Source organism: Amycolatopsis sp. TRM77291 (assembly GCF_054166285.1).
The window spans coordinates 3,217,763-3,275,433 of sequence record NZ_JBSZHF010000001.1; the positions used below are offsets into that span (position 1 = coordinate 3,217,763).

A 57,671-nucleotide genomic window follows, 5' to 3' on the forward strand; every position below is an offset into this window, starting at 1 on the left:
GTGTCGCGAAAGCCACTTTCGGGACGCCTGATGTCGCGAAAGTGGCTTTCGCGACGCCTTGGCGAGGGGTCTAGCGCGTGACTCGCGTGATCAGACGCCGCACTCGCGTGATTGGAAGCGGAACTCACGTGATTGGAGGCGTAACACGATGTGCGGCCTCCGATCACGCGAGTTACGCCTTCAATCACGCGAGTTACGGCTCTGATCACGCGAGTTACGCGTTCGGTCACGTCACAGGCCGAGACCGCCCGCCAGGACCGGCCAGGAGTCCCGCAGCGCCCGTTGCCAGTACGGCCAGCTGTGGGTCCCGTCGCCGTAGTAGTCGACGGTCGCCGGAATCCCCCTGGCCTTCAACCGATCCGTGAAACTCACCGAGGAGGCCAGCGCCTGGGGCTCGAAGATGTCGGACTGCCCCGGCGGGTCGAGCGGGCCGGTCTTCCCGTTTCCGCAGGAGATGTACAGTGCCGTGCCGCGCAGGCCGTCGACGTTGTCGTACGGGTTGTTCGCCGTCCAGATCGGCCGCATCCCCCAGCTGTCGCCCCAGAGTTCGAGGTAGTTGAAGATCCCCGCCCTGGCCAGGATCCCCTGGATGAACAGCGGAGCCCCCTGGTTGAGGGTGTTCGGCACCCCGCTGTAGGACGCTGCCGCGGCGAACATCCCCTTGTGCTTGTACGAGTACGCGAGCGCGCCGTAGCCGCCGATCGACAGGCCGGCGACCGCCCGGCGCGTACCCGCCCGGTACCCGCGTTCGACGATCTGCCGCACCTCCAGGGTGTGGAAGGTGTCCCAGTCGGGAGTGCTCCGGAGTCCGAAGTTCCACCACTTGGTGTACATCCCGGCGGGCCCGCCGGTCGGCATGACGACGAGGGCGTCCTTGTCCGCGGTGAACGCCTTCACGTCGGTGAACTGGTCCCACGACCGGTAGTCGACCGGTTCGCAGCAGCCGTGCAGCAGGAACAACGCCGGCCAGGTCCGCGTGGGCTGCGCGGCCCAGCCCGCCGGGACCAGCAGGCGGACCATGCCGGTGGTGCCGAGCGCGGGCGAGCTGATCTTGAGGTCGACGGTGCGCGCGTCCAGCCAGGTCTCCTCGACGACCTTCGCGCCGTTGTCGGCGGTGACCGGCGCGGGCGCCGCGCTCGCGGGGACCGGGCTTCCGAGCAGGGTCACCATGGCCAGCGCCAGCAGACCCCACCGCCGGGTTCGCTTCATCGTTTCTCCTTGCTCACAACGGGATGTTTCCGTGCTTCTTGGCCGGGAGGGTCTGCCGCTTGGTCCGCAACGCGTGCAACGCCCGTGCCACCTGAAGGCGGGTTTGCGACGGCGCGATGACCTGGTCGACGTAGCCGCGCTCGGCCGCCAGGTAGGGATTCGAATGCCGTTCGCGGTACGCGTCGGTGAGCCGTCGCTGTTCGGCCGACCGTTGCTCCGGGGGCAGGGCCGCAAGTTCGTGCCGGTGCAGCACCCGCACCGCGCCCTCGGCGCCCATCACCGCGATCTCCGCGGTTGGCCAGGCGAGGTTGACGTCCGCGCCGAGATGTTTCGACCCCATCACCGCGTAGCCGCCGCCGTAGGCCTTGCGGATCACCACGGTCACCTTCGGCACCGTCGCTTCGGCGTAGGCGTAGATCAGTTTGGCGCCGCGCCGGATGATCCCGTGCCGTTCCTGTGCTTCGCCGGGCAGATACCCGGGGACGTCGGCGAGGGTGAGGATCGGGATGCCGAAGGCGTCGCAGAACCGCACGAACCGCGCGGCCTTCTCCGAGGCGTCGATGTCGATCACGCCCGCCTGATGGCGTGGCTGGTTCGCCACGACTCCGACCGTGCGGCCCCGGATCCGGCCGAACGCGCAGATCATGTTCGGCGCGAAGCCGCTGTGCACCTCCATGAAGTCGCCGTCGTCGACGAGACGGACGATCACCTCGGTCATGTCGTACGCCTGGTTCAGCGCGTCGGGCACCAGCCGATCGAGTTCGAGGTCGGCGGCGGTGGGTTCGGGCGCGGTCTCGTCGGCGTATTCCGGGACGGTGTCGAGGTTGTTGGACGGCAGATAGCCGAGCAGGGTCCGCACCCAGTCGATGGCGTCGTGTTCGTCGGTGGCCCGGTGATGGGCGTTCCCGGAGATCTCGCTGTTCACCGCGGCGCCGCCGAGCCGCTGGGCGGTGACCCGTTCGCCGCTGACGGCGTGCACGACGTCCGGCCCGGTGACGAACATGTGCGCGGTCTCGTCCACCATCACGGTGAAGTCGGTGATCGCCGGCGAGTAGACCGCCCCGCCCGCGCAGGGGCCCATGATCAGCGAGATCTGCGGGATGACACCGGACGCCAGCGTGTTGCGCCTGCCGAGTTCGGCGTAGTAGGCGAGCGAGACGACGCCTTCCTGGATGCGCGCGCCGCCGGAGTCGTTGATCCCGACCACGGGGCAGCCCAGCGTCATCGCCAGGTCCATCACCTTGAGGACCTTCTCTCCGAAGACCTCCCCCATGCTGCCGCCGAACACGGTGAAGTCCTGGGAGAACACGCAGACCTGCCTGCCGTCGACGGTGCCGTGCCCGGTCACCACGCCATCGCCGTAGGGCCGGTTGGCGTCCATCCCGAATTCGGTGCACCGGTGCCGGGCGAACTGGTCGAGTTCGACGAAGGAACCCTGGTCCAGCAACAACTCGACGCGTTCGCGCGCGGTCAGCTTCCCCTTGGCGTGCTGCCGGTCGACGGCCCGCTTCTCGGCGGTCCGCAGATCTTCCCGGCGGGCGGCGAGGTCGGCGATCCGGAACGCCGTCGTGTCGGTCATGGCCGCGCCGCCTTGGGTGCCCCGAGCCGGGCCGCGAGGGCCGCGGCGACCCTCTCGACGTGCGGCGGGTCGATCATCGACAGGTGATCGCCCGGCACGCGGACAACCTCGAGATCCGGGCAGAAGGCGTCCCAGCCGAGAGCGTCATCGGTGCGCAGGTAACGCGGATCGAGGGAGGTCGTCAGTGGATGCGGCTCCTGCGCGCGCAGCAGCAATACCGGCCCGGCATAGGATTCCGGCTCGTACCGTTCGGCGACCCGGGCGTCCACATAGGACTCGTACTGGTGCCGCAGCACGCCGTGCCCCAGCTCGGGAACCCGCGCGGCCAGGTGGGCGATCACCAGCCGGATCTGTTCCTCGTCGCCGAGCCTGGCGAGCTCTTCACGCGGGATGTCGAGCGTGACGCCGTAGGTGCGCTCGATGTGCTCCGCGAACCGCTCGAACCGGTCCAGCAGGATCTCCTGAGCCGGTTTCCCCGGCGCGGGCAGCGGCAGGATGCTGTCGATCAGGAACACGAGAGCGACCCGCTCCCCGGCCGCGGTCAGCCGCCGCGCGGTCTCGTAGGCGAGGCAGCCTCCGAACGACCACCCGCCCAGCCGGTACGGGCCCCGCGGCTGGATTTCCCGGACCAGCTCGAGATAGCACTCGGCCTTGGCCTCGACGGTGTCCTCTTCGTCGATCCGTTCGAGCCCGTAGACAGCTCTGCCCTCGGGCAGCAGGCGGACGAGTCCCTCGTAGACGCTCGTCGGACCGCCCGCCGGATGGAACAGGAACACCGGGTCCGTGCCGCCTTCGCGCAACTGCCGGACGGGGCAGCCTCCGCGTCCTTCGATGTCGTCGCGCAGGAGGTCGGCCATCGCGGCGATCGTCGGTGTGGCGAAGAGCCGTTCGGGAACGGCTCCCAGCTGCCCGGTGAACACGGCCCGCAGCCGATCGGCCGCTTCGGCGTCACCACCGGCGGCGAAGAAGTCTTCGTGGACGCCGGGTTCCGCGCCGCCGAGTTCCGCCTGCCAGTGCCGGGCGATCCAGCGTTCGGCCGGATCGCGCGGGCCGACGGCCGTCACCGGTGCGGCGGGCCGGGCGTCTCCCGCACCGAACCCCGCCTGATCGGCGAGATGGTCCGCGACTTCGGCGAGGCCCGCGCCCCGCAACAGCAGCGGGATCGGCAGTTCCAGGCCGAAGTCCCGTTCCACGACTCCCTTGGCACGCAGGGCGGCGAGCGAATCCAGGCCGAGCCGGGTGAGCGGGGTCCGCCGGTCGATCTCGTCCGCGGCGAGGCCGAGCATCCCGGCGACGAGCCCGGTGAGGTAGTCGGCCAGCATCTCCCGGGCGGCCTCCGGGAGAACCGCCCGCAGCGCGTCCAATCCGTCCCAAGTGGACGGTCCGGCGGCCTGCTCCTCCCCCGGCACCAGGATCTCGAAGAACGGCCGTCCGGCCAGCCGGGGGAAGAGCGCGAGGACGGTCCCGGCGTCGACCCTGGCGATCCCGGTCGACACGCGGTCACGGCGCAGCACGGCGTCCATCGCCGCCAGCGCCTCCTCCGTGCCGAGTGGTTCGAGGACGGGGTTGCGGCTGCCGACGGCCGCGCCCGCTTCACCCCAGGCTCCCCAGCCGATGGTCGCCGCCGGCAATCCCGCGGCGCGGCGCCACGTGACGAGGGTGTCCACCCACGCGTTCGCGGTGGCATAGGCGGTCTGCCCCGGCGATCCGAACAGCGCCGCCGCCGAGGAATACGTCAGCCACCAGTCGAGTTCGTGTCCGGCCGTCGCTTCGTGCAGTCGCCATGCCCCCAGCGCTTTCGCGCGCCAGACCGCCTCGACGGCGTCGGCGTCGAGGCTGACGGCGGCGCCGTCGGACAGCACACCGGCCGCGTGCAGCATCCCGCGCAACGGCAGGCCGCCTTCGGTCGCCGCAGCGACCAGCGCTTCGGCCGTCCCCGGCTCGGCGATGTCCCCTGTCACCACGCGGACGTCGGCACCCTGCTCACGCAGATCCGCCAGCAGCGGCTCGACGGCAGGGCTCGCACCGCGCCGTCCCGAAAGGACGAGCCTGGTCGCGCCGCGCGCCGCCAGCCAGTCCGCCGCGACCAGGCCGAGGCCGCCGAGACCACCGGTGATCACGTAAGCGCCGTCGCGCACCACGGTTTCGTGGCGAGGTTCGCCGAGCTTCGGCCTGGCCAGCACCCTCGTGTACCGGACGCCCTCGCGCCAGGCGATCTCGTCGTCCGGCGCGTCCGCGCGGATCTCCGCCACCAGCCTGACGGCGTCCGGTTCCGCGTCGAAGTCCACCTGGCTCGCCCGCAGTTCGGGGTGTTCGAAAGCGAGGACGCGGACCAGTCCACGCAGCCAGGCCTGGCCCGGATCGCCGCGCTCACCGGGTTCGGCGGCCCAGGCATCCACGCTGACGAGCCACAACCGCGGCGCGGTTTCGACCAGTTCGGCGAGGACACCGGACAACTCGGTGACCCGCCGCGCCGCGCTCATCGGATCCGGCCCCGAAGTGCCGGACCATACGAGGACTCCCGCCACCTCGCGGGAACTCAGAGCGCCCGCGAGAGCCTTCCGGTCCCCGGGCCGGACCGTCACCAGCTCGTCCCCGGCCTCGGCGAGCCGGTCACGCAACGCCGTCAGCCACGGCGCGTCGTCGTGCAGGACGACCCAGCAGCGTGAGCCCGCCGCCGGGGCGGGCAGCCCGGCCTCCCGCCAGACCGTTTCGAACAGCAGGTCCGCCATGGGTACTGGCAGCGCCGAACGCTGGAACCGGCGGCAGTAGACCTCACGGAACTCGACCAGGACGCCGCCGTCCGCGTCGACCAGCTGGACACCGCCGACCAGGCCATCGCCACCCGGATCGACCGAATCGAGGACCGCGTCGACCCGGACACCGCGGCGCGGATCACCGCCGAGGACGACTTCGCCCAAGGTCAGCGGCAGGAACACGCCGTCTGCTTCGCGGAGCGCGTTCCCGGCCGCGGCCGCGAGCGCGTGCAGGCAGGCGTCGGCGATCACCGGGTGCAGGACGTAGGCCGGATCGTCGGCGGGCAGGGCGATCGACGCCGAGGCCCGGCCCGGCGCGGCCAAGACGTCGCGCAGCCCACGGAATGCGGGACCGTAGCTCTGCCCCGCGCCGGCCAGTATCTGGTAGAGGTCGACCGGCCGGGCGTCGTCGCCGACCGGGCCGAACGGCACCACCGCGGTGTTCCCCTCGCGGACGCGGGCGGTGGCGTGCCGCACCCAGCCGCCGTCCGCGGACCGCGCGTACACGTCCACGCTTCCAGCGCTCAGGCTGGTCGTCACCTCGGTGTGCGCTTCCAGCGGGAGGACCCGGTGCAGTTCGAGACCGCCGATGCGCGGCAGCCCGGGACGCAGCACCGCTTTCGCCGCCGAAAGCGCGAGTTCCAGGAATCCGGCGGCGGGGAACAACGGGACACCCATCGCCGCGTGATCGGCCAGCCACGGCAGTACCTCGGTCCCGACGTCCGCGCACCACAGGTGCCCGCCGCCGGTCGGCTGTTCGATGTGGACACCCAGCAGCGGATGTTCGCCGGCGGTCCGGGCCGCCGGGCGCCGCGGCCAGAACCGCCGATGCCGCCAGCGCGGGCCGGGAAGGTCGACCGGAAGCGGACGGGGATCGCCGTCGTCGAGCACGACGGGCAGCCCGAGGGTGTGGAGCCGGGCGAGCGTGGTCAGGAACGCCACTGCCTCGTCGCTCTTGCGGCTGGCCGTCGGAAGCGCGAGCGCGCCGGTGCTCTGCTCGATCGCGGCCAGCGCCACCGGATGCGGCGAGATCTCGACGAACACGCCGTATCCGTCGGCGGTCGCCGCCGCCAGTGCCTGGCTGAAGCGCACGGGACGGCGCAGATTCGCCGCCCAGTACTCGACGTCGAACACCACCGACCTTTGTGGATCGTCGAGAACGCTGCTGTAGCAGGGAATCTCCACCGGTCGCGGGGAAAGGCCGCCGAGCTCGGTGCGGAAGCGGCCGAGAACGGCGTCGACGGCTTCCGAATGGCCCGCGCCCCCGACCGGCAGCCGCTTCGCCAGCCTGCCCATGCTCTCGACGTGCGAAACCAGCGCCTCGACCTGCTCGGCTCCGCCGCTGACGGTGCACTGGACCGGCGAGGCGTAGACCGCGACGGTGATGCCGGGGAAGTCCGCTTCCAGGTCGGCGAGTTCGGCCGGGGACAGCTCGACCACGGCCATCGCGCCGTCGCCGGAAGCGTCGACCTCGGCCAGCAGCCGGGCGCGGGTGGCCATCACGCGCAGGCCGTCGGCGACGTCCAGCGCCCCCGCGACGACGGCGGCCGCGACCTCGCCCATCGAATGACCGAGCACCGCGGCCGGGATGACGCCGTGCGCGCGCCAGAGCCCGGCGAGAGCCAGCTGCATGCCGAACAACGCGAGCTGTGTCGCCGCGAGATCCGGAAGATCGCGCGTGCCGGAGAACACCTCGCTCAGCGTGAAGCCCGCTTCGGCGCGAAACACCGGATCGAGTGCTTCGACCTCGGCACGGAACGCGGGCTCGGTGCGCAACAGGACGCGTCCCATCCCGGGCCACTGGGAGCCGTAGCCGGAGAAGACGAACACGACATCGGAGACAGGTCTGGCCTCGCCGAGGACGGCGGCACCACCAGCACGTCCGGCGGCGAGTTCCCGCAACGCGGCGGCCACCTGGTCGCGTTCCTCCGCGACGACCGCGCCACGGACGGGCAAGTGGTCGCGGCTCCTGGCCAGTGTCGCGGCGACCGCGTCCAGTGGGACCGTCCGGTGGGCGGGATCTTCGAGCCAGTCCGCCAGATCGGCGGCCCGCGCCCGGAGCACCTCGGCCGACCGCGCGGACAGCGCGAAGATCCGCGGCCGCCCGGCCTCCGTCCCGCGAGCGGCGAACGACGCGGCAGGCCATTCTTCGAGGACCACGTGGGCGTTGGTGCCACCGAAGCCGAACGCGGAGACCCCGGCGCGCACGACGTCGGAGTAACGCGGCCAGCCCGTCCCGGTGTTCACGACCCGGAGGCCGAGACCGGCGAAATCGACGTGCGGGCTGGGTTCGTGATGATGCGGGGTCGGCGGCAGCCGCCGGTGGACCATCGCGAGGACGACCTTGATCAGCCCGGCCATCCCGGCCGCGCCCTCCAGATGGCCCAGGTTCCCCTTCACCGAGCCGATCAGGAGCGGGCGGGCAGGTTCGCGTCCGGCTCCGAGCACCTCGCCGAGCGCGCCGGCCTCGATCGGATCCCCCACCGCCGTCCCGGTCCCGTGCGCCTCCACGTAGTCCACAGTGGACGGATCGACGCCCGACGCCGCGTACGCGTCCCGCAACAGGTCCGCCTGTGCGCCGGGACTGGGCGCGACGAGACCGTTGGACCGGCCGTCGGAGTTGACCGCGCTGCCGCGGATCACCGCGAGCACCCGGTCCCCCGCACGGCGGGCGGCCTTCAGCGGTCTGAGCACGATCACGCCGCAGCCCTCGCCTCGGGCGATGCCGTCGGCGGCGGCGTCGAACGGTTTGCAGTACCCGTCCGGGGCCAGCACCCCGGCCCGTTGGAAAGAGGCGGTGACCGCGGGCGAGAGCAGCAGGTTCACCCCGGCGGCGAGCGCCGTGCCGCATTCGCCGCGGCGCAGGCTCTGCACCGCTTGGTGCACCGCGACCAGCGAGGACGAGCACGCGGTGTCGACGGTGAGGCTGGGCCCGCGCAGGTCGAACAGGTACGACAGCCGGTTGGCGGCGATACTCGTGGCGGCACCGGTGGCGGACCAGACATCGACGGTGGCGGGATCGGCCATCGTCAGGTGGCCGTACTCGCCCGCCGATAGTCCGACGAACACCCCGGTCCGGCTTCCCCGCAGCGTGGACGGCGGGATCCCGGCGTGCTCCAGCGCCGCCCAGGTCACTTCGAGCAGCATCCGCTGCTGGGGATCCATCGCTTCGGCCTCGCCCGGCGTGATGCCGAAGAACTCGGCGTCGAAACCGGCGACGTCGCCGAGGAATCCGCCACGCGCGGGGATCTCCCAGCGATCCTCTGGAACCTCGCGGATGCCGTCGCGTCCGGCGTCCAGGAGCCGCCAGTAGCTCTCCGGGGAGTCCGCGCCGCCGGGCAGGCGACAACCGACGCCGACGATCGCGATCGGTTCCTCCTCGCGGCCTTCACCGCTCACGACCGCAGAGTCCTCCACTGTGGACAGACGGGCGGCGAGGGCGGTGATCGTCGGGTACTGCCACACCAGGGTCGGCGGCAACGGACGGCCGGTGTACCGGCTCAGCTCCGCCGCCAGTTCCATCGACTCCCGCGAGGAAAGCCCGCTCTCGTGCAGCGGCCGGTCCGGATCGACGTGGTCCGCGGGCGAGCCGGTCCGCTCCGCCACCCGCGCGATGAGCCAGGCACGGATCTCCGCGGTCACCCGAGCCGCCGCGCGGTCAGCGAACCGTCCGAATAGGACTTCCGGCACAGCGCACGGCTGATCTTGCCGCTGGAGGTGCGCGGCACCTCACCCGGTGTGACGAACACGACGTCATGCGGCCGCAGCCCGTGCGCGGCCGAGACCGCCCGCCGGATCTCCGCGGTCGCGACGGCGAGGTCGGCCTCGGCGCCCTTCGCCCGCTCCACCAGCACGACCGCCGCTTCACCGTCTTCGCGCTCGATCGCGAAAACCGCGGCGGAATGCGGCCGGACCGCGGGATGCGTCTCCACGGTCTGTTCGATGTCCTGCGGGTAGTGGTTGCGACCGTCGACGATGACGAGGTCCTTGAGCCTGCCGGTCATGAACAGTTCGCCCTCGTACCGCACGCCGAGATCGCCGGTCGCGAGCCAGCCCGCGCCGGACTCCGGATCGATGGGTGGCAGGCCGAAGACGCCGTCGGAAGCGGCGGGCCGTCCCCAGTAACCCACGCCGACGTTCGGGCCGTTGACCTGGATCTCCCCCACCCTGCCCGGTTCGACCAGCGCGCCGGTGACCGGGTCGGCGATGCGGATCCGTTGCCCCGCCGGGAATCCGCAGGAGACGAGCGTGGTGGACGCCGCGCCGGGCAATGCGGGCGTGGCGAGCCCGGCGGCGAGCCGGTCTCGGTCGAACGCGACCTGCCGTGGCGCCTTCCCCACCTCCGTGACGGAGACGAGCACCGTGGCCTCGGCGAGCCCATAGGAGGACCGGTGCACCTCCGGACGCAGCCCGCATTCCTCGAAGGCGCCGTGGAACTTCTCGATGGTCGACGGGAGAACCGGTTCGCTGCCGTTGATCAGCGAGACGACCCGGCTCAGTTCGAGATAGCTCTTCTCGGCCTCGGTGACCCGGGAAGCGGCGTAGGCGTAGGCGAAATTGGGTGCCGCGCTGATCGCGCCCGGGCTGGCCGAGAGCGCGCGCAACCACCGTGCCGGACGTTCCAGGAAGGCGTGCGGATCCATCAGGACCGACGCCGCGCCGGCCGCCAGCGGCGCGCCGATCCCGAGGATCAGGCCCATGTCGTGGAAGAGCGGCAGCCAGCTGACGGCCGACGTCGTCCCGGTTTCGATCGCGTAGGCGTCACAAGCCTGACGGGCGTTGGTGAGCGCGTTGCGGTGGGTCAGCATCACGCCCGCCGGTGTTCGCGTGGAACCGGACGTGTACTGCAGGTACGCCACTTCGTCCGGTTCCGGTCGCGGCCAGGAGCGATCACCGGCCGCGACCGGAGCTGTGGTGTCGACGGCGAGCACGGCGGGCCGCTCGAAATCCGTCGAGGCGAGGAAACCGGCGGCGTCGTCGAGTCCGTCGGTGGTCGTGAGCACGACCCGCGGCGCGCAGTCGGCGAGCACGGCGGCCAGCCTTCCCGCGTGCCCGGGAAGGCTCGGGGAGAACAGCGGGACCGCGATCAGCCCGGCGCGGATCGCGCCGAGGAAGGCGACGACGTAATCGACGGACTGCCGGGCCAGGATCGCGGCCCGGTCACCCGGGCCGGTGAACCCGGTCAGCCGGGTGGCGAGCGCGTCGACCCGGTCGTCGAGTTCGCGCCAGGACAGGGTGATTGCCCGGCCGTCGGCCCCGGCTCGATGGTCGAGGTAGGTGACCGCGACGTCGTCGCCGAGCCGCCACGCCCAGTACCTCAGCAGCGTCGCGAACGACTCCCCGCCGCGTGCGTCGTCCGGCCCGTGGACGGCGACGACCGATTCCGAAATGGTTTCCATGGCCCCTCGTTGTGACGATTCGTACAGGAGCGGGTGAATTCGGAACGGCGCCGTTGCCGAAAGCGGATTCCATTCCGGAGACCGTTCTTTATCTGCCCGGAACTGTATGGACGTCGCGGGAAGAGTGTCAATGAAAGGATGATGGAACGCCGCCGGAAGCGCGGACGTGCTCACGGGGACGTGAGAAAGGGGGCACTCCCCTTGTCACTTCGGCACGAACTTCGGGGGTTCAGGAGCCGGAGCGCGAGGAGCGCTCCGGCGAGTTGCAGCGCCGCCGCGGTCAGCAGCCCCGCCGTGTAGCCGTCGGCCAGCGCGGCCGGGGCGCCCTCGTCGAGCCGGGCCGTGCGGACCACCGACAGCACGGTCCCGATCAGCGCGACCCCCAGCGCGCTCGACAGTTCACGGGACGCGGTGAGCAGGCCGGAGGCGGTGCCCGCGTGCCGTTCCGCGACGACTTCCAGCGCGTACGAGGTCAGCGGCGTGGTCAGGGCCGATCCGGCGCCGATCAGCACCAGTCCGGGAATCCTCGGCGGCACTTCCGGCAGGTGGTTGACCGCGGCGATCGCCAGCAGTCCGGCGGCCACCGTGGCCAGCCCGGCCGCGACTGTCCGATGTGGACCCCACCGTGGTACGGCCCAGGGCACGAGCGGCGTGGCGGCGACGACCGCGACGGCCACCACGACCAGCGGTAGTCCGGCGAGCGTCGGCCCGAGGCCGAGGGATTCCTGATGCAGCAACGGTGTGAAGAAGAAGACCCCCGAAACCCCCAGCCCCCACAGCAGCTGCACGGTGAGCGCGCCGGTGAAGACCCGCGTTCTGGTCAGCTCCTTCGGCATCAGTCGCACGCGCGCGCGTCTTTCCCTGAACAGGAACCAGATCGCGAAGGCCGCCCCCACCGCACCGAGCACCGCGCTCGGTTCGACCACGGCGGCGGTGATCAGGACCATCGCGGTCGTCACGACCAGCATGGAGCGCACGGCAGGTCGTCCGGCCGCCGGGTCACGCTTCGCGAGGGCGACCTTCCGTACCAGCGCCAGCATCGCCGCCACGAAGGGGAGATTGACGAAGAAGATCCAGCCCCAGCCCAGATATTCGCTCAGCGCCCCGCCGAGCGTCGGGCCGAGCGCGAGGGCGGCCGCCAGGCAGGCTGTCCAGACCGTCGCTCCGAAGGCCCGTCTTCGCGCGTCGAGATCGGTGCGGAGCAGGCTGAGCAGGGCCGGGACCAGGAACGCCGCGGCGGCACCCTGCAGCACCCGCGCGGAGATCACGAGCCACGCCGTCGTGGCGAACCCTCCGGCGGCCGCGCCGGCGCCGAACGCGAGCAGCCCCGCCCGCAGGGTCGCGGCCTGGCCCCAGCGGTCCACCAGCGTTCCCGCGACCGGCAGCAACCCTGCGAACGGAAGCATGTAGCCGATGCTCACCCATTGCAGCGTGGGGAGATCGAGCCCGAGTTCGCGGGCGAGCGAAGGGGCGCCCGCCGCGACGATCGTGTTGTCGAGGGTGGTGACGAAGGCCCCGAGCCCGATCATGAGCAGCGTCGCTCTCATTGTCCATCCTCGTGAGTGGCAAAGACGGTTCTAACCGTCCTTACCACTCACGAGACGCGACCCCCCACCCACGTGACAATTCCCGCCCGCCCTCTTCACACTCGCGCTATAACCAGCCCCGGCGTGAAGCCTGCGCTCCGAGCTGGAAGCGGGTCCGCGCGCCGAGCATTTCCTGCAACCGGCTGATCCGCCGCAGCACCGTGCGTTCACTGATGCCGAGCTCGCGCGCGATCGCCTCGTCGGTCAGGCCTCCGCTCAACAGCGCGAGCAGGCGGCGTGTGGCGACGGTCGGCTCCTGCGCCGCTTCGGCTTCGTCCGGGCCGCCCGCCCGCACGGGCACGGCCATCCGCCAGAAGGATTCGAACAACTCGATCAGCGCGCTCAGCAGCATCGACGGATGGATCAGCAGGGCGAGGACGTCACCGGCGTCGGAATTCGGGACCGCGATCAGCGCCCGGTTGCTGTCGGCGATCACCAGCTTCAGCGGGAGCCCGGGGAACACCCTGGCCTGCTCCCCGAGCGCGATACTCGACTGCACCTGGGCGAAGCCGTCGTCGTGCTGCAGCACGGACGAGTCGTAGACGACGCGGTACGCGATGCCGCGCGCCATCGAACCGGGCTGCACCGTGCTCACTTCGGCCTTCGGGCTCATGTACGACCCCGGATCCAGCGCGACGATGTCGGCGCCCGCCTGGGTCTGCATGGCTTCGAAGGTGGCGATCACCTCGTCCCGGCTGCGCAGCACCTCGACGAAGTCCGCGTCCCGGCCCGTGCGCAGCGAATAGGCGGCGCCGAGCACCTCGGCCGCTTCCCGCGCGCGGATCGCCGCGGCCTCGTGCTGCGCCGCGAACGCCGACAGCGCAGCACGCGGCGGGCAGACCTCGAGCCCGGACGCGCCCGCCCGGACCAGGCCGAACCGCTCCAGCTCCGCCAGCTCGGCGCCGGGCGTGATCGGACGCCCGTCCAGCAGGGCCCGGTACAGCTGCTCGGCCTCCATCGACAGGCCCCGCGACTCGGCGAGCATGACGCTTCTCCTCCCCCACCCCAGGATCGATCGACGTGACATCGATGTCACGGCTCACAGTCCTTGAGGGGGAAAACGGCCGGATCGTGCGCCTGGACCGATAACGAAACCGTCACAGATCATGACGGAGAGGCTCCCGCGAACCGCGGGAGCCTCTCGTCGACACCGTCGGAGATCAGGCGTTGGCGGGCATGCCCTTCTCGTCCGCTTCCGGCGTCGCGGTGCCTTCCAGCAGCTCACGGACGATCTCGTTCGCCTTGCGCACCTGGGGCGTGATCATCTTGATCTTGATCTTCCCGTCGTGCCCGAGGTGACCGCCGACCTCGACCGTCTTGTCCTCACCCGGCAGCGGCAGGCCCTGGCAGCCGGTGAACTTCTTCTTCGGCGTGAGGCCGGTCTGGAAGTAGGCGACGATCGGGTCGTCGACGCAGTCGGTGTTGTACGGGAAGATCCCGTGGCTGCCTTCGTTGTCGACGCTGATCATCTTGGCGCCCGGCAGGCCGTTCGCGGTGGCCAGCGCACCCTCGTACGGCGTGGCCGCGTCGAGTTCGGTCTGCGCGATCAGCACCTTCGGGAACGTCTTGGCGTCCGGCGCCGGCTTGGCGTTGGGGGTCGGCCAGAACGCGCACAGCGGCGCGCCCGACAGGGCCATGATCGGCGCGATGAACGGCGCGTTCACGGTCAGATCGGCCTGCCAGAAGTTCCAGTAGTGCAGGTTCTGGTTCCACTGGCCGTCCTGGCAGCGGATCGCCTCGAACGCGGCGTCCCAGGTCTCGACCTCGGCGCCGCCCTGGTAGGAGGCCTTGCGCTCGACCGAGTCCTTCTTCGCGATGGCTTCCAGCGCGTTACCCTTGGCCTTGGTCAGGAACGCCTTGTTCGCGTCGGTCAGCCCGGGGGTGGCGAGCGCCTTCGCGACGACCTGTTCCAGCTTCTCCGCGTCGGTCCCGGTGGGCGCGGGTCCCTTCGCCAGCGCGGCGACCATGGAAGCCGCCGACGGGTACTGGCCGGTGTCGTACATCGCCGGGATGATGAACCACGCCGCGTAGAGCATGCCCGTGAATTCCCGGGTGCCGCCCGCCTTCTCCCAGTTGCGGCGGATCTCGAGCGGGTCGGTGCCCGCCTTGTACTTGGCGTCGTTGCGCGCGACGTAGGGCAGCAGCGCCTCCTGGAACTGGCGGTCACGGCTGCGCGGCTGAAGGTCCCAGGTCTTCTCCAGCGTCGAGCGGCTCGCGTCGGTCGACGAGTCGAGCAGGAACCGGTGCGCCTTGGACGGGAACGTGGTGGCGTACCAGGTGCCGAGCCACGTGCCGTACGAGTAACCGATGTAGCTGGTCTTCTTCTCCCCGAGCAGCACCCGGATGAAGTCCATGTCGTACGCGGTCTGCTCGGTGGTGATGAACTTCGTCAGCGGGTTCTTCAGGCAGCCCTCGACCTTCGCCCGGCTGATCACGTTCTGATCCGTGCTGTCCGGGACGGTGTAGCTACAGGTCAGCGGGGTGCTCTGGCCGACGCCGCGGGGGTCGAAACCGACGAAGTCGTACTGCGAGGCCAGCACGGGGCTGCGCATCGCCATCGCGGCGCCCCACGGGAGGCCTTCGCCGCCGGGCCCGCCGGGGTTGACCAGCGCGATGCCCTGCCTGCCGGTGCCGGGGTAGGCGGTCGCGGTCTTGGACACGCGGACGCCGATGGTGTTGCCGTCCTGCGGGTTGTGCCAGTCGCGCGGCACCTGGACGGTGGCGCAGGCAAGGCCCTTCACCTTCTTCAGTTCGGCTTCCGTCGCCGGCGCGACCGAGGGGAACGAGCACTCGCCCCAGGCCACGGCCTGTTTGGCCAGCGCGCCGGCGAGCGCCGCGGTGTCCGGCTCGGCCTTGGCCGCGGGTGCCGCACCCGCCGCCGGGGTCAGCACCAGGCCGGAGGCCAGGAACGCACCGGCGACCACGGCCACCGTGCCCCTCCGCGTCTTTCTCGTACTACTGATCACCATGATCCCTTTCGACAGGAGCCCCCGACGTCCGTACGTGAAGTAAAGACGGGTGATCAGCTTTCCCACACGGCCGGAAGGTGGCGGATACCCGACATGGCAGGATCTCGACACTCGCGTGATCAGACCCGTAACTCGCGTGATCAGAGGCGTAACTCGCGTGTTCCGCCTTCAAGCACGCGAGTTACGTCCCTGATCACGCGAGTTACGCCTTCCGTCACGGATGCAGGCCGGGTCCGTGATCGGGGTCCGGCGAGGGCGCGATCGGCGTCGGGCTGAGCGACGCCTCGTCCTCCCCCTCCTCCAGGAGGGTCGCCGCGGCGCCGACCACTTTAAGGTCCGGGTCGCCGACGGCGTCCTTGTCCTTGTCCGCGTAGTCCACGCGGGCGAGGACGCTGCGCATCGCCTCGATACGCGCCCGTTTCTTGTCGTTGCTCTTGACCACCGTCCACGGCGCGATCTCCGTGTCGGTGGACCGGAACATCGCGACCTTCGCTTCGGTGTAGGCGTCCCAGCGGTCGAGCGACTTGATGTCGTTGGGGCTCAGCTTCCATTGCCGCACCGGGTCGACCTGCCGGATGAGGAACCGGGTCCGCTGCTCGGACCTCGACACCGAGAACCAGAGTTTGACGAGGACGATCCCGTCGTCGACGAGCATCTCCTCGAACGTCGGCGCCTGCCGCATGAAGCGCTCGTACTGTTCGTCCGTGCAGTACCCCATCACCCGTTCGACGCCGGCGCGGTTGTACCAGGACCGGTCGAACAGCACGATCTCGCCCTCGGTGGGCAGGTGGTTCACGTAGCGCTGGAAGTACCACTCCCCCTGCTCGCGTTCGGTGGGCTTGCTCAGCGCCACCACCCTCGCGCCGCGCGGGTTGAGGTGTTCGGTGAACCGTTTGATCGTGCCGCCCTTGCCCGCCGCGTCGCGCCCTTCGAACAGGATCACCATGCGCCCACCGGTGTCCTTGATCCAGTACTGCAGTTTCAGCAGTTCGATCTGCAGCGACCGTTTCACGACGTCGTATTCCTCGCGCGACATCCGCGTCGTGTACGGGTAGTTCTCCCGCCACGTGTCGATCGGTGATCCGTCGGGGCGGAGCAGGACCGGGTCGTCGGCGTCGTCGTAGTCGACGACGAGGCGCTGGTCCCTCAGTTCCGGGAAGTACGAATGATCGAGCACGCGCCGCTGATACCCACGCCGGACGTCGCGCAAACACGGTGCGTCAACCACCGAGCCCGGCGGCGAACCGTCGCGCCGCTTCGAGATCGGCCGTACCAGGCCGGTTCTTGGCGATACCCCCGACGAGCCGGAACGGGAGCCAGGTGTCGAAACCCCGGCAGGAGAACGTGCCCACCACCTCGAAACCCTTGCGGCCGAGCGACCGTGCCAGACGACGGGTGTAGCGCCGGAACCGCGGTTCGGGCAGCCCGCTCGTGGTGAACACGAACGCCTTCCTCCGCGGCTTCGACGGCATCTCTTCGACGAGACGCCGCAGGCGCGGATGGAAGTCCATGCCGAAGATCCCCGAGCCGAAACCCACGAGGTCACAGGAATCGAGGTCGGCCGAGTCGATCTCCTCGGGGCTGACGACTCGGGCGCCGAGAACCCCCGCCAGCACTTCGGCGATCCTCGCCGTATTGCCGTGGGACACCGAAACGCACACGATGACTACCTTCATGCCGATCCTCCACTTCGCCGGTCTTCCCCTTGAGAACCGGACGGCGGCGGAAAACGTGACGTCACCCTTCGCGCAGGTGATCCCGCAACGCCCGCGCCACACGGGCCATCAGCACTTCGGCCTCCGGCTGGATCGCGGCGGGCACCCGGGATCCGGTCAGCGCGGCGATCGCGTACAGCCCGCCGTCGGCGTGTTCGACCACCCCGGCCTCGTGCCGCAGGTTCAGCACCGTGCCGGTCTTCGACGACCATTTCGTGGCGTCCGAGACGAAATCGGGGCTCAGCCGCTGACGCAGCAGGTTCAGTCCCATGAGTTCACGCACCCGCGCCGCGACCCCTTCGTCCACTTTGGACGGTTTCCACAGCGCTTCGAGGAGGTTCACGAACGCGCGGGCCGAACCGGAACTCGCGCGGGTGACGTCGAGCTGCGGAACGGGATGACCCCGCCCGGCGGTACCCGCGTTGATCGCGAGCGCGTGCGCGAGGTGGACGTCGGCCGGGGCGAACCGTTCGGCGGGCGTGTCGCTGAGGTCCGCGGCCGGATGCCGCGCGGTGATCCCGGAAACGCCCCATTCGCGCGTCATCCTGGTGACCTCGGCGGGCGGGGTCAGCGCGAAGAGCGCGTCCGCGGCGGTCTCGTCGCTGATGGCCATCGTCAGGTAGAGCAGGTCGTCGATCGCCACCCTGGCCGGATGCCGGAACCGCGTCAGCCCGGTCGGGCCCGGGGCGGTGGCCCGTCCCGGCTCGACGTCGATCGGTGCGGAGCCGTCCAGCTCGCCCCGGCGGATCCGCTCCAGGGTCGCCGCGGCGAGCGGGATCTTCACCAGCGAGGCGCTCGGGAACTCCAGGTCCGGGTCGATGCCGATCTCGTATCCGGTCCGCAGATCGCGCACGAGGAACGAACCTCGCAGGCCGCCGTCGTCCAGCTCGGCGCGCAGCCCGAGGAGCAGGGTCTCCGTGTTCATGTCGTCTCCTCCGCGCCGAGACACCGGGCGATGTCCGGCCACAATCGTGCCCGGAGCCGCTGCGCGTCCTCGCCGGGCCCCGCCGTGATCTCGAACCCGCGCGCGAGCCGGAGCTCGCCGATCGGCCGCCAGTTCAAGCCGAGGTCGTTGGCCTGGGCCGTCGAACACAGCAGCAGATCGTCCGAACCGAACACCGCCGCGGCGGCCGCGGTGAGCGCGTCGGCGACGGACACCTGCGCGGGCCGCAAGCCCACCGAGTCACGGATGCGGAAGAGGCGGTCCCGGATATGCGGGACGTCGTCCTCCGGCTGGATCCAGACCCGGCGGGGCGATCGGCCGGACCGGCCGACGCGCAGCGTTTCCAGGTGGAGCGCGCCCGCCCGCGGGCTGCCCCCGCCGGCCAGCCCGAGTGGCACCGTCCAGGTGCCCTCTTCGGCGGGAACGGCCGTGAGCGCCGCGCGGACCTCCTGTGTGCGCACGAGTTCCGCCCGCTCCCCAGGCGGCGCCTGACGGAACTCCAGGAAGACGTCCAGCGCTCGCGCCGCGGCGTCGAGTTCGGCGAGCTCGCGGACGGTGCAGGTGTCCGGCATCGCCAGCCGCATCGGCCGCAGTTTGGCGCGCTGCGCGTCGTGCTCCATCGCGTCGGCCAGCGCCACCAGCCGTTTCGCCGACGGAAGCATGTCCCGGCCGAACGGCGTGAGCACGGCGCGGCGGGTGGCGCGGTCGAACAGCCGCTCGCCGAAATGCCGTTCCAGCGCGGCGATCCGGCGGCTCGCCACCGGCTGCGGGATGCGCGCGATCGCGGCTCCCGCGGTGAAGGTCCCGGCCTCGCTCACGCTCACGAACGCCCGGCAGCTCCCGATCAGGTCCACGACCACATACTATGCCGATCATGCATGAAAGAGGTCGTTCGTGTCTTGGACAGCATGACCGGTGCCGGACAGACTGCGTGCATGTCCGTCACTTCTCGCCGCTGGGCCGCCCTGCTGGCGCTCTCGGTCGCCTCACTCACCGCGTGTTCCACACCCGCCCCCGCACCGCCGCCGGCGGCCGCCTCGCCGGTCGCGGCGACCGGGCGCGCCGACTTCGAACAGCTTGAACGCACCTACCGCGCCCGGCTCGGGGTGTACGCGGTGGACACCGCGAACGGGCGCGAGGTCGCCTTCCGCGCCGACGAGCGCTTCGCTTACGCCTCGACGCACAAGGTGTTCAGCGCCGGCGGTGTCCTGCAGCGGACGCCAGTCGCCGAACTGGACCGCACGGTGACCTACGAACGCAAGGACCTGGTCGTGAATTCGCCGGTCACGGAGAAACACGTGGCGACGGGGATGCCGCTGCGCGCCGTCATGGACGCGACGCTCCGGTACAGCGACAACACCGGCGGGAACCTGCTCTTCCGCGAACTCGGCGGCCCCGAAGGTCTCAACGCGGTCCTGCGCGGGATCGGCGACACCACGAGCCACGCCGACCGGATCGAACCGGAACTCAACGACACCGCGCCCGGCGACACCCGGGACACCAGCACACCGCGTGCGCTCGCCATGAGCCTGCGCGCCTTCGCGCTCGGCGACGCCCTCCCCGAGGACAAACGCAAGATCCTGGTCGACATGATGCGGGCCAGCACCACCGGCGCCCAGAACATCCGCGCCGGGGTGCCCGGCTGGCCGGTCGCCGACAAGACCGGGACGGCGTCCTATGGCACGCGCAACGACATCGGGGTCGTGTGGCCGCCGGGTCGCGCGCCGATCGTCATCTCGGTACTGACCGACCGGTCGGAGAAGGACGCCGAGATCGACAACAAGCTCCTGGCCGACGCCACGGCGGCCGCGGTGAAAGTTGTCCGTTCCGCGTGAAATGATCGCTGCGGCGGCTTCGTCCTGCGGTTTCCGGAGCAGTTGACCGCCGCTGCCCGGACGGTTGGGCCGGCCCGCTGAGGTGGGCAAGATGGTCATGTGAGTCGAACGCTGCGGTTGGCCGTCGCGCAGAGCACGGTGCCACAGGATCCGTCGGATCGAGACGGTCTTCGTAAGAGTGGATCGGAGATCCGGGCTTTGATGCGGGAGGCGAGTGCCGCGGGTGCCCGGTTGGTGCAGTTTCCGGAAGGGGCGATCACCTATCCCGACAAGTACGCAGTGGCGAGGGATGGCGATGGCGGGTTGCGTGAGGCGGATTGGTCACGCACGGCTTGGGATGTGATCCGGGAAGAGGCGGAAACGGTCGCCGACCTCGCTGGTGCGCTCGGGATCTGGACGGTGTTCGGTTCGATCCATCGGTTGTCCGGGGCACACCGTCCGCACAACAGCCTGTATGTGGTCTCCGACCGGGGCGAGCTGGTCGGCCGCTATGACAAGCGGTACCTGTCGCATAGCGAGATCAGTTACCTGTACACGCCGGGAGTGTCGCCGCTGGTCTTCGACGTCGACGGGTTCCGGTTCGGCTGTGTCCTCTGTATCGAGGTCAACTTCCCCGAGTTGTTCGCCGAGTACGAGAGTCTGGACGTCGACTGTGTGCTGGCATCGGTCATGGTCGACGACCTGCCGAGGTCGGTCGTGGCACAGGCGTACGGCACTCTCTACAACTACTGGGTCGCCTACTCGGTTCCGGCCCAGTTCAGCGCGACGGCCCCAGCCGGCCTCGTCGCACCCGGTGGGCGATGGATCGCACGCGCCGACAGCGACGGGCGACCCGGTCTCGCCGTCGCAGAGTTGCTTCGAGACGCGCCGGACACTGACATCGACGTGGCGGTGCGGCTCGCCCGGCCGTGGCGCCGGACTGCCGGAGCAGGACTCTACGGGCCCCATGTCGTGCACGGTGATCCCCGCAGTGACACACGCACCGCGTTCTGAACCGAATACGAGCCCGAACCGCCGGGACGGACGAGGTTCCGTCCGTCCCGGCGGGATTCACCGGCTCAGCGACGGCAGGGGTTACCCGCCGGATGCGCCGAGGTTCCGTGCACGTCGGCCTGGGACTCCGCGAGCACGATCTTCGCGAGCGCGGTGTCCAGCGCGACGGCCTGCTGCTTCACCACACCGTTCGCCACGGTCTGGCCGTTGAGCTTCAGCGAACCGATGACCAGCGGGATGGTCAGCGGCGCCGAGCCAACGGTGATCGACTCACCGTTGATCTTCAGCGAGGCGACGTTCGAACTGCCCGCCAGCACCGGGGCGAGCCCGCCCGGAGACGGCTGACAGGTCGCGGTCGCCTGCGACTGGATCACGCCGAGTTCGACGGTCAGCCCGAGCGTGCTGATCACCGTCTTGTCGATCTTGGCCGACGCCAGTGCGCGATCGCCCGCGGCCGGGGCCGCCGACTGGTCGTCCGGCGTGAGATCGGTCGACGCGGTCAGCACCTTGGTGTCGACCTTGATCAGGCCGGCGTTGAGCGTCGCGGCGGCGACGGTACTGCTGTCGTCGGCACAAGGCAGGTTCGCCGGGTTCGCCCGCGCCGCGGTCACGCCGAGGACGTTCGCCGCGGTGCCGGTGCACGAGAAGACGCCGTCACGGTCGTCGTCGACGATCGTGCCGACACCGGTCGCGTCGATGAGACCGGCGCCCGACGGGGCCGAAAGGTTCACCGTGAACGTCTCGTTCGGCTCGTCGACGGTGTCCGGGTTGACCAGTACGGTCACCGGCCTGGTCGTCTGGCCCGGGGCGAACGTGACCGTCCCGCTCGCGGCCGTGTAGTCGGTGGGCGCGGACGCGGTGCCGTTGGCGGTCGCGTACTGGACCGTCACCGGATTCGGGCTGGGGCCGCCGAGCAGAGACACCGTGAACGTCGCGGGCACCTGCGCGCCGCCGGAACCCTCGCCGACGGTCACGTCGTCGATGCTCAGGCCGAGCACGCGCACGGTCGTGGTCTCGATGTATCCCCGCGAAGCCCCGTCGACCTGGTAGTCGACGACGCACTGGTAGGTGCCGGGAGCGGCACCGGCGGCGGCCGTGATCGTCTCGGTGAACGTAGCGACCCCGCCGCTGGCCACCGTGACACTGGCCGGGGCGTTGGTGACGGTGAGCTGCGGATCGCAGCTGGTCACCTTCGGGGTCACCGTGACCTCGATGGACTTGATGCCGTCCAGGATGGCTTGGGAGACCTGACCTGCCGGGACGTTGTTCAGCAGCACCCCGCCCGTGGCCGAGGTGATGGCGGAGGCCTGGCCCGTGGCGTCGAGGGCACCGACGTTGACGGCGACCACCCGGATCTTCGCCGCCTGCAGCGCCGCGATGGTCTGGGCCAGGGTGTGCCCGCCGCTCGGGTCGTGCGACGGAGCGTCGCCGAACCACGCGATGATGCGGGTGCCGTCCGGCCGGAAGGCGACCGCGCCGGTGGCCAGCTGGTAGAGCGCGTTCAGGTTCGCCTCCGGCGTGTCCCCGCCGCCCGTGGCCACCCACTGGTTGATCCCCGCCTGGACGGCGGCCGTGTCCCCGGTGATGCCCTGATTGACCTTGAACGGCACCGAGTCGGTGAAGTCCTTGTATTCGGCGACACCGAACCGCGCGGTCGGCTGCGCGGCGAGGACGTCACCGGTGATGGTGCTGGCGTTCGACCGCACGTTGCCGATCGGCCCTCCCATGCTGCCCGTGGTGTCGGCGAGCAGGACGAGATCGGGATTCGGCGGCACGGCCGAGGTCGTCACGTTCTTGGTCACGGTCGTGCTCTGCCCCGCGTTCAGGGTGAGATCGAGCGTGGCCGGGTCCACTCCCGGCGGGGCCGCGGCGGCGACCGCGGTGGACGCGAGCATCGCCGAAACGGCGGCCAGGACGACGAGCGATGGTCTTCGTGACATGGACTTCCCTTTCGAGACCCGGCCGGAGCCGGAATACCTGTGGGCTCGGTGGAGAAGACGGAATATCTCGTTTTTCGTTAGCGCGGACGCCGGGCTTCACCCGGGTGCCCTGAGTCAAGGCGCCCAATGGGCTGTTACCGCGAATCCGGGCTACTCGGACCAGGCCCGCATTGCGCCGTCCAGCCGAAGGGGCTTCGGCACTTTTCACTCTTCAGTGTGAAAGGTGCCGAAGATTTCGGCGTTTCCGTGCACACCTCGCCGGACGGGAACCCGAATTCACCGGCGAATAATCACCGAATGTCGCAACGGTCGATACCTCGGCGAGACCTGGGTCAGTAGACGCATTGGATGATCGCGTCGTCCAAGCGGATGTACTTCGCCGGTCCGCCGTTGTTGCCGTAGATCGGCTGGAGGTAGGCCGTATCCACGCCGTTCAGATTGAGATTGGTCAGTGTGATGAGCTGATAGCCCGCCCGGTCGTCGATCCACTTCACCGTGTGGGAGATTTTCCGCCAGCCGTTGGGATCCAAGATCTCGAGGCCGATGTTCGCCCCGCCACCGACCGGGTCGGCGTGGATCGCGGCGGCGCAATTCGATCGATTCGACGGGAAACTCGCGAGCGACTTCGCGGTCCTCATCGCCGACCAGCCGTTGCCGGCGAAGAGCCAGCCGTTGTTGTTGCCGGTCCGCGCCACCCCCATGCCGATGTCGAACCAGGAATGCCCGTCACCGCCTTGGATTCCCCGCTCCCATACGCCATGGGGGTTCGATTCGTAACCGTCGGACCATTGCACGATCCCGGCCCGCGCGGTTCCCGTGAGCCCCAGGAGCGCGATCGAAAAGACCGACAGGACGGCGAATAGTTTTTTGAACACGAGAGTTCCCCCTCTTCGCGTGAATTGAACCCTGTCAGGGGAACAGAGCCCGGAACGCGGGCACAAGGTACCTTCGCGCACACGATAGACCGCCTCGAAGTACCTAAGCGAGATCGGCGGGCCGCGTCCGCAGTTTGGCGGCGATCCGGGCCAGCGCCCGCTGGTCCTCCGCGGTCAGCGGGTCGAGGACGAGCTCCCGCACCGAACGGACGTGCGTTGGCGCCGCCGCGACGACCACGTCGTAACCGTCGTCGGTGAGCACGGCGAGCGTGTACCTGCCGTCGGCGGGATCCGGCATCCGCTCCACCCAGCCCCGCTGCTCGAAGCGTTTGACCACATTGGACAGACGGGAGAGCGAGCCGTTGGCGAGGTAGGCAAGCTCGCTCATCCGCAGCCGCCGTTCCGGGGCCTCCGAAATGTGACTGAGGGTCAGGTACTCGAACAACGTCAGCCCGGCGTCGTGCTGCAGCGGCGACTCGAGCCGCCCCGGCAGCAGGAGGACCAGGGAGACCAGCCCGGTCCAGGCCTCTTTTTCGGCAGGGTTCAGCCAGAGCGCTTCGTCGGGGTCCGGGGCGGCCATGGCGGAACCTTACCCAGAACCCGGTGACTTCATGCTTGAAGTCAAATCGTGCTAGCTTGACTTCAAGCATGAAGTCAACGAGAGGATCCACCATGTCCCAGCCGGAGTTCTTCGCCACGCCCGGATACGGCGACCGGCAGCTGAAGGTGATGCGCTACAGCCAGGTGGTGCGCGTCGGCGATCGCGTCGAGATCTCGGGGCAGGGCGGCTGGGACGACGACTTGAACTTCCCCGAATCGCTCGAGGAGGAGATCGTCAAGGCCTTCGAGAACGTCGAGCGGACCCTCGCCACGGCGGGCGCCACCTGGCACGACGTCATCGCCGTGAACTCCTACCACGTGCCGGAGACCCCCGGTTTCATCGGCGAGACCCACAACCGCGTGATGGTCGAGCAGTTCCGCGAGCACATGGGCGACCGCGCGCCGATCTGGACCGAGACCGGCGTCTCAGCCCTCGGCGCGCCGAAGATGCGGGTCGAGATCAGGGTCACCGCGATCGCCGGGAGTTCCCGCGTGTGAATCCCGCGATCCTTGGGTACTCCCTTACCGCGCCCATGCTCTTGGCCAAGCTGGGAAACCCGCTAAGGAGAACGCGTGGGTATCACGACAACACGACAGGCTTACGAATTCCCCGCCGGCATCGCCCCGCCATTGGGGGAGATCCGTGCCTGGCTGCGAGAGCGGCTGAGCGAGGTCGGCCGCACCACCATCGCGGACACCGAGCTGCTGACCACCGAACTGGTCACCAACGCGCACGAACACGCGGACGGCGTCGCCGAGCTCAGGGTCTCCGTACCCTCGGGCCGGGACGTCGTCCGGGTCGAAGTCGACGACCACCGGCCGCGCCTGCGGCCGTACCGCGTGACGAAAGCGGATCCGACGAGCCCCCACGGACGAGGGATGGCACTGGTCGAGGCGATCAGCGCCCGATGGGGTGTGATCGCCCGCGCGGGCCGCAAAACGGTGTGGGCGGAGATCCCGGTGCTCTGACACCGTCAGCACATGAGACGCGGATCCACGGTTCCCCCGAGCCAAGCGCGAAGAACGCCGTTGAACAGTTCCGGGTCCTCCACGTTCCAGATGTGGTGCATCCCCGGCGCGAACCGCGACCGCGTCTGCGGCGCGGCCCGCGCGATTTCCGAGAGCGAGCGTCGCACCGCCGAGGAATCCTTCTCCCCCGCTATCGCGAGCAGCGGCCCGGAATAGCGACGCAGGTCCGCGGGCACCCCGCCCGCGCATACGTCGGCGGCCATCGCGGCCGCGGTTTCGCGGCGTACCGAGAGACCGTGCTCGACATACCGGGCACGGCTGTCCCCGGGGAGCCCGAAGACAGCCGCCTGGGCGCGCCAGAACCAGCGGGCTCGCGAGGACGCCGCCTGCAGCGCGCAGTACAAGCGCATCCCGGCGCCGGCGGGGGTGAGCGGCGCGCTGGTCAGGAACGCCGAGCTCACCCGGTCCGGATGCCGCGCCAGCACGCGCAGCGCCGTGAGCGCTCCAAGGGAAAGCCCGACGAGGTCGAACGGACCGTCGACGCCGTGTCCGGTCACTCTCGCGACGACGTCGTCCGCCACCGCGTCCAGCCCCGGCCAGTCCTCGCCGACCCGTTCGCCGAAACCCGGCAGATCCGGCGTGAGCACCGTCCGATCCTCGAACGCGGACAGTTGCGGCTCCCACATCCAGTTCGCGACGTTGCCGCCGTGCAGCAGCACCACCGGCCGCTCCGTAGTGGCCGTCCCGGCGGAATGCACTTCGGGGAACGTGTTCACGCGAGCTCCTTCTCGAGCGTGTCGAGCCAGTCCAGTTCGACGCGCAGGTTCGCGATTCCGTAGTCCAGTGTGGACAGTCGCAGCCTGGCCGCCCGGTCGAGCGCGCCGGCCTCCGCCCGCGTCCGTTCGAACCGCTCCAGCCGCGCCCGGGTCGCCTCGCGGCGGGCCGCCAGGAGGGAGCGGAAGGCGTCGTCGTCGAGATCCGCGCCGAAGAACACCCGCGCGAGGAACGGATCGCGTTCGACGTGCCGCTCGGGCTCGCTCGCCAGCCACTCGGCGAGCGCCGCCCGCCCCGCGGTGGTGATGCGGTGCTCCTGCCGGTCCGGTGCCCCGGAGCCGGCCACCTTCTCGACCTCGGCGAGCCCGTCCGCGACGAGCCGGGCGAGGGTGCGATAGATCTGCGCCTTGTCCGCCGCCCAGAAATGCCCGACGGTCGACTCGAAATGGCGTTTGAGGTCGTAGCCGGTCATGGGCGTGAGGGCGAGCAACCCCAGGATGAGGCGGGAGAGAACCATGTCACTAGTAGACTAGTCACCTATAGGACTTGTCAACTAGGGCGCTACTTCACTTGGACCTGCCCGACCGGATCGAACCCGGCCGCCAGCGCGTCGACGGCCTCCTGCCAGGCCGAGTCGCCCGGATAGAGCTCGCTGCGGAGATAAGCCGCCGTGAACCGCTGGACCGCGGCCACCCGCTCCGGGTGCTCGTCCGTGGTCTCGGCGACGTCGTAGCCGGAAACCCCGCCGAGACCGTGCTCCGCGCCGAACAAGGTGAGCAGGGTCTTGCGTCCCGGCGAGAGGAAGTACGGATCGGTGTGCCATTCCGGACCCCGGACAGTCAGATGCGCCGAAGAGTCCTTGTCGCCGGCGACCACGAGAGCGGGCGTCGTCATCGTGGAGAAATCGGTGCTGACGAAGAAGGAGTAGTTCTCCGCCACGAACTCGGTGACCGCGTCACCGCCGCGACCGGGCGCGGCGAGCAGGACTCCCGCGGAGACACGGGGCTCGGCCAGGTTCACCACCGTGCCGTCCCCGGGCTCGATGTACCGCGCGCCGAGCAGCAGGCTCGCGGTATGCCCACCCATCGAATGCCCGGCCACGGCGACCCTGCCCCGGTCGACCCGGCCGCGCAGCCCCGGTACCGCGGCTTCGATCTCGTCGAGCCGGTCGAGGATGGCGATCATGTCCTCGGCCCGCGACCGCTGGTACAGCGGCGCTTCAGGGTGAGCGGAACCCAGGTCCAGAGTCCTGGAGCTCAGGTGAGTGGGCTGAAGAACGACGAATCCGTGCGCCGCCCAGTAGTTCACGAGCGGGGCATAGCCGTTCAGCGACGAGAGGTGATTCGAAGGGCCCTGTCCGTGCGACAGCAGGATGATCGGCAACCCGCCACCGGACATCGGCGCGGAGACCCGGACCTGCAGATCCACAGCACGACCGGGGGTCGGCAGCGTCACCGGGGCGATCGAGATCACTGGTGTGCCCATGATGATTCTTCCCTTGTGAGACGGCTCCACACTAAGCGGAGCACTGTTCCACAAACATACGGAGCACTGTTCCGCTTTGTCAAACTCCTCTCGCCCGGTCCGCGAGAGCGCGCGCGAGCGAGGCCACCTCGGCCGAAAGTCCGGCCCAGTCGTCGGAAGCCGTACCGAGGTAGCCCGCTCGCGCACGGTCGAGCAGCGCGCGTCCATCACCGTCGAGCGTCGGCGCCACGGCCGCCGCCGCGACGTCCTTCGAGACGATCGCGCCCGTCTCGACCGTCACGACGATGCGCGCGAGGGTGAGCAGGACATTGCGTTCATCGCCTTCGAGCTCGGCGAGTAGACCGGGGACGACGCTGAGCGCCGCGTCGCGGAGCAAGCCCCGCGGCACCGGATCGAGAAGCTCGGTGAGCGCGGGGCCGCGCAGAACACGATGCGCCGCGTGGGCGGTGGCCACGAGGATCACGACGTCGAGATCCGCCGTGGGCCGGGGAAGTCCACCTTGGACGAAGTCTTCCCGTAGCCATTCCCCGTACTGGAAATCCCGGCGCGACGGCCTGTCCCCGGCCACGATCCCGGTCAGCTCGATCGGACGGCGGCCCGCCGCGCCGGGGAATCGCGCCGCGTGGCCCCGCCATCCCGAAACCCGCAACAGCAGGGACACCAGCGCGGCGCGTTCCGATTCGCCGAGCGAGCGGCGGGTGACCAGCAGCAGGTCGACGTCGCTGTCCGGTTTGAGCCCGTCCGCCACAGCGGAGCCGTAGAGGTACAACCCGAGGACGCCGCCCGGATCCTCGCGGTCGAGATGGTCCAGCAGGGGCTCGATGCGCATGCCTCAACGATCACGCACTACGCAAGGTATTTCAGCGCCCAGTCGGCGAATCCGGTGAGCGGGAGGCCGAGTTCCCGCGCGTATTCCGGACGTCCGGGCTGGCCGACCACGTTCAGCCACTCGTGCGAGGCACCCATCGGCGGCATCCCGGCGGCGATCGCCTCCTCGACGGTCATCTCCGGCGCCGTCAGCGGGGTGCCCAGCACACCGGACAGGACTTCGGCGATCTCCGCCATGGTCAGGAAGTCGCTCGCCAGCTCCAGTTCGACCCCGGTGAACCGCTCCGGTTCGGCGATGGCCGCGGCGGCCGCGGTGCCGATGTCGTCGACGGCCGCCAGCGACAGCGACGTCGACGGTTTGATGACGCTCACCAGACCGCCATCCACTCCGCGCGGGAACAGGAACTTCATGCCGGGCAGGAAGTTCTCCATGAAGAAGCCCGGCTTGAGCAGTGTCCACTGGGGAAAACCCGCTTCACGGAGGCGGTCTTGGATAGCGGCCTTGGCGCCCAGCGTGGACTCCATCGACGTCCAGCGGCCTTCGGCCCATCCTTCCGCCTCGACGTGCTGGCCGGCCCCCGAAACGGAGGTGTGCACGAACTGCGGCACCCCGGCCGCCCGCGCGCCCTCGATGAGGTTGACGCCTTGGGTCACCTCGCCGTCGAAGTCGAAACCTTCGGCGCTGATGCCCGGCATCTGTACCGAGAAGACGGCGCGCGCCCCCTTGGCCGCCCGGATCACGGAATCGACGTCGTGGAGATCGCCGACGACGAGTTCGGCGCCGACCGCTTCGACGGCTTTCGCCCTGGCCGGGTCGCGCACCAGGGCGCGGACGGGAACACCGGCCGCGAGCAGGGCCCTGGCGGTCGCACCGCCCTGCCTGCCGGTGGCGCCGGTGACCAAAACGGGTGCTGGGGACATGGGGGACTCCTTCGGTCAACTAAGTGGCGGGGCCCGCCACTTATCGTCCGCTACGATATGGCGGGGCCCGCCACTTACGCAAATTCCGAGGTGCAGACATGTCCGACGGCCGGCGCGCCGACGCACGGCGCAATTACGCGCGCATCCTCGCGGTCGCCGAGGAGGAGGTCGCTGCCCACGGCTCCGGCGCCTCCCTGGAGCAGATCGCGCGGACCGCCAACGTCGGCTCGGCGACCGTCCGGCGCCACTTCCCCACCCGCCGGGCACTGCTGGAGGCGGTCTCCGCGAGCCGGATCGCGGCGTTGTGCGCCCGCGCCGCCGAGCTGACCGGCGAGGACGACAGCCGGAAGGCGCTCCTGACGTGGCTCGACGAGGTCGTCACCTACTGCGTCTCCGCCCGCGGTCTGGCCGCCGCGCTCGCCTACGACGGTCCCCCGGCGCACGAGAACTCCTGTTCCGCCGCCATCGAAGAGGCCGGGGATCCGCTCGTGCGGCGGGCCGCGCGGGACGGCATGGTGTCCCCTGACCTCACCGTCGCCGAGCTGATCACCCTGATCGTCGGCATCGTCCTGGCCACCGAGCACTACCCGGATCCCGCCGCGCAGGCGGACCGGCTGTTCCGGCTGGCCGTCGCGGGCCTGAGCCCCCAGGCATGAAACAGGGCCGGAGCGGTCTCCCGCTCCGGCCCCGGAACACCTTCCGGACTACCGCGTACCGCGACGGCCCGGCGAGACCACCGCCGGCACGGGACCGCCGTTGATCACGAACTGCGACCCCGGCTCACGGACGATGTCCCCGTTCGCGGAGTTCGTGATCGTCACGTTCGTCAAGGTCGCGCTGCCGCGGGCGCCGCTCATCGCGAGGATGCCCGCGCCGTTGTTCGACTTGTCGATCTTGACGTTCGTGAGGGCCGCGGTCACGACGCCGCCGCCGGTCTTGAACTGGACACCGTCGTAGGTCGAATCGTGGATCTCCGTGTCCCGCAGCACGACCCCGGGAATGTCCTTGCCCTGCGCGAAGAACGTGATCGCGCCGAACTCCTGCTGCTCGCCCCAGAACACGCCGCCGCAGCGGTACAGGGCGTTGTTCGCGATGAGCGTCTGCCCGGAGAACGGCAGCGGATCGTGATCCGTCGCCAGCATGATGCCCGGGTAGTTCATCGTGTCGTGGACGATGTTGTTCTCGATCTTGTTGCCGTAGCCGCCGTAGATCGCGATCCCGTTGGCCCGCCACGGGAGCTGGATCGTGTTGTTGGCGAACACGTTGTCGTGCGCGATGTCCTGCGACGGATCCTTCACGTACTGATTCGCCCACACCGCGAGCGAATCGTCACCGGTGGTACGGAACGACGAGTTGAACACCTTCGAGTTCCGGGTGCCGTTGGTGAAGTTGATGCCGTCGGCGTAGGTGTTCCGGATCCGCATCCCGCTGAACTCCAGGCCGTCACCCGGACCCCAGAGCGCCGGGACGTTGCTGTAGTCCCGGCCGACCCACGCGCCGACGTTGGCGTGCTCGATCCACACGTTCGTGATCTTCGTGCCGGTGCCGAAGCGGCCGTTGAGACCCACGCCGCCTTCCGCGCCGCCGTCACCGCCGCGGATCCGGCCGGAACCGAAGATGGCGATGTCGGAGATCTGCGTGTTCTTGTCGATGTCGAACCCGAAATTGCCCTCGTGCGGATGGTTGATACCGCCCGCGTTCTGCGGCTCGATCAGCGAGTACAGCTGCGAATGCCACATGCCGGCGCCGCGGATCGTCACGTTGGAGATGCCGACCTGGTTGTACTGGCCGCCGCCGTTGGGCACGTTCGGGTCGTCGGTCAGGATCTTCTTCTCCTGCCGCCACTGCCCCGCCGGGATCCAGACACACGGGATCACGCCGTTCTGGTCGTCGGTGACCGCGCGCTGGATCGCCGCCGAATCGTCGTTCCCGTCGTTCGGCACGGCGCCGTACTCCGTGATCGACACGCAGTTCGCGGGCTTCGCCGACGCCGGGGCGACCTCCTCCAGATCGATGAGGTCGACGATGTAGAACGCCGCGTTGTCACCGCTGTCCCGCTGCAGCTTGAACTTCGTGCCCGGCGGGTACGAGCGGGACAGCAGCGCGTGCGACTCGTCGAACAGCCGTCGCGCGTTGGCCTGCGGGGTGTTGGTCAGGCCTTCGGGATCGTCGGTGCTGCCGTAGAGCCAGCTGTGCTTCGACGACAACGTCAGCTTCTGTGCGAAGGTCCCGTTGACGTACAGGCTGAGCGTCGCGTCCTGACCTCCGCCGCCGGGGGCGTCGGGAATGGAGTTGCGCACGACGATCGAGTTCGCCTGGTTCGCCGACGTGAACTCCACGTACTGCCCCTGATTCGCCAGCCGCACGGATTTGCGGCCCGAGGATTCGGTCGCGAAGTTCGTGTGGCCGAAGGTGCGAAGCGGGTCGGCTTCCAGCAGTTGTCCTTGGTACTGCGCGGCTTCCGCCTCGTACTCGACGTACGGGACCGCCGCGCCGCGGCCCACGACGATCGCCCGCGAGAGGCTGTTGTTGGACTCGTTGGTCTCCGTGACCGTGCCGTCCGCGTCGGCCGTCGCGGTCAGGGTCGCCCCACCGTCGGCGGCGGTCCACGTGCCCGAGATCGCGACGTTCGCGGTCGCGCCCGGTTCGATCGCACCGGTGGCGCCGGTCAGCGTGGTGCCGCCGACGGCCAGCCGCGTCACCGAAGTGCCCGAGGCGCTCGTGCCCCGGTTGCGCACCGCGACGGTGAAGGACACCGCCGAACCGGCCGCCGGGTTGGGCGGGTTCGAGGTGATGCCGGTGACCTCGAGGTCGGGCCCCGGCGCCTGCGCGACGACCAGCGATGTCGGCGAGGTGTAGGTGTTGTTGGTTTCGTCCTGTTCGGCCACCGTGCCCGCCGGGTCGGCGGTGGCGGCCACGGTGTAGGTCCCCTGTGGACGCGTTCCCGCGTCGACGGTCACCGTGGCGGACTCGCCGGCGGCGAGCGCCCGGACCGCCGCGTCACCGACGACGGTGCCGCCGAGACTGACGTTCACGGTGGTGGCGGCCGCGTTCGCGGTGCCACTGTTCTTCACCGTCGCCGACACGGCGAGCCTGCTGGTCTCCGTCGGGTTCGGTGGCGTCCAGGTGGTGCCGGTGACGACGAGGTCCGGGTTCGGCGCGGGCGTGCCGATCACCTGGAATTCCGCGACCTGGCCACCGGGGGCACCGGAGTTGGCGAAGAACTGCAGGCGCACCTCCGACGCGCGGCCGCTGACCGGGATGACGACCGAGTTCTGGTTGGTGGCCGGGTCGAAGCGGTGGTCGGCTCGCGCCGACAGCGAGGTGAACGCGGCGGAACCCTGTGCGCGGCCGAGGACCTCGAAGTTCTGCGTCCGCGCGCCCCAGATCGCGTCCGGGTTGAGCTTCACCACGACCGAGTCGACGTCCGCGTCGACCCCGAGCTTCACCGTCAGCGCGTTCGGGTACCCCGCGGCGGATTCCCAGTACGTGGCGGTGTTGTTGTCGTTGGCGTTCGCCGCGACGAACGAATGGACGGTCGACGTGGCCTCGATCGGTTTGCCCGCCGCCAGGTTCGCGCCCGCGCTCGTGCCGGAGCGCACGACGTGGTTGCTGTCGCCGGATTCGTTGCCTGCCGCGTCCTTGGCGCGCACGAAGTACTCGACGCGTGTCCCCGCGGGTCTGGCTTCGGTGAACGTGGTGCCGGTGATCGTGGTGACCGGTGTCCCGTCGCGATAAACGGTGTAGCCGGTGACACCGACGTTGTCCGCCGAGGGCGACCAGGTCAGCCGGATCTGACCGGCGGCGGGCTCGGTCAGCGCGAGATTCGACGGCGCGCTCGGCGCCTGCGTGTCGCCGGTGTCGGGCCCGTACAGCTCGAATTCCGAGAGCTGGGCGGCGGGCCACCGCGAGTTCGCGGTGACCTGCAGCCGCACGTAGCGGGCCGACGCGGTCATCGAGATGGTGACGGTGTTGGTGCCGGGAGCGAACGCGTAGCCGGCCGGCGCGGCGAGGTCGGTGAACGCCGTGCCGTCGGTGCTTCCGCGCACCGCCAGCGTCTGGGTGCGGGATTCCCAGCCCGCGGGCAGTTTCAGCACGATCCGCGAGAGGGACTTCGCCACGCCGAGGTCGGCCTGAATCCACTGCGGGAACGCGTTGTTGGCGGATTCCCAGTAGCTCTCCTGGTTTCCGTCGACGGCGTTCGCGACGGGATAACCGGGCAGCGCGCTGCTCGCCGACACCGTGCGCGTCAACGGCACTTCGGCGAGCGCGGCCGGAACGGGGGTGGCGACGGGATCGGGTGGTGGCCCGCTCGCGGCGGAAGCGAGGGAGAGCCCGGCGACGGAAAGCCCCGTGACCAGGAGACCGGCGATGAGCCGGGACAGGCGCATACGTGTCATGGCGTCTTCTCTTCTTTGAGACGGCGGGGAGGAGCCAGAGCCGTACGAGCATGCAACAACTCGGAGACAGAATGCAAGAAGTAGACATGTTTCAGAAATTTTGCGACTGTCTGCGCGGACACCTCGCCCACGGCCGCTGATCTCTCTCCGCTTACGTGCGTTCTCCAAGATTCGGCGTCTTTTGTTCCCTGCAAGATCGCGTATTCCGAAGATCGGGTGTACAGCTGTACACTGAGCGCAGGCTAGCCGTGTGGAGGTCGATCCCTGATGGACGTGACGAAAACCCTGAGGTCCGCGCTCACCGGGACGGCGAACGAGTCCAGGTGCGCGGTCCGGGAGCTGCGACGCGAGACCGAGGACCTCGTGGCGCGGCGCGCGGGCCGGACGGCGAACCGGCTGACCGAACTGGGCGAGCGGCTCGCCGATCTGGTCCTGGTCTCCGGCAGCAGGCTCGCGGGCCTCGCCGAGCGGCACAGCGTGCCCGCGGGCGAGGGAGTGCGCCGGGAGGCGGACCGGATCGGCGAATCGGTCGAGCGGTTGTCCGTCACGCTGTCGGAGCGGACGATCCTGCTCGCCGAGGAACTGCTACGCCGCCGATGACCGCGAAGTAGCTCGCGGTCCGTGAAGGCCTCCTTGCCTACTCTGAAGGTAGTGAAGGGGGCCTTCACGTACTTCAAGGATCAGCAGGCAACGAAAGCCCCGTGACACATCGGTGCCATCGGCACTCACGTGCCGAAAGCGCAGGTCCGGTGCCGCCCGGCGCGGTCTTCTCCCGTCTTTAGTCGCTATCTACCACCGTATCCGCCTGCCTAGCATGGGAAACCGATTTCGGATCCGGCCGGGCGATCCCTGGCGATCCGTCACGGCCGCAAAACGGGTGACCCGTCGATTTCCTTTCCCCCATTCCCCTGCATTGGAAGGCACCCATGCGCATCCGAGGTCTCCTCACCGCTCTGCTGTGCGCCGCAGGGCTCACGACGGTCGCACCCGCCGCCGTCGCGGCCCCCATCATCGACGGCGAATACGCCCGGTCCGGCCCGTGGGCGGCCATGATCGAGCAGAACGGGCAGCAGTGGTGCTCCGGATCGATCATCAGCGCCCGCTGGGTGCTCACGGCCGAGCACTGCGTCGACGAACCCGGCGCCGACTACTCCGTCCGGGTGGGCGACGTCGATCACCGGGCCGGCACGTACGCCGTGGTGACCGCCATCCACACCCCCTCCAGCGGCGCCGACATCGCGCTGCTGAGGCTCGACCGCTCGGTGAGCACGACGTACGCGTCCCTCGGAACTTCCGTCGCCGTCGGCGACACCGAACACGTTTACGGCTGGGGCTACAACGAAGACGGCGACCTGCAGCGTTACCTCAAGGTCGCCAGGATGACGGTGACCAGTGTCGCGAATGGACTGATCAAGGCCCGGCGGGGCGACGGGCTGACCAACGGCGGCGACTCCGGCGGTCCGGTCTTCGTCGGTGGCAAGCAGGTCGGCGTACACATCGCGGGCAACAAGGTGGACACCTCGACGCACACCAGCATCTCGGCGAACCGCACCTGGATCCGCGACACCTCGGGCGTCTAGGTTTCGGCCGGCCGGGGGGGGGGGGGGGGGGGGCCCCCCCCCCCCCCCCCCCCGGGGGCGGGGGGGGGGTGGNGGTCTTCGTCGGTGGCAAGCAGGTCGGCGTACACATCGCGGGCAACAAGGTGGACACCTCGACGCACACCAGCATCTCGGCGAACCGCACCTGGATCCGCGACACCTCGGGCGTCTAGGTTTCGGCCGGCCGGTCCGGGAGCGGCGGCACCGCCGCTCCCGGACCGCTGAGAGGCAGGTGGAAAGTGGCATCGACGGCTTCCCCGGACGGGCTCGGCGCGCAGCTGACCAGGCTGGGCATCGGCGAGACCGCCGCCCGGATCTACCGGCGGATGCTCGAAAACGCCCCCGTCACCGCCGCGGAGCTCGCCTGGCGGGAGGGCGACGCGGAGACCGTCCAGCTCGCGCTGAAGGAACTGGCGGACGCGGGGCTCGCGGTGCCGTCCGGAATGGACGGGTCCGAATACCTCCCCGCGAACCCCAGCGAAGCGCTCACCGCGCTGACCACGCGACGGCAGGCCGAACTGCACGACGCGCGGCTCGCGGTCCAGACCGCGTACCGCGCCTTCCGGCGCGCGCATTCGGGGATGCCGGACGCGCAGGATCTGCTCGAAGTGGTCACCGGTGACGCCATCATCCCCCGGCTCCAGCACCTCGCGACCACGGTGCGGCATCAGGTGCGCCGTCTCGATTCACCGCCCTATTTCACCGGCGGCCGCCGGAATCTCCTGGAGGAGGAGCAACTACGGCGCGGGATCACCTACCGGTGTGTCTACAGTGGAGCGTCGCTCGGCGATCCCGGCTACCTCGCCGCGAACATCCTGCCGTGCCTGCGGGCCGGCGAACAGGCCCGCCTGCTACCCGAGCTCCCGGTGAAACTGACGCTGTTCGACGACCGTGCGGCGACCATCGCGCTGACCATCCGCGAGGCGGATCGCAACCAGTCCATCGTCATCGTGCGTCCCTGCAGCCTTTTCTCGGCACTGGAGGGACTGTTCGAAACCTCCTGGGCGGCCGCCCTCCCGCTGGACCGGCACGGCCGGACGGCCGAGCAGCCGATCCGGCCGGTCGAACGGGAACTGCTGCTCCTGCTCGCCGCCGGGCGCAAGGACGACGAGATCGCCACCGAACTCGGCGTCAGCAGGCGCACCCTCTTCCGCTATCTCGAGAACCTGATGGATCGCGCGGGCGTGTCCAGCCGGTTCCAGCTGGGAGTCTTCGCCGCGCACAACGACTGGTTCTGAGAGCCCCGCATTTCGTCCTCTGGATGCGGTAGTTGGCGATACGAACGACCGCATCCAGAGGACGAAACGCGGGCTCACCCGGACGGGGTCACCCAGGTGGCGGCAAGGACGCCGAGAGCGGATGGTGAAGTGGGAAGGAGGGCGGAATCATGGGAAATCACCGGCACCACACCGGCACCGCGTCGCTCCGGATCGCCACCGCCGGCCTGCGGGTGGTCGCGGTCGTCGTCGCGGTCGCGGCCTGCGCCTGGCTCGCGCTCTGGCTCGCGTTCAGCCTCTGAGTCCCGCCGGTCCCGGCTGGGCATCCGGCGGGCTCTCGGGCTCGGGGATCGGGCGGTCCGGCCCCGGATCGGGGACCCGTTCGGGCACTCCGGGATCCGGGAGCGGCTCCGGCTTGCCCGGGTCCGGCACGGGTTCGGGAATCCCGGGGTCTGGGACGCCGGGGTCCGGCGGCATGGGGTTCGGCGGCGCCGGAGGCGCGGTCATTCGAGTAGTCGTCATCGCACTACCTCCTGCCCACGCCACTACCCGGTCGACCACCGGACGAAACGACCGGTTAGCCCGTTTGGGTGGCGATCCAGTCCGCGATGACGTCGGCGCGCGAGGTCGTCTCGATTCCGGCGTGCGGGCAGTCCGGCCCCGTGGCCTCGATCGAGACCAAGGCGCCGCTCTTGCCTCCCGGGACGAAGTACGGCGCGCCCGAGTCGTACGTGCAGGCACTCGTGGTGATCGAGGGTGCCGCGCCGCGGACGCCGATCGTCGTCGGGGCCACCGTCGCCACCTGCACCGTGCCTTGCTGCATCCGAGTGGCCGGGGCGGGGTTCTTGGCGGTCAGGCTGCCCCAGCCCGCCAGTGTCAGCTGCTGGCCGATCTTCGGGAGGACGCGGTTCACCGTCAGCGGGGTCACCGTCGTCACCGGGGTGTCCAGTTTGATGAGCGCGACGTCGTTTTCCTTCGCCTGCAGCACTTCGGTCGCCTTGCGGGCCACGCCTGATTCGATCGCCTCGTCGACGAGGCCCAACGTCACCAAGGTCGGGTACGGCACCTTGCCCGCGACGCGCTTGCGGTGCGCGTCGTGGAAGCAGTGCCCGGTGGTGACCACCCAGCCGGGCGCGACCAGCGCACCCGTGCAGTAGCTGCTGTAGGTCGAACCGTCCGGGCGCGGGATCTTCGTCATCGCGATCTTCGCGACGAACCCGAACTGCCCCGGTGGGACATCGGTGCCGTGGGCGACGTCCGGCGCGGCGAACGCGGCCGGAGCGGTGGTGATGGTCAGGACAGCAGCGGCCAGCAGGGCGCGCAGACGCAATTTCTTACCCTTCGTCGATGAGCTGATCCGAGGCTAGGACCCCTGCGCGACAAGGGGAATTCCCCGACCAGGTGTCACCCGATGGCACGCCGGGCCGGTTGTTCGCGGCGTTCGAGCCAACGCCGGTAGGGGTGACTGCTTTCGGTGTCGGACCGGTAGGCCGCTTCGGCCGCGGTGATCAAGACCTCGCTGTCCGCGCCGAAGGCTCCTTCCGTGCTCCAGGCGATCAGATACCGCAGCCACAGCGGATCCCCCGCGAGTGGCCGGATCGCGATCCCGGGTGAGGCGGGAAAGGTGACCTGGCACGGGGAAATCGCCCGGCCCGCGGCGATCAGGCGTTGCAGGGGCCGCAACTCGGTGCTCCGGTGCGCCACCTGCGGCCGAAATCCCGCCTGGGCACAGGCTTCCTCGAAGCACTCCGGCCAGCCGGCACCGTCGGACGGCCCGAGCACCCACCGCTCCCCGGCCAGGTCCGCGAGGTCGATCTCGGCGCGGTGCGCGGCCGGATGGTCCGCGGCGATCGCCACGAACACCGGTTGCGTGGCCAGCGGCCGCCACGCCACGCCAGGGGCAGACGGCAGGACGTGCCCGGGGTAGTCGGCGACCACGGCGGCGTCGAGTTGCCCACCGGCCACGAGATCCAGCAACCGCAGGGGCGAGAACTCGGTGGTCACCGAAACCGCTTGTCCCCGGCCGGAATCACCGAGCCGGTCCGCCAGCTCGACGACCATCGAACCGCCGATCCCACCCAGCGCGACAGGACGCTTTTCGCCGTCCGCCAGGAAACGCGCCGCGTCCCGGTGCATCGTGTCCGCCGCGGCGAGGACGGCGCGGGCGCGCATGAGCACGCATTCACCGAACGCCGTCGGGAAGACCCCGTCCCGCCCGCGGACGAACAGGGTTCCCCCGAACGCGCGCTCGATCCGTTGCAGGGCAGCGGTCAACGCGGGCTGAGTGCTCCCGAGCCCGATCGCCGCGCGCGTGATGCTGCCCGCGTCGGCGACGGCGCACACCACTCGCAGGTGACGTAACTCGACGTCCATCACGCGGACCTTATGGCCACTTGGGATGTGCCGGAAGCCGTCGAAAGTCGGGATCGTTTTTCGTACTCCCCTTCCTCCCCGCAAGGAGTACGCATGCGACGCGCCTGCCTCATGGTCGCGCTGACCGCCACCCTCGCCGCCGCGCTCGTTCCCGCGACGGCGTCGGCGGCGCCCGGATTCACGACGTCGATGGAGGCCTTCGAACCAGGAGGGACCATCACCCGGGTGGACGTCACCCGGCCCGCTTCGGACCGGAGCGCCGCACCGCAGCGGATCGCGAGCGCCGCCGCGGTGACCCCGATCGAAACCAACGGCCCGAGCGAGACCACGTTCGACCTGGTCTTCGTCGGTGACGGCTACACGTCGACGCAGCTGGGCACGTACTCGCAGCACGTCCGCAACAGCATCGCGGCGCTGTTCGCCATCGAGCCGTACAAGAGCCACCGCAAGCAGTTCAACCTCTGGCAGGTCGACGTGGTGTCACCGCAGTCCGGTATCACCAACGACCCGACCCAGGGCATCCGGCGCAACACCGCGCTGGGCTCGTACTTCTGGTGCGGCGGCATCGAACGGCTGTTGTGCGTCAACGAAACCAAGGCGAACCAGTACGCCGCGGCCGCGCCGGACGTCGATCAGGTCATCATGCTGGCGAACACGACGAAGTACGGCGGGGCCGGTGGCGGCGTCGCGACCTCTTCGGGCGGCAACATCCAGGCCAGCCAGATCGTCGCCCACGAACTCGGGCACTCCATCGGCGGGCTCGCCGACGAATACGACTACGGCACCTGCGACGCCCGCGAACCCCGCGAGCCCAACGCTTCCGCGCTCACGGCCCAGCAGATGAAGGACCGCCGCGCCAAGTGGTACGCCTGGCTCGGCAAGCCCTCCCCGGACGGCGGCACGGTCGGCGCCTTCGAGGGATCCCGCTACTGCAAGACCGGGATGTACCGCCCCAGCGTGAACTCGCTCATGCGCACCCTCGGGCAGCCCTTCAACCCGCCGAGCACCGAAGCGATGATCGCGGGCTTCCACCGCGAAGCCGCCCATCGGCACTGATCCCCGTCATGGCCTCACGGCCGGGCCGCCGGCGTGCTCGGCGAGCCCGGTCGCCATGTCGCGCATGAAGCGGCGGAGGTACCAGCGGAAGATCCACGCGTTGCCCTTGCCGACGCGATACGTTCCGTGCCAGCGGATCCGGGTCCCGCCGCCGGGTGTTTCGCAGAGATCGACCGAGGCCTGGTAGTCGACCATCACCGGCACATCCACGCCTTCGTAGGAGAACCGTCGTTCGGGGTCGAGCGCGGTGATCCGCTCCTTGGTGACCGTCTTGCCGGTCCGGAAGGCCCGCACCGCGCCGACTCCGTCGCGTCCGTCGGTGGAAAGTCCTTGCGACGCGGCGACTTCCAGGGAACCGACCCGTGACCAGACCGGCCAGCTGCGGGCGTCGAGCAACAGTGCCCACACCGCTGCGGGCGGCGCCGGCGATTCGGCGGTAACGTCGTACGACTGCGTTCCAGAACTACTCACACGTCTCACCCTAGGAAGGGGCGGACGGGCCCACCATGCGCCGGATTGCGGGGCGGCGATCAGGAATTGCGGTACTCCGACGGACGCGATCCGGTGTGTTTCAGGAAAGCGGCCGACAAGGCGCCCGGAGTGGCGAACCCGCATCTGCCCGCGATCCGGGCGACCGGGAGATCGGTGTCGCGCAGCAGCCTTCGCGCTTCCTCGATCCGCAGCCCGCCGAGAAAACGGTGCGGGGTCTGGCCGGTCTTCTCCTTGAAGACCCGGATGAAGTGGTAGACGCTCAAATGCACTTCCCCGGCGATTTCGGCGACGGTGAGCGGTTCGGCCAGGCGGTCGCGCATCATCGCCACCGCGGCACGGACCCGGTGGTCCTCCCGGCCGGCACTCGGTGGCTCCGGCTTCCGCGCGTGGCGGGTGAGCAGGTGCACGGCGAGGAAGGCGGCCGCGGATTCGGCGTAGAGGTCGTCCTCCTCCTTCGCGTTCCCGACCGCACGGACCAGCTCGTCGAGCAGCGGGTCTCCCCCGGCGACGGACGCGGCCATCGCCTCGTGGTCCACCGCGCGGCCACCCCGCCGCGCGGCCACCGACTCCACCGTGGTGCCCGGGATGTGCACCTGCAGGCTTCGCATCGCTTCGTCACCACGGTAACGGCGCTGCAGCGGCATGCCGGGAACCGCGAGTTCGAGCCTCCCCCAGGGGTGGCGGTCCCACCTGCCCGCGCCGCGGGTCTCCATCACCGCCCGCCCCGAAAGCGGCAGGACCAGATGCAGATCCGCGACGCCGGGCAGCCGCATGTCCTCGGCGACGGGAACGTGGTCGAATCGCTGGACGAGCAACGACTTCCAGCCGGAGTCCTCCCAGCTGCAATACGTCCGCCGGACATAGCGGGACATGTCGAAACCGGTGTACGGCTGAAGGTCGAATCGCTCGGAATCGAACACCACGCCTTCGAGGCTAGCCGAGCAGCTCCTTCACGCGCGGGACGACCTGCTCGCCGTAAAGCCGGATCGAGTTCAGGCGCTGCTCGTGCGGAAGCGCGCCGACGCTGTATTTGAGCTGGAATCGCGACAGGCCGAGTGCCCGCACGGCCCACGCGATCTTCCGCGCGACGGTTTCCGGGGAGCCGACGAACAGCGCGCCCCGCGGTCCGGCCATGGCGTCGTAGTCGGCCCTGGACATCGGGCCCCAGCCTCGTTCGGCACCGATCTTGGCGAAAGCGGCCTGGTGATGGGAGAAGTGCTGGGCGACGGCGAGTTCGTCGGTCTCTGCGACGTGGCCGGGGCTGTGCATCGAGATCGGCAGCTCCTGGTGTCCCGCCTCCTTGACCGCGCGCCGGTACAGGTCCGCCAGCGGGGCGAACCGCTCCGGAGACCCGCCGATCACGGCCATCACCAGCGGCAGGCCGTACGCGGCCGCGCGGACGACCGACTGCGGGGTGCCGCCGACGCCGACCCAGGCGGGCAGACTGCCCGATTCGGTGACCGGGAACGCCTGCGCGCCCTCCAGTGCCGGGCGGACGGTTCCGGACCAGTCGACCGGCTTCTCTCCTTGCAGATGCGTGAACAGGTCGAGCTTCTCGGCGAAGAGCGCTTCGTAGTCCTCCAGCGAGTAGCCGAAAAGCGGGAACGACTCGGTGAACGACCCCCGGCCGAGCGTGACCTCGGCGCGTCCCCGGGAAACGGCGTCCAGCGTGGCGAACCGCTCGTACACGCGCACCGGGTCGTCCGAGCTGAGCACCGTGACCGCCGTGCCCAGCCGGATCCGCTCGGTCTGCCCCGCGATCGCGGCCAGTACGACGTCCGGCGAGGACACCGCCATCTCGGCGCGGTGGTGCTCGCCGACACCGAAGTAGTCCACGCCCACCTGGTCGGCGAGGACGCCCTCGGCCACGACCTGGCGGATGGCCTCGGCCTGGCTCACCGGCTGGCCGTCCGCGCCGTTCTCGACGTCGCCGAACGTGTCCAGGCCGAAGGTCGGCCGCTGCGGGGTGCCCAGGATCTCGTAACCCATGTCCAACTCCTCAAGTAGTTGAACGCTCAAACGTCGGATCCGGTGATCGTATTCCGGGGTGGGCGGGTCAGGCGCCGGCGATGTCCCGCGCCAGCTGACGGGCGTCGTCCATGGTGAACTTTCCGGTGATCTGGGTTTCCCCGCCGGTGATGGCGGACTGGATCATCGGCGCGGTCAGCACCCGGCTCTTCAGCACCATCGCGACCTGCTTGCCGACGTTGCCCGCGGTCCAATCGGCCCACGTCCGCGCGCCCGCGTCGGTGAAGCTGAGCCCGACGAGCGGACCACCCGACTGCGAATCGAGCCGGGCGTTCGCGCGGCTGAGGTCGGCCCCGGTGAGGAAGGCCGGCCCCAGCAGGTACTTGGTGCCCTGCACCCGGTCACAGCTGACCAGCGGAAGCGCCGGATCGTCACGGCCGTCCATCGGGTCGGGTCCCGCCGAGCAGTCCAGTGCCGCCGCGGCGGCCTGCTGTTCGGCGGGATCGGTGCTCTGCCGATCGGTCGCCGCGCCGGTCGCCGGGCCAGGCGGGAACTCCGTCAGGACCGGGCGGAACCGCAGCCGCGACCCGTCCTTGATCGCGAAACTGTCGCCTTCGGGCTCGGCTTGACCGGAAACCCCGCCCTGACATCCGGTGACACCGAGCAGGACGAGGGTGACCGCTACGAGGATGTTCCGCACGGAGGCATTCTGCCGTGTTCAGCGCCCGCGCGTGGGCGAAACGGCTCGACGCCGCACGGTCCGCTCGAGAATCCCGAGCGTGGCCTTGAGCGCGGACTCGGGGACCACGGGGAAGGTGATGCGCTCCTTCCATTCCTCGCCGACCTCCGACCAGTCGTAATAGGACGTCACGAGCGTGCCGCCCGCCGCGGGCTCCAGCCGGTAGCCGTAGATGTGCCGGGCATGCGGGCGGACCCGGCCCTCGACGGTCCAGGCGATCTCCTCGTCCGGGACGAGGGTGGTGATGACGACCTCGACGTCGTACTTGCCCAAGGGCACGTCCCCGAGTGCTTCCCGGTCCATATGCACCACGAACCGGTCGCCCGCCCGCTCGACCGGATCCCCTTCCGCGTCGAGGAGCATTCCCGACGCGTCGATGTCGACATGGCCCTTCGGGTCGCTCAAGACCGCGAAGACGTCCTCGGCGGGAGCCGGGATGAGCCGGGAGACCTCGATCCGTTCGGGACCGGGGGTTTCCGCCGTGGCGACCAGGACCGCGCGACCGAGTACATGCTGGGCGACGGTGAAGCCGAGGAACGCGGGCGTGCAGTCGGCCGGGACGCCTAGCGACTCGACGTCGAGGGCGTGAACCACGACGAAGTAGCGGTGTACGCCGTGCCCGGCAGGCGGCGCGGCCCCGAGGAAACGGGCCAGACGGGCGTCGTTCGGCACCTGGAAGGCACCTTCGGGAAGCCCGGAGCCGGTGTCGTCGCCGGCGCCTTCGGGCAACTCCGTGACGGCGGCGGGGATGTCCGCGACCGCCCAGTGCCAGAAACCGGAACCGGTCGGGGCGTCGGGGTCGTAGACGGTGACGGCGTAACTCTTGGTGCCGAGCGGCGCGCCGCTCCAGCTCAGCTGGGGCGAGACGTCCTTTCCGGCCCATTGTTCAGGCGCCCAGGCGGCGCCGTCGGCAACGGAAGTACTGGTGACGGCGAAGGAGGCCACCTCGGGCAGCCGGACGAAGGGATCGTTGGTCATGAATCGACCATAACATAGATAATCGATTATCTTGTGGTTCGTCTATGCTCCGTGGATGGCTTCACCGGACAAGCAGATGCTCTCCGAGCAGGTGTACACGCGCCTGCGGGACGCGATCATGCGCGGCGACCACGCCCCCGGCGCCCCGCTCAAACCGCAGGACCTCGCCAAGGAACACGGAGTGAGCCTGGCGGTCGTCCGCGAGGCTCTCGTTCGCGTGGTCGGCGACGGCCTCGCCGACCGGCTCCCCAACCGCGGTTTCGCCGTCCCGGCCTTCTCCGACCGCCGCTGGCAGGAGATAACGGAGGCCCGCCGGACCATCGAACCGCTCGTGCTGCGCCTTTCCATCGAGCGCGGCGACCTCGACTGGGAGGCCCGGGTTCGCGCCGCGCACCACCGGCTGAGCCGCACCTCGCCGTTCGTGCCCGAAGAAGGCGAATACATCAGCGGCGCCTGGTCGGAAGCCCATCGCGTCTTCCACCGGACCCTGCTCGACGGCTGCGGAAACCCGATCCTGCTGGAGACCTTCGACCGGATGTGGACCGCGAGTGAACTGGCTCGCCGCTGGGCGGCGCACCGCTCCCCCGGCCGCGATCACCTCGCCGAACATCGCCTGCTGGAGGAAACGGCGCTGGCCCGCGACGCCGACGCGGCGGCCGAGGCGCTGACCCGGCATCTGACCCTGACCGCGGCCGCGCTGTCCGAGGAGTCGTAAGCCGGACCGGCATCGGGTGTCGTCGATCGACGTCAGCCCACCGCGACCGTGATGGCGGCCGTGTGCACCCGCCCGCCGTGGGAGAACTCGAGGAACAGCCGATACTCCCCGCGTTCCGAAAACAGCGAGTGGAAGGTCAGCTCGCCGTCGGCGAGCGCCGCGCCGGGCGGCTGCACCGGATGCAGATGCGTGGCCGACAACAGCATGGTGTGGAATCCGGTCATATGGCCGTTGGCACCCAGGTGCGGGTCGACCGCGGTGACGAGCGCGCCGTCGGGGCCGCGGACGGCGAAGCGGAGGACCTGCGCCCGCATCGCCGGGATCAGTGCCTCCCCTGCCACTAGCGCCACGCGGTAACCCGTGGCCGTCACGGTGTCGGCCGCCGGAGCGGGCACCGGCACGAAGGTGGTGTCACCCGGCACGGTGAACGGGACACCGAGCACCACCGGATGCTTCGGATCCTTGGTGTCGAGCGGCACGAACTCGGCGAACATCCGGTAGGCGCCGCCGTCGGTCAGTGCGAGGCTCGTGTGCCAGGTGTCGCCGTCCAGTGTCGGGTGCACGTGCTGGAAGACGTTCATGTCGTCGCGTACGGCGAAGAAGTGCAGCTGTTTGGTCTGGTTGTCCAAAAAGCGGGTGACCGGACGCCCGTCGGGCCCGAGGATCCGGAACGCGACCGGCACCTCCGGCCCCCGGACGGCCGGCGTGGTCACCCGCTCGAACCGGTACCCGCTTTCCGCCTCGGACAGCCCGTCGCTGTGCGCGGCGGGAAGCAGATCCGCCGTCACGACGGGCTGCTGGTGAGCGGAGTGCGCGGAACCGCGTTCCGGCCGGAGAGCGACGAACACCGCGGCCACGCCGATCACCAGTGCCAGCGCGAGGAACAACCAATCCGTGAACCGCGGCTTGCGCACGCCTGCCCTCCGGTCACTTGCCGCCGAGGTTCGGCTTCACCACGACCAGGCCCTGTTCGATGCCGTTGACGATGACGATGCCGCTGGAGAAGTACGGGTAGTTGCTCCACGCGCCGTTGAAGTTCGCCGCGTTGCCCGCCGGGTAGATGTCGAAGTAGCCGACCTCGGACAACCGCGCCGAAGCGACGCCGCTGACGTCCAGGATGCGCAGACCGGCCTGATAGTTCGCCTGGTAGGAGTACTGGCCCCTGATGTACTGGTTGTGGTCGATCGCGGTGGCGGGCGAACTGTAGACGCCGGTGTGCACGGGGGCGGACAGCTTCGCCAGGTCCCAGACGTAGGTCTTGGTGCGCTTGTCGGTGCCGCGCGACTCGTCCAGTTCGTCGTCGAGCAGGAAGTAGCGCTGGTCGCCGGTCAGCCAGCCCTGGTGCGAGTACTGCGCGCCCGAGTAGCCTTTACGCGAGATCTGGACCGGCCTGGCCTTGTCGGTGACGTCGACGATGGTGAGCGTGTCCTCGTTGGCGTTGAAGCAGATCTCCCGGCCGCTGTACGCCGTGTCCGGCCCGCGGTAGACGACGCACTGCGTGTCGTGGGTGTAGCCGTCCTGCGACACGCAGCCCGCCTTGGCCGGCGCCTTCGGGTTCTGGATGTTGACGATATGCGGTCCGCCGCTGCACGTGTTGGAGCCGATCGCGTAGGCGAATCCGGTCTCCTCGTTGACGGCGATGTTGTGCGCGGGACCGAATTCCCGGTACAGCGCGTCGGCGGTGAAGGTCTGTGGTGTGGTGACGGTGCGCAGCCTGGTCAGGTCGAACACCTGCATCCCGTGCCCGGTGATGAAGTCGGCCACGATGAACGCGTGGTTCTTGTACACCTTCATGTCCCGCCACGAGCTGCTGCCGCCGTTGGAGGGCAGGTTGCCGAGGAACCTGGGCGAGGTCGGGACGCTCAGGTCGACGAACGCGGTGCCGTTGGTCCGTCCGACGATCGCGTATTCCTTGCCGGACGACGGGTCGGTCCAGCCCCAGATGTCGTTGCCGTTCCCGCCGCCGAGGCCGGACAACGGAAGCACGCTGAGCAGGTCGACGTTCTTGCACGGGTACTTGTCGGCCATGCCGTTGACGCACGGCACACCCGCCGCCGTGCCGGTGACGGCGTGCCGTTCCGCCGGAACATGGTCGGCGAGGAAGGTCCGGGCCGCGGCCTGTCCCTCCGCCGTCTCGGGATCGTGCGCGGACGCCGCCGTCATCGAAAACACCAACGCGGAGGCCGTCAGGACGGCCAACCCCATCATGCGCACGAGTTTCATGGAGGTGCTCCTCACCGGGTTTCGGTCGGCCTCCGACGTTAAGAGCACCCGCTCCCGGTGTATCCCCCCGAACGTCGGGGGTTTTTAACCGTTTACCGGCAGATCCCGAAATGCTTCCCTGATTTCGGTCACCAGCAGCTCCGGCTGCTCCAGTCCCGGGAAGTGCCCGCCGCGGTCGAGTTCGGTCCACCGGTGCATGTTCCGGTAGCGGCGCTCCGCCCAGCGTCGCGCGGTCGGCCACGGGTCGGCGGGGAAGATCGAGACGGCGGTGGGCACGGTCACCGGCCGCGCGTTCTCCTGCTCCGCGCCGCGCGGCACCCACCGCATCGCCTCCCAGTACCAGCGAGCACTCGAAGCGCCGGTGCCGGTCAGCCAGTACAACGCGATGTTGTCGACCTGCTCCGCCAAACTCACCCCGCCGCCGTACTCCGGCCGGGCGTCGGCATAGGCGGCGAACTTCTCACCGAGCCAGGCGGCGAGCCCCGACGGCGAATCGAGCAGGGAGTAGCCGAGCGTCTGCGGTCGCGTGCCCATGAGCATCCCGAAGCCGTATCCGTCGGACAGGTGCCGATCACGCCGGTCCAGCATGCGACGTTCGGTCTCCCCCGGCGCCACCCGGTCCTCCGGCAACGGCGACGCCGAAGGCATCGTCAGGTGCAGGCCCACGACCCGCTCGGGAACCTGGCACGCCAGTTCCGTGCTGACGACGGCACCCCAATCCCCGCCGTGGGCCCCGAACCGCCGATAGCCGAGCGCGGTCATCAGGCCTGCCCACGCCTTGGCGGTCCGGCCCGGATGCCAGCCGCGATCGCTGGGTCGTTCGCTGAAACCGAACCCCGGCAACGAAGGCACGACCACGTCGAAGGCGTCGCTCGCGGAACCGCCGTGGGCCACCGGATCGCTGAGCGGCCTGATCACCTTCTCGAATTCAAGGATCGAACCCGGCCAACCGTGGGTCAGGATCAGCGGGAGCGCCGTGCGCTCGGGCGAGCGGACGTGCCAGAACCCGATGTCCAGCCCGTCGATCCGCGTGCGGTAGTGGGGAATGGTGTTCCACCGGATCTCCCTCGCCCGCCAGTCGTGTCCCCGCCATTCCTGGAGCAACGCCGTCAACCTGGCAAGTTCGATCCCCTGGATGGCGTCGGGAACCGTCTCCGCTTCGGGAAGGCGTACCCGGGCCAGGCGAGCGTGGAGATCGGCCAGCTCGCGATCGGGAACATGGATGCTGAAGGGTTCGATATCGGGCACAGCGCCGAAACTACGGGCGGTTCACGAGGTTTCCCATGCTCGGAATTGACGTTGGCCGGTCGAGGATTGCGCAGTTTCCGCACGCCGCGTGTCGTCCATCTCCGCACGTGTGCCGTCCATCCAGTCACGTGAACCCGCCCCACGGGACCGGGCCGCTGACGGCTGAACGCATGCCGAAGGGCCCGTCACCTGGGTGGCTGGCGGGCTCCTCGGGTTCAGCGGTGGTGCAGGGTGTTGCGGCGAGGTTGTCGGAGCGGATCTCGATACTGAGGCGGAATGAACTCCGGTAATCCGTCGGCGGCCATGCGGACTTCCCAGTCGCCGTGGTGAATCAACCGGTGATGAAACCCGCACAGCAGCACGAGATTGCGGAGGTCGGTGGGTCCGTCGTCTGCCCAGTGGATGATGTGGTGGGCGTGGCAGTTCTTCGGTTTCCGATGACAGCCGGGGAACGCGCAGCCGCCGTCGCGGATGTTCAACGCGCGTCTTTGCCCTGGGGTGACGAACCTTCTGAGCCGTCCCACATCCAAGGGTTCTCCGGCGGCGCTCATCACCACGGGCAGCATGAGGCAGTCGCAGGCGGCCAGCCGGGCTTCCCGCGCGGTCATCGTCCCGATGAAATCGAGGCAGGCGGTCCCGAGGCCGGATTTCAGCTCGTCGAGTCCGATGGTGACATGGACGAGGGTGCGGTAGCCGCTGGTTCCGGGCTGGTCCGGGCACGCGATCGCGAGGTCGAGGAGTTCGGCCCACGCGTCGCCCAGGCGCTCGCACTTCATCCGCAGATCCGCCTGTCCGAACTCGTCCACCGGCCGCGGCTGGGCATACCCCTCCAGCGCGGCCGCCGTCCGGGCACCCGTCTCGTCATCAAGCAGCCCGGTCAACTTCCAGAACCCGTCCCGACGCCGCTCCAGAGTGATCTCCCGGCGTGGTTCCTTGGGCTCGGGGTCTTGGGGTTCGCTGCCGTCAGGATCCAGCCACCCCAGCAGGTTCGCCTCAGCCTTGACGAGCTGCTGCGGACCGGCATTCGGGGCCAACTCGGCGAGGATCTTCTCCTCGACCGCCCGATCCTCAACCGAGGTATCGGCAGGCAACCTCTTCAAGATCTCCAGAATCTGATCGATCCGTTCATCCCCGACCAACCCCTCCGCCGCCACCGCGGCCGTCTCGGGTGCCACGGCCGGGGCTTCGGTGCCATCCAGGTTCCGCGTCGGGTTCAAAGCGACCGCCCGCTTCACCACCGCACCCGCCTCGGCCCGCGACAACCCCGCCAACTCCGCGAACCAGCTCGCCGTACTGCCATGCCCGAACAAATCCTTCGCGCCCCGAGACTCGACCTCCGCCAGAAACCGCCCCAAACCCGCGGTGGCCATCCGAATCACCCGCAACGACTGCTGCACACCATGCGCAAGCTCCAGCCTGCCGGCACGCCACAACTCCTGCGGCAACTCAGGAAGGAAAGTCTCGGACACCCCTCCATAATACCGAAAACCATCGAACAGATGTTCGTAATTTTAAGCAACAATGAGCAGGCACATTTAACACCGAAGAGTGAAACGGGGTCATAAGACCCTGGCCGCCGATCACAAACCACTAGCCATGCAGCCGAGTAAGCGCTTACTCTGAAGCGATGTCGATCACCGGAACTCAGGGAATATCCCCGATGCGCCGGGCAAGAACCGAAGCGACAGTGGACCCGGACTTGACCCGACAAAAGGAGAACAGCACGCAGTGACTTCACCGGCAGCACAACTCGAATCAGCACTAGCCACCACCATCGCGGAGAAGACGGCACGCGGCTCGACAGATGCCCTACCTCCCCCTCGGGGATGGCATCCCGGCGCCAGGATCGGGGCCACCGCCGAACAAGGGGCGCTCATCGCCTACAACGACGACGGATCCGCCGGCATCTGCGTTCTCGAGAACGGCCGCGGCACGTGGCTGAACCTGCAGCCCCAAGACCAAAACCAAAACCGCCGTCCGTATTCGGTATGGCACTGGATGCCCGCCTACAACGGCCGCCCCGCCTGGCTGCTGGGCGCGCTCACCCGTGAAGCGACCCGATTGGAACTGGTCGGCAACGACGGCACGGTGGCCGAAGCCGACATCGTCGACGGCACCTTCGCGGCGGAAATAGCCGTGGACATGGTCAGCCTTCGCGACGCGAAAGGAAGGCTGGAAGGCCACGAACCCGGCTCCGACGAAGGGCGCGCGGAGTTCGAGCGCCTGATGACGGACTCGCGAACGGAAATGACCCAGCTCAAGGTCCGGGTCTACGACGGCACCGGAGCACTGCTTTACGACGGCGCGGCGATCGACGCCACCGATTAGGCGAATCCGTTCGATGGGCCCGCGCCCAGGGGGCCCGTCGAGCGGATTAGGAGACCAGCCGCCTGAGTAACGACCCGGCGTCCTCGGCGAGTCCGTTCCCCTCGCCGGCGAGATGGTGGAGCAGCGCCTGCTGGAACAGGCCGTCGAAGGCGGCGTAAGCAACCTGCCTTGTCACGACAGGCGCCGCGTCGGCGAGTTCGGCATAGCGCTCCACGACGCGCCAGATCATCGCCTGCCGCTGGGTGTCGATCTCCAGCACGTCGGCGCGGAACGCGGCCTCGAAAAGGCTCTGGTTCCGCAGGTCGTACCACAGCCGGTGCATCTCGGCGTCCGCCAGCAGCGTCTCCGCCATTGCAGCACCGAAGCCCCATTCGAGTTCTTCGGCCGACTTCGCCATGGCCACGGCCTCGTCGTAGCGGGTCACGCACACTTCTTCGAACTTCCGGACCGCGTAGGTCAGCAGCTCCACCTTGTCGGTGAAGTAGTAGTGCAGCACGCCGTGCGAGAAGTTCGACTTCTGCGCGATCTCCCGCAGGCTCGTCCTCGCGTACCCCAGCTCGGACAACGCCTGCAGCGCGGACTCCGCCAGTTCCGCCCGCCGCTGGGCGAACTTGTCGACACTCCGGCGTGCGATCCGCTCGCTCGTCTCGGTCACCACGAGTTCCTGTCCGGTCCGGGACCCCGCGCCTGCCGCGGGTCCCACAGTCTAGCGTCGCCGAATTCTTGACGACTGTCCAAGGAAATCTTGACGACTGTCCAAAACTGGCTCAGGATGTGACCCACGCCGCAACCGCGGACCGTCTCAAGGAGGAGAAGTCCATGGGTTCGTACGACCTTTCGGGCCGGAAAGCCCTGGTCACGGGTGGAGCGCAGGGCCTGGGAGCCGGAATGGCCGAAGCGCTGGTCCTGGCGGGCGCCTCGGTGGTCATCGGCGACGTCCAGGAGGATCTCGGGCGCGCCACCGCCGATCAGATCAAGCAGAAGGGCGCCAACGCGGGCTTCGTCCGGCTCGACGTCACCGACGACCAGAGCTGGGAGCAGGCGGTCGCCGCGGTCATCGGCGAACTCGGCGGGCTGGACATCGTGGTGAACAACGCCGGCGTCGAGATCACCGGCCTCGTCGCCGATCTCGACCCCGCCGACGTGCGCAAGATGCTCGACGTCAACGTGCTCGGCACCGCGCTCGGCGTGAAGCACGCCTTCCGCGCGATGCGGCCCGGCGGACCGGCGGGCACCGGCGGCGCCGTCGTGAACATCGCCTCGGTCGCCGCGACCATCGCCTTCCCCGGGATCGCGGGCTATTCGGCGACGAAATCGGCGGTCGACCGGCTGACCAGGGTCGCCGCGATGGAGGCCGGGAAGCTCGGCTACGGCGTCCGCGTCAACTGCGTCTATCCCGGCCTCGTACCAACCCAGATGGGCAACCAGCTCGCGCAGGACGTCGTCGAGGTCGGCCTGTTCCCCAGTGTCGAAGAGGCCATCGGCGCCGTCATCGGGCAGACCCCGGCCGGACGGCTCGGCGAGGTCGCGGACATGGCCGACGCCGTCGTGTTCCTCGCTTCCGACGCGGCCCGCTTCATCACCGGCGCCGGGCTCCCGGTCGACGGCGGAATGGGCATGTGACCAGCACCGACCCGAAAGGAATCACCATGAGCAGCCCCAAACCCGTCGTGGTCTACGGCGCCTCCGGCTACACCGGACGGCTGATCTGCGAGTACCTGCGCGAGTACAACGTCCCGTTCATCGCCGCAGGCCGGGACAAGGCCCGTATCCAGGAGGCGATCGACCACGTCCCCGGCCTCGACACCATCGACCACGAGGTCGTCGAGGTCTCGCACGACGTCGAAGCGCTCACCGAACTGTTCCGCGACGCCAAGGTCGTCTGCAACACCGTCGGCCCGTTCAGCGAGTACGGCCACGAGGTCGTCGAAGCCTGTCTCCGCACCGGAACGCATTACCTCGACACCACCGGCGAACAGGACTGGCTGATCTCCGCCGAGGAGCGCTACGGCGCGCGGATGGCGGAGCAGGGCCTCCTGCTCTCCCCCGGTATCGCGCAGATGTACACCACCGGCGAGATCGCGGCGAACCTCTGCCTGGAGACCCCGGGACTGGACACTTTGGACATCCTGGTGTTCTGGAAGGGTTATCCGACGGTCGCTTCCACGAAGACCATCCTCGTCAACGCCGCGCTCTCGGCCGCGTACTACCTCGAACAGAACGAGTACCTGCCCTGGCCCGCGGACGGCGGCCTGCAGGACGTCACCGTGCCCGGCCACCACGAAACCGGGCTGGCCCTGCCCTGGGGCGGCACGTCGCATCCGGTCTGGTTCAAGAACGACGCCCGCGTGGCCAACGTCAAGGCCGTCGGTGGTGTCTTCGACCGCGCGCTCATGCAGGGGGTGCCGCAGATCGTCGCGGCCGTGCTGGAACAGGTGAAAGACCTGCCACTGGACGAAAAGATGCGCGTGCTGGCCGAGCAGGCCGCAGCGGTGCGCGACGAGATGCCGCCGCGGGAGAACCAGCGGCTCAACACGTCGCTCGATTCGGTGCACGCCTCGGGACCGCTGGGCCGGGCGCACTGCGTCATCCACGGCACGTGCAACTACAAGCAGACCGGGCTGATGCAGGCTTACGGCGCCTATTCGCTGCTGCAGCAGCCGCCGAAGCGGGTCGGTTTCGCGTCCGGGTGCCAGGCTTTCGGCCACCGCGAGCTGCTCGGCGTGCTACGAAGCTTCGGGCTGGTTGCGAAGCCGGTCTTGACCGTCCACGACTGACCCGGGAGGACGAGCGCGTGCGACTGACCGACTACCTCGACAAGGGCGCTTCACTCGATCCGGCGGCGCCCTGCCTCACCATGGGCGACACGTCCCTCAGCTACGCCGACGTGCGGGAACTGTCGTGGCGGGTGGGGCGGGCGCTGGCCCGCTCCGGTGTCAAGCCCGGCGACAAGGTGGCGATCCTGTCCGGGAACGATCCCCTGTCGTTCGGCTGCGTCTTCGGCATCAGCCGGGCCGGCGCCGTGTGGTGCCCGGTCAACCCGCGCAACGAGGCCGCCGAGAACAGGGAACTGCTCGACCTGTTCGACTGCACCTGCCTTCTGGTGCAGGAGCCCTTCGCACCGCTCGTCTCCCGGATGCTCCCCGATCTGCCGAAACTGTCCACAGTGGTCTGTCTCGACGGTTCGATGCCGGGCGCGGTCCCGTTTTCCGACTGGCTCGACGACGCCGAGCCCTGGGAGGAGAGCCCGCCGGACGACCTGGTCCTGCTCGTCGGCACCGGCGGAACCACCGGACGGCCCAAGGCGGTGATGCTCAGTGGCACCAACGTCGAGACGATGTCGGCGCTCACTCTGATGAGCTATCCGTTCACCGGGCGGCCGCGTTACCTGGCGCTCGCCCCGCTGACACACGCGGCCGGCGTGCTCTGTTTCCCGGTCCTGACGCTCGGCGGCGAGATCGTCGTGATGCCGTCGCCGGACCTCGGCGAATTCCTCGCATTGGTCGAAAGCCGCCGGATCACGCACACCTTCCTGCCGCCGACGCTGATCTATCTCCTGCTCGACAATCCGGCACTGGACGGCGCCGATCTTTCGTCGCTGCAATGCCTTTGGTACGGCGCGGCGCCGATGTCGGCCACGAAACTCGCCGAGGCGATCACCCGGATCGGCCCCGTCTTCGGGCAGCTGTTCGGCCAAAGCGAAGCGCCCATGATGATCTCCACGCTCTCCCCCGCCGACCACGTCCATCCCGACGGCTCGCTCGCCCTCGAACGGTTCACCTCGGCGGGCAGGCCCACCCCGCTCACCCAGGTCGCGATCATGTCCGGGACCGGTGAACTGCTGCCGCCCGGCGAACGCGGCGAGATCGTCGTCCGCGGTTCTCTCGTGATGCTCGGCTACTACAAGAATCCGGAGGCCACGGCGGAAGCGAGCGCGCACGGCTGGCATCACACCGGGGACATCGGGTATCTCGACGACGACCACTTCCTCTACATCGTCGACCGCGCCAAGGACATGATCATCACCGGCGGCTTCAACGTCTATTCGGCCGAGGTCGAGCAGGCGCTCATGGCCTGCGAAGCGGTGCAGGACTGTGCCGTCATCGGGCTGCCGCACGAGAAATGGGGCGAGCAGATCACCGCCGTCGTCCAGCTCCACACCGGGAAAACCGTGGCGGCGCACGAACTCCGCGCCGCCGTCAAGGAGCGGCTGGGCAGCATCAAGACCCCCAAGGAGATCCTGCTCTGGCCGGATCTCCCCCGGTCGAAGATCGGCAAGGTGCTCAAGACCGAAATCCGGAAATCCTTGCTGGGCGACGACTAACGCCGCGCGAGTTCGTCCGCGGTCGGCAGCGGCCACTCGTACCGTTCCTTGGCGATGCGGAGGTGCACCCACGTGTCCGCCGTCACGACGTCGGGCCTGCCGCTGATCTCTTCGAGCGCCCGATCGAGGTCGCGGGCGGACTGCGCCGCGATGGTGGCGACGACGTCGAACCGGCCGATGGTCCTGGCCAGGAACTCGGTGTCGTCGCGCGCGGCGAGCGCCGCGGTCACCGAGTCACCGGCGCCCCGCACGTTGAGGCCGATCCCGCAGACCAGCCCGGCGTCCGGGCGTGCGCGGCTGAGCACCGGCGCGATCCGGATGACGTCGTGCTCCAGGAGGAAGCGCACGCGGGTGCGGGTGGCCGACGGCGAGAGCCCGACGTGCCCGGCGATGCTCGCGTAACTTTCCCTGCCGTCGGCCTGCAATCGCAGCATGATCGCGAGGTCGCGGTCGTCCAGCCGCAGCCAGGGCGGCAGCGGACGGCCGGGCATGAACAGACCCTTGACCACGTCCACGTAGACGAGCGTGTTGACCTGCTCCACCTCCGGCAGGCCGCGGATGTCCGCCACCGTGCGATACAGCTCCGGGGAATCGGGCAGGCGAAGCTCGGCGACGGTCTGGTACTCCCCGCTCACCGCGGAGACGAACGCCGCGGCCGGCAGCGCCGCGATGGCGTCCGTCGTCGCCTGCGAGCGGCCCGAGGTTCGGATCGCGAGATGCGCGTACGCGGTCAGGCCGAGGAACTCGGGATGGACCGCCGCGACCACGTTGAGCGAACCGTCGGCCTTCAGCTGTTCCAGCCGCGCTGAGACGGCCGACCGTGACGCCCCGACTCGGTGAGCCAGGTCGGCCACGCTCATCCGGCCGTCCGCGCGCAAAGCCGCGACCAACGCGTCGTCCACGGCGGTTCTCCTCTGCTGAATTTCCGATGGCGCGCAGCACCATATCACCAGCCAGCAGCCCCGATGGGCAGCCGAGATTGCGTGTTCTGTCCATAACCATATACATATCGATCGTGAACACCGTCCGTACACGACCGATCTGATTGCGCTCCCGGTTTTCGTCGCTTACCTTCGCCCCACTTCACCGACGAACCCCTGGAGTCCGCGCGATGCGTCTGCTGCCCCTCGATCGTTCAGTCCTCGACGCGAGAGCGACGATCCTGCATCCCGACGAGCTGGTGACCGTCGACGACGCCACGGAAGGCGCCGAAGCGGTGCTCGTGTTCGGCGAGGAGATCGCCGCGGTCGGCTCCGTGGACGAGTGCCGCGCCCGGGCGGCGAGTCTCGGCCACCCCGAGCCGGAGGTGCGACGACTGCCGGGCACGCTCCTGCCGGGCTTCGTCGATCCGCACGCGCATCCCTTGATGTACGGGCAGATGATGACCTGGGTCGACTGCGGTCCCGAACGCGCGTCGACCATTCCCGAGATCGTCGCGCTGCTGCGTGAGGCAGCCGAGAACACCCCGGCGGGCAGGCCCGTCCGCGGTTACGGCTACGAGCACCGCAACCTCGCCGAGAAACGCCACCCCCGCAAGGAGGAGCTCGACGCGGTCGCCGAAGACCGCGAGGTCTACCTCATGAACGCGAGCGGCCACGGTGGCGTGGTCAACAGCTTCACGTTGCGGCGCAACGGCGTCACCCGCGACACCCCGGATCCCGACGGCGGGGTGTTCTTCCGGGACGAGCACGGCGGGCTCACCGGGGAGCTGTCGGACGCGGCGTGCAACATCCTCACCGGCGTCACCGGGGTGAAGGTCGGGCGGCACGGGCCGAACTTCCACCTCGAGGACGAGCCGGAGGAGCACGCACGGCAGCTGGCCGCCGCACAGGAGAAGTTCCTCGCCGCGGGCGTGACCGCGATCGGCGACGCCCAGGTCACGCGCCGCGAGTTCGACATGTACCTGCGGCTGGACGAAGCCGGGCAGCTCAAGACGCGTGTCCACATGTACCTGCTGTCGCATCTGCTCGACCAGGCGCTGGAAATGGGGCTGCACGGCGCTTTCGGCACCACGCGCCTCGCGTTCGCGGGGATCAAGTTCTACGCCGACGGCACGCTCGGCGGCTGGACCGCGTACTTCCCGGACGGCTACGTCGGCGATCCTTGCCGTACCGGGCAGCTCTACCACGACCCGAAGGACTACTCGGCGCTGATCGGCAAGGCCCACGAGGCCGGGCTCCAGACCGCGACCCACGCCCAGTCCCCCGACGCGATCGCCATGGTGCTCGACGCCATCGAGGACGCGCAGCGACGGAATCCGCGGCCCGACGCCCGTCACCGCATCGAGCATTGCGGGTTGCCGTCCCCGGAACAGATCCAGCGGATGGCCGAGCTCGGCGTCCACCCGGTCAACCAGCCGCAGCACTACTACAACTGGGGCGAAGGCGTCACCGACGCGGTCGGCACACCCGGCGAGCGGTTCAACCCCCTCGGCGAGTTCCAGGCGGCGGGCGTCCCGGTCACGCTGAGCTCGGACGCCCCGGTCGCGGAGCCGAACCCGCTCGAAGCCATCCAGACCGCGGTGACCAGGACGACCCGCCGCGGTCACCGGCTCGGCGGCGACGAACTGCTGATCGACGTCCGGTCGGCCGTCGCCGCCCACACGATCGCCGGCGCCAGGGTGCTCGGCCGTGAAC

The 57,671-nt window shown here is 69.5% G+C and carries 50 protein-coding genes (1 of these 50 cut by a window edge); 16 read left to right on the forward strand and 34 right to left on the reverse strand.

Features of this window, described 5'->3' with window-relative positions:
• Nucleotides 1-231: 231 nt before the first annotated feature.
• The 11 genes from ACXIZN_RS15150 to ACXIZN_RS15200 form a co-directional block, all read right to left on the reverse strand.
• Entirely contained in the window at nt 232-1,209 is a 978-nt protein-coding gene (locus ACXIZN_RS15150; RefSeq protein ID WP_457955120.1) for an alpha/beta hydrolase, read from the reverse strand.
• Between the two features lie 13 nt (nt 1,210-1,222).
• On the reverse strand, nt 1,223-2,788 hold the full coding sequence (locus ACXIZN_RS15155) for an acyl-CoA carboxylase subunit beta (protein ID WP_457955121.1): 1,566 nt from the start codon (nt 2,786-2,788) through the stop codon (nt 1,223-1,225).
• Nucleotides 2,785-9,186: an SDR family NAD(P)-dependent oxidoreductase gene (locus ACXIZN_RS15160; RefSeq protein WP_457955122.1), complete on the reverse strand. Its 6,402-nt coding sequence runs from the start codon at nt 9,184-9,186 to the stop codon at nt 2,785-2,787. The genes ACXIZN_RS15155 and ACXIZN_RS15160 overlap by 4 nt, the downstream gene beginning before the upstream one ends.
• Entirely contained in the window at nt 9,183-10,943 is a 1,761-nt protein-coding gene (locus tag ACXIZN_RS15165; protein ID WP_457955123.1) for a fatty acyl-AMP ligase, read from the reverse strand. The genes ACXIZN_RS15160 and ACXIZN_RS15165 overlap by 4 nt, the downstream gene beginning before the upstream one ends.
• A gap of 170 nt (nt 10,944-11,113) precedes the next feature.
• Entirely contained in the window at nt 11,114-12,490 is a 1,377-nt protein-coding gene (locus ACXIZN_RS15170) for an MFS transporter (RefSeq protein WP_457955124.1), read from the reverse strand.
• A 106-nt stretch (nt 12,491-12,596) separates the two neighbouring features.
• A complete protein-coding gene (locus tag ACXIZN_RS15175) occupies nt 12,597-13,514 on the reverse strand; it encodes a helix-turn-helix domain-containing protein (protein WP_457955125.1) in 918 nt (305 codons plus the stop codon).
• Nucleotides 13,515-13,689: 175 nt separating this feature from the next.
• Nucleotides 13,690-15,459, reverse strand: a complete 1,770-nt coding sequence (locus tag ACXIZN_RS15180) for an alpha/beta hydrolase (RefSeq protein ID WP_457955126.1) — start codon at nt 15,457-15,459, stop codon at nt 13,690-13,692.
• Between the two features lie 253 nt (nt 15,460-15,712).
• Nucleotides 15,713-16,708, reverse strand: coding sequence for a polyphosphate kinase 2 (gene ppk2, locus ACXIZN_RS15185; protein WP_457955127.1), 996 nt, complete (start codon nt 16,706-16,708; stop codon nt 15,713-15,715).
• A gap of 10 nt (nt 16,709-16,718) precedes the next feature.
• Nucleotides 16,719-17,174 carry a flavodoxin family protein gene (locus tag ACXIZN_RS15190; RefSeq protein ID WP_457955129.1) on the reverse strand — a complete coding sequence of 152 codons (456 nt, stop codon included), beginning with the start codon at nt 17,172-17,174 and terminating at the stop codon, nt 16,719-16,721.
• Between the two features lie 61 nt (nt 17,175-17,235).
• Complete coding sequence (locus ACXIZN_RS15195; RefSeq protein ID WP_457955131.1) at nt 17,236-18,138, reverse strand: serine hydrolase; 903 nt, start codon at nt 18,136-18,138, stop codon at nt 17,236-17,238.
• Nucleotides 18,135-19,016 carry a LysR family transcriptional regulator gene (locus ACXIZN_RS15200; RefSeq protein WP_457955132.1) on the reverse strand — a complete coding sequence of 294 codons (882 nt, stop codon included), beginning with the start codon at nt 19,014-19,016 and terminating at the stop codon, nt 18,135-18,137. The genes ACXIZN_RS15195 and ACXIZN_RS15200 overlap by 4 nt, the downstream gene beginning before the upstream one ends.
• Before the next feature lie 75 nt (nt 19,017-19,091).
• On the opposite strand from ACXIZN_RS15200, the gene bla reads away from it, so the two are divergent.
• Both bla and ACXIZN_RS15210 read left to right on the forward strand, forming a co-directional pair.
• Nucleotides 19,092-19,991 carry a class A beta-lactamase gene (gene bla / locus ACXIZN_RS15205; RefSeq protein ID WP_457955133.1) on the forward strand — a complete coding sequence of 300 codons (900 nt, stop codon included), beginning with the start codon at nt 19,092-19,094 and terminating at the stop codon, nt 19,989-19,991.
• Between the two features lie 201 nt (nt 19,992-20,192).
• The gene (locus ACXIZN_RS15210; protein ID WP_457960521.1) at nt 20,193-20,984 is read left to right on the forward strand and encodes a carbon-nitrogen hydrolase family protein; all 792 of its coding nucleotides are present in this window, start codon (nt 20,193-20,195) and stop codon (nt 20,982-20,984) included.
• Between the two features lie 65 nt (nt 20,985-21,049).
• On the opposite strand, the gene ACXIZN_RS15215 is transcribed toward ACXIZN_RS15210, so the two are convergent.
• The 3 genes from ACXIZN_RS15215 to ACXIZN_RS15225 form a co-directional block, all read right to left on the reverse strand.
• Nucleotides 21,050-22,924 carry a Calx-beta domain-containing protein gene (locus tag ACXIZN_RS15215; RefSeq protein ID WP_457955135.1) on the reverse strand — a complete coding sequence of 625 codons (1,875 nt, stop codon included), beginning with the start codon at nt 22,922-22,924 and terminating at the stop codon, nt 21,050-21,052.
• A gap of 332 nt (nt 22,925-23,256) precedes the next feature.
• The gene (locus tag ACXIZN_RS15220; RefSeq protein ID WP_457955136.1) at nt 23,257-23,799 is read right to left on the reverse strand and encodes a hypothetical protein; all 543 of its coding nucleotides are present in this window, start codon (nt 23,797-23,799) and stop codon (nt 23,257-23,259) included.
• A 103-nt stretch (nt 23,800-23,902) separates the two neighbouring features.
• Nucleotides 23,903-24,379 carry a MarR family winged helix-turn-helix transcriptional regulator gene (locus tag ACXIZN_RS15225; protein WP_457955137.1) on the reverse strand — a complete coding sequence of 159 codons (477 nt, stop codon included), beginning with the start codon at nt 24,377-24,379 and terminating at the stop codon, nt 23,903-23,905.
• A 92-nt stretch (nt 24,380-24,471) separates the two neighbouring features.
• Here ACXIZN_RS15225 and ACXIZN_RS15230 point away from each other — a divergent pair, with 92 nt between their 5' ends.
• Entirely contained in the window at nt 24,472-24,897 is a 426-nt protein-coding gene (locus ACXIZN_RS15230) for a Rid family hydrolase (RefSeq protein ID WP_457955139.1), read from the forward strand.
• A gap of 75 nt (nt 24,898-24,972) precedes the next feature.
• Nucleotides 24,973-25,368, forward strand: a complete 396-nt coding sequence (locus ACXIZN_RS15235; RefSeq protein WP_457955140.1) for an ATP-binding protein — start codon at nt 24,973-24,975, stop codon at nt 25,366-25,368.
• 5 nt (nt 25,369-25,373) lie between these two features.
• Here the strand turns inward: ACXIZN_RS15235 and ACXIZN_RS15240 are convergent, their stop codons facing one another.
• The 5 genes from ACXIZN_RS15240 to ACXIZN_RS15260 all read right to left on the reverse strand — a co-directional run bounded on the left by ACXIZN_RS15240 (nt 25,374) and on the right by ACXIZN_RS15260 (nt 29,376).
• Nucleotides 25,374-26,144, reverse strand: a complete 771-nt coding sequence (locus ACXIZN_RS15240; protein ID WP_457955142.1) for an alpha/beta fold hydrolase — start codon at nt 26,142-26,144, stop codon at nt 25,374-25,376.
• Nucleotides 26,141-26,659, reverse strand: a complete 519-nt coding sequence (locus ACXIZN_RS15245; protein WP_457955143.1) for a PadR family transcriptional regulator — start codon at nt 26,657-26,659, stop codon at nt 26,141-26,143. Before ACXIZN_RS15245 ends, ACXIZN_RS15240 begins: the two co-directional genes overlap by 4 nt.
• 44 nt (nt 26,660-26,703) lie before the next feature.
• Complete coding sequence (locus ACXIZN_RS15250; RefSeq protein WP_457955145.1) at nt 26,704-27,627, reverse strand: alpha/beta hydrolase family protein; 924 nt, start codon at nt 27,625-27,627, stop codon at nt 26,704-26,706.
• 79 nt (nt 27,628-27,706) lie between these two features.
• The gene (locus tag ACXIZN_RS15255; protein WP_457955146.1) at nt 27,707-28,456 is read right to left on the reverse strand and encodes an aminoglycoside adenylyltransferase domain-containing protein; all 750 of its coding nucleotides are present in this window, start codon (nt 28,454-28,456) and stop codon (nt 27,707-27,709) included.
• A 17-nt stretch (nt 28,457-28,473) separates the two neighbouring features.
• A complete protein-coding gene (locus ACXIZN_RS15260) occupies nt 28,474-29,376 on the reverse strand; it encodes an NmrA family NAD(P)-binding protein (protein ID WP_457955147.1) in 903 nt (300 codons plus the stop codon).
• 98 nt (nt 29,377-29,474) lie between these two features.
• On the opposite strand from ACXIZN_RS15260, the gene ACXIZN_RS15265 reads away from it, so the two are divergent.
• Nucleotides 29,475-30,032, forward strand: a complete 558-nt coding sequence (locus ACXIZN_RS15265; RefSeq protein WP_457955149.1) for a TetR/AcrR family transcriptional regulator — start codon at nt 29,475-29,477, stop codon at nt 30,030-30,032.
• Nucleotides 30,033-30,080: 48 nt separating this feature from the next.
• On the opposite strand, the gene ACXIZN_RS15270 is transcribed toward ACXIZN_RS15265, so the two are convergent.
• Nucleotides 30,081-33,776 (reverse strand): CARDB domain-containing protein, encoded by a 3,696-nt coding sequence (locus tag ACXIZN_RS15270; protein ID WP_457955151.1) that lies wholly within the window; start codon nt 33,774-33,776, stop codon nt 30,081-30,083.
• 267 nt (nt 33,777-34,043) lie between these two features.
• Between ACXIZN_RS15270 and ACXIZN_RS15275 the strand changes: the two genes are divergently transcribed.
• The 4 genes from ACXIZN_RS15275 (at nt 34,044) to ACXIZN_RS15290 (ending at nt 36,893) form a co-directional block, all read left to right on the forward strand.
• Entirely contained in the window at nt 34,044-34,376 is a 333-nt protein-coding gene (locus ACXIZN_RS15275) for a hypothetical protein (protein ID WP_457955153.1), read from the forward strand.
• A gap of 326 nt (nt 34,377-34,702) precedes the next feature.
• Nucleotides 34,703-35,356, forward strand: coding sequence for a S1 family peptidase (locus ACXIZN_RS15280; RefSeq protein WP_457955154.1), 654 nt, complete (start codon nt 34,703-34,705; stop codon nt 35,354-35,356).
• A gap of 257 nt (nt 35,357-35,613) precedes the next feature.
• Nucleotides 35,614-36,612: a LuxR C-terminal-related transcriptional regulator gene (locus ACXIZN_RS15285; RefSeq protein WP_457955156.1), complete on the forward strand. Its 999-nt coding sequence runs from the start codon at nt 35,614-35,616 to the stop codon at nt 36,610-36,612.
• A 149-nt stretch (nt 36,613-36,761) separates the two neighbouring features.
• Entirely contained in the window at nt 36,762-36,893 is a 132-nt protein-coding gene (locus ACXIZN_RS15290; RefSeq protein ID WP_457955158.1) for a hypothetical protein, read from the forward strand.
• On the opposite strand, the gene ACXIZN_RS15295 is transcribed toward ACXIZN_RS15290, so the two are convergent.
• From ACXIZN_RS15295 to ACXIZN_RS15305, 3 genes are all read right to left on the reverse strand, one after another.
• Nucleotides 36,883-37,113: a hypothetical protein gene (locus ACXIZN_RS15295; protein ID WP_457955160.1), complete on the reverse strand. Its 231-nt coding sequence runs from the start codon at nt 37,111-37,113 to the stop codon at nt 36,883-36,885. The genes ACXIZN_RS15290 and ACXIZN_RS15295 overlap by 11 nt on opposite strands.
• Nucleotides 37,114-37,168: 55 nt before the next feature.
• Nucleotides 37,169-37,921: a trypsin-like serine protease gene (locus tag ACXIZN_RS15300; protein ID WP_457955162.1), complete on the reverse strand. Its 753-nt coding sequence runs from the start codon at nt 37,919-37,921 to the stop codon at nt 37,169-37,171.
• A gap of 74 nt (nt 37,922-37,995) precedes the next feature.
• Nucleotides 37,996-38,964: a LysR substrate-binding domain-containing protein gene (locus ACXIZN_RS15305; RefSeq protein WP_457955164.1), complete on the reverse strand. Its 969-nt coding sequence runs from the start codon at nt 38,962-38,964 to the stop codon at nt 37,996-37,998.
• Nucleotides 38,965-39,057: 93 nt separating this feature from the next.
• Between ACXIZN_RS15305 and ACXIZN_RS15310 the strand changes: the two genes are divergently transcribed.
• Nucleotides 39,058-40,020 (forward strand): M64 family metallopeptidase, encoded by a 963-nt coding sequence (locus tag ACXIZN_RS15310; protein WP_457955166.1) that lies wholly within the window; start codon nt 39,058-39,060, stop codon nt 40,018-40,020.
• Between the two features lie 6 nt (nt 40,021-40,026).
• Here the strand turns inward: ACXIZN_RS15310 and ACXIZN_RS15315 are convergent, their stop codons facing one another.
• The 5 genes from ACXIZN_RS15315 to ACXIZN_RS15335 all read right to left on the reverse strand — a co-directional run bounded on the left by ACXIZN_RS15315 (nt 40,027) and on the right by ACXIZN_RS15335 (nt 44,197).
• Entirely contained in the window at nt 40,027-40,491 is a 465-nt protein-coding gene (locus ACXIZN_RS15315; protein WP_457955167.1) for an SRPBCC family protein, read from the reverse strand.
• Nucleotides 40,492-40,550: 59 nt separating this feature from the next.
• Nucleotides 40,551-41,435, reverse strand: coding sequence for a helix-turn-helix domain-containing protein (locus ACXIZN_RS15320; protein WP_457955168.1), 885 nt, complete (start codon nt 41,433-41,435; stop codon nt 40,551-40,553).
• 10 nt (nt 41,436-41,445) lie between these two features.
• Complete coding sequence (locus ACXIZN_RS15325; protein ID WP_457955169.1) at nt 41,446-42,501, reverse strand: LLM class flavin-dependent oxidoreductase; 1,056 nt, start codon at nt 42,499-42,501, stop codon at nt 41,446-41,448.
• Nucleotides 42,502-42,568: 67 nt separating this feature from the next.
• Complete coding sequence (locus ACXIZN_RS15330; protein WP_457955170.1) at nt 42,569-43,180, reverse strand: SecDF P1 head subdomain-containing protein; 612 nt, start codon at nt 43,178-43,180, stop codon at nt 42,569-42,571.
• Nucleotides 43,181-43,198: 18 nt separating this feature from the next.
• Nucleotides 43,199-44,197, reverse strand: a complete 999-nt coding sequence (locus tag ACXIZN_RS15335; protein WP_457955171.1) for a YbhB/YbcL family Raf kinase inhibitor-like protein — start codon at nt 44,195-44,197, stop codon at nt 43,199-43,201.
• 76 nt (nt 44,198-44,273) lie between these two features.
• Between ACXIZN_RS15335 and ACXIZN_RS15340 the strand changes: the two genes are divergently transcribed.
• A complete protein-coding gene (locus ACXIZN_RS15340) occupies nt 44,274-44,912 on the forward strand; it encodes a GntR family transcriptional regulator (RefSeq protein ID WP_457960522.1) in 639 nt (212 codons plus the stop codon).
• A 32-nt stretch (nt 44,913-44,944) separates the two neighbouring features.
• Here ACXIZN_RS15340 and ACXIZN_RS15345 read toward each other — a convergent pair whose 3' ends face one another.
• From ACXIZN_RS15345 to ACXIZN_RS15360, 4 genes are all read right to left on the reverse strand, one after another.
• On the reverse strand, nt 44,945-45,826 hold the full coding sequence (locus ACXIZN_RS15345) for a hypothetical protein (protein ID WP_457955172.1): 882 nt from the start codon (nt 45,824-45,826) through the stop codon (nt 44,945-44,947).
• Nucleotides 45,827-45,839: 13 nt separating this feature from the next.
• Nucleotides 45,840-47,135 carry a choice-of-anchor B family protein gene (locus tag ACXIZN_RS15350; protein WP_457955173.1) on the reverse strand — a complete coding sequence of 432 codons (1,296 nt, stop codon included), beginning with the start codon at nt 47,133-47,135 and terminating at the stop codon, nt 45,840-45,842.
• 84 nt (nt 47,136-47,219) lie between these two features.
• Nucleotides 47,220-48,383 (reverse strand): epoxide hydrolase family protein, encoded by a 1,164-nt coding sequence (locus ACXIZN_RS15355; protein WP_457955174.1) that lies wholly within the window; start codon nt 48,381-48,383, stop codon nt 47,220-47,222.
• 215 nt (nt 48,384-48,598) lie between these two features.
• On the reverse strand, nt 48,599-49,852 hold the full coding sequence (locus ACXIZN_RS15360; RefSeq protein WP_457955175.1) for a DUF222 domain-containing protein: 1,254 nt from the start codon (nt 49,850-49,852) through the stop codon (nt 48,599-48,601).
• A 259-nt stretch (nt 49,853-50,111) separates the two neighbouring features.
• On the opposite strand from ACXIZN_RS15360, the gene ACXIZN_RS15365 reads away from it, so the two are divergent.
• Complete coding sequence (locus ACXIZN_RS15365) at nt 50,112-50,711, forward strand: hypothetical protein (protein WP_457955176.1); 600 nt, start codon at nt 50,112-50,114, stop codon at nt 50,709-50,711.
• Nucleotides 50,712-50,757: 46 nt separating this feature from the next.
• Here ACXIZN_RS15365 and ACXIZN_RS15370 read toward each other — a convergent pair whose 3' ends face one another.
• Nucleotides 50,758-51,366, reverse strand: a complete 609-nt coding sequence (locus ACXIZN_RS15370) for a TetR/AcrR family transcriptional regulator (protein WP_457955177.1) — start codon at nt 51,364-51,366, stop codon at nt 50,758-50,760.
• Between the two features lie 164 nt (nt 51,367-51,530).
• Between ACXIZN_RS15370 and ACXIZN_RS15375 the strand changes: the two genes are divergently transcribed.
• The 3 genes from ACXIZN_RS15375 to ACXIZN_RS15385 are packed head-to-tail and all read left to right on the forward strand — an operon-like array spanning nt 51,531 to nt 55,035.
• Nucleotides 51,531-52,334 carry an SDR family NAD(P)-dependent oxidoreductase gene (locus ACXIZN_RS15375; protein ID WP_457955178.1) on the forward strand — a complete coding sequence of 268 codons (804 nt, stop codon included), beginning with the start codon at nt 51,531-51,533 and terminating at the stop codon, nt 52,332-52,334.
• Between the two features lie 26 nt (nt 52,335-52,360).
• Nucleotides 52,361-53,488 carry a DUF5938 domain-containing protein gene (locus tag ACXIZN_RS15380; RefSeq protein WP_457955179.1) on the forward strand — a complete coding sequence of 376 codons (1,128 nt, stop codon included), beginning with the start codon at nt 52,361-52,363 and terminating at the stop codon, nt 53,486-53,488.
• A 17-nt stretch (nt 53,489-53,505) separates the two neighbouring features.
• Nucleotides 53,506-55,035 carry an AMP-binding protein gene (locus ACXIZN_RS15385; RefSeq protein WP_457955180.1) on the forward strand — a complete coding sequence of 510 codons (1,530 nt, stop codon included), beginning with the start codon at nt 53,506-53,508 and terminating at the stop codon, nt 55,033-55,035.
• Here ACXIZN_RS15385 and ACXIZN_RS15390 read toward each other — a convergent pair.
• On the reverse strand, nt 55,032-55,937 hold the full coding sequence (locus ACXIZN_RS15390) for an Lrp/AsnC family transcriptional regulator (protein ID WP_457955181.1): 906 nt from the start codon (nt 55,935-55,937) through the stop codon (nt 55,032-55,034). The genes ACXIZN_RS15385 and ACXIZN_RS15390 overlap by 4 nt on opposite strands.
• 209 nt (nt 55,938-56,146) lie before the next feature.
• Here ACXIZN_RS15390 and ACXIZN_RS15395 point away from each other — a divergent pair, with 209 nt between their 5' ends.
• Nucleotides 56,147-57,671, forward strand: the 5' portion of a protein-coding gene (locus tag ACXIZN_RS15395) for an amidohydrolase (protein WP_457955182.1). It continues 137 nt past the right edge of the window; 1,525 of the gene's 1,662 nt are visible here — the first part of the coding sequence; it begins with the start codon at nt 56,147-56,149; its stop codon lies off the right edge, out of view.

Coding starts and splice junctions, on each gene's coding strand:
- ACXIZN_RS15150 (WP_457955120.1), bottom strand. CDS start 1,209: ATGAAGCGAACCCGGCGGTGGGGTCTGCTGGCGCTGGCCATGGTGACC.
- ACXIZN_RS15155 (WP_457955121.1), bottom strand. CDS start 2,788: ATGACCGACACGACGGCGTTCCGGATCGCCGACCTCGCCGCCCGCCGG.
- ACXIZN_RS15165 (WP_457955123.1), bottom strand. CDS start 10,943: ATGGAAACCATTTCGGAATCGGTCGTCGCCGTCCACGGGCCGGACGAC.
- ACXIZN_RS15170 (WP_457955124.1), bottom strand. CDS start 12,490: ATGAGAGCGACGCTGCTCATGATCGGGCTCGGGGCCTTCGTCACCACC.
- ACXIZN_RS15175 (WP_457955125.1), bottom strand. CDS start 13,514: ATGCTCGCCGAGTCGCGGGGCCTGTCGATGGAGGCCGAGCAGCTGTAC.
- ACXIZN_RS15190 (WP_457955129.1), bottom strand. CDS start 17,174: ATGAAGGTAGTCATCGTGTGCGTTTCGGTGTCCCACGGCAATACGGCG.
- ACXIZN_RS15195 (WP_457955131.1), bottom strand. CDS start 18,138: ATGAACACGGAGACCCTGCTCCTCGGGCTGCGCGCCGAGCTGGACGAC.
- bla (WP_457955133.1), top strand. CDS start 19,092: ATGTCCGTCACTTCTCGCCGCTGGGCCGCCCTGCTGGCGCTCTCGGTC.
- ACXIZN_RS15210 (WP_457960521.1), top strand. CDS start 20,193: ATGCGGGAGGCGAGTGCCGCGGGTGCCCGGTTGGTGCAGTTTCCGGAA.
- ACXIZN_RS15215 (WP_457955135.1), bottom strand. CDS start 22,924: ATGTCACGAAGACCATCGCTCGTCGTCCTGGCCGCCGTTTCGGCGATG.
- ACXIZN_RS15225 (WP_457955137.1), bottom strand. CDS start 24,379: ATGGCCGCCCCGGACCCCGACGAAGCGCTCTGGCTGAACCCTGCCGAA.
- ACXIZN_RS15230 (WP_457955139.1), top strand. CDS start 24,472: ATGTCCCAGCCGGAGTTCTTCGCCACGCCCGGATACGGCGACCGGCAG.
- ACXIZN_RS15245 (WP_457955143.1), bottom strand. CDS start 26,659: ATGGTTCTCTCCCGCCTCATCCTGGGGTTGCTCGCCCTCACGCCCATG.
- ACXIZN_RS15250 (WP_457955145.1), bottom strand. CDS start 27,627: ATGGGCACACCAGTGATCTCGATCGCCCCGGTGACGCTGCCGACCCCC.
- ACXIZN_RS15255 (WP_457955146.1), bottom strand. CDS start 28,456: ATGCGCATCGAGCCCCTGCTGGACCATCTCGACCGCGAGGATCCGGGC.
- ACXIZN_RS15260 (WP_457955147.1), bottom strand. CDS start 29,376: ATGTCCCCAGCACCCGTTTTGGTCACCGGCGCCACCGGCAGGCAGGGC.
- ACXIZN_RS15265 (WP_457955149.1), top strand. CDS start 29,475: ATGTCCGACGGCCGGCGCGCCGACGCACGGCGCAATTACGCGCGCATC.
- ACXIZN_RS15270 (WP_457955151.1), bottom strand. CDS start 33,776: ATGACACGTATGCGCCTGTCCCGGCTCATCGCCGGTCTCCTGGTCACG.
- ACXIZN_RS15275 (WP_457955153.1), top strand. CDS start 34,044: ATGGACGTGACGAAAACCCTGAGGTCCGCGCTCACCGGGACGGCGAAC.
- ACXIZN_RS15280 (WP_457955154.1), top strand. CDS start 34,703: ATGCGCATCCGAGGTCTCCTCACCGCTCTGCTGTGCGCCGCAGGGCTC.
- ACXIZN_RS15290 (WP_457955158.1), top strand. CDS start 36,762: ATGGGAAATCACCGGCACCACACCGGCACCGCGTCGCTCCGGATCGCC.
- ACXIZN_RS15295 (WP_457955160.1), bottom strand. CDS start 37,113: ATGACGACTACTCGAATGACCGCGCCTCCGGCGCCGCCGAACCCCATG.
- ACXIZN_RS15305 (WP_457955164.1), bottom strand. CDS start 38,964: ATGGACGTCGAGTTACGTCACCTGCGAGTGGTGTGCGCCGTCGCCGAC.
- ACXIZN_RS15310 (WP_457955166.1), top strand. CDS start 39,058: ATGCGACGCGCCTGCCTCATGGTCGCGCTGACCGCCACCCTCGCCGCC.
- ACXIZN_RS15325 (WP_457955169.1), bottom strand. CDS start 42,501: ATGGGTTACGAGATCCTGGGCACCCCGCAGCGGCCGACCTTCGGCCTG.
- ACXIZN_RS15335 (WP_457955171.1), bottom strand. CDS start 44,197: ATGACCAACGATCCCTTCGTCCGGCTGCCCGAGGTGGCCTCCTTCGCC.
- ACXIZN_RS15340 (WP_457960522.1), top strand. CDS start 44,274: ATGCTCTCCGAGCAGGTGTACACGCGCCTGCGGGACGCGATCATGCGC.
- ACXIZN_RS15350 (WP_457955173.1), bottom strand. CDS start 47,135: ATGAAACTCGTGCGCATGATGGGGTTGGCCGTCCTGACGGCCTCCGCG.
- ACXIZN_RS15375 (WP_457955178.1), top strand. CDS start 51,531: ATGGGTTCGTACGACCTTTCGGGCCGGAAAGCCCTGGTCACGGGTGGA.
- ACXIZN_RS15380 (WP_457955179.1), top strand. CDS start 52,361: ATGAGCAGCCCCAAACCCGTCGTGGTCTACGGCGCCTCCGGCTACACC.